This window comes from Streptomyces sp. CC224B (genome assembly GCF_030010595.1).
Taxonomy (GTDB): Bacteria; Actinomycetota; Actinomycetes; order Streptomycetales; family Streptomycetaceae; genus Streptomyces; species Streptomyces longispororuber.
Genome location: NZ_JASCXL010000017.1, coordinates 1 through 56929, shown reverse-complemented (window position 1 = coordinate 56929; position 56929 = coordinate 1). Strand labels below are relative to the sequence as shown.

Below are 56929 nucleotides of genomic sequence, written 5' to 3'. Positions count from 1 at the left end.
GACCACGTCCGGGAGGCGGGCCTGACCGTGCTCGCCGACGGCGAACTCCCGCTCGCCACGACCGAGTTCACGCCCGACGGCACCCGCATCGAACTGCCCTCGCGGTGGCTCGTGCTGGGCCGGGCGGACACGGCCACCGGCCCGGCGGCCTGAACCGGCCGGAGCTCCCGGACTCCCGTCACAGGGCCGTGTCGGGGATCCACGAGCCGTGGATCATCGCGGGTACCCGCCGGGGGAGGCGGACCGTGGCGACCGGTTCCGCGGTGAGGTCGGAGGCGTCGAGGACGAGCAGCGCGGACGCGTCGGCGTTCAGGTCGCTCACGACGGTCAGGAGGTAGCCCTCGTCCTCGCCGGTGGCGCCGTCCGCCGGGACGAACACCGCCTCGCTGGGCAGCCGGCCGGTGCCGAAGGGCAGGAGCTGTCGGGCCCCGGTGGCGCGGTCGTACTTCACCAGGGCGTGGTGGCCGATCCCGAGGTCGTCGGGGAACGACAGCGCGTACTGGAAGCGGTGCTCGCTGCCGGTGAAGCCGTCGTTGATCGTGGGGAACTCCACCGTCAGGTCGTCGGTCTGCTGCTCCCGGACGGTGCCCGCGGCCAGGTCGACCGTCCAGCGGCGGCCGCGGGAGCCGGAGCTCGGCTCGGCGCCGCGGTCCGGGGCGCCGACCCACCAGTTCCAGGAGCGCCGCCAGCCCTCGCGGCCCACGGCCGGGCCCTCGACGACGACGCGCCCGGCGGCGTCCTCGTAGGCGTTCGCGATGTGCATGCTGTACCCCTGGTCGACCTCGAACCAGCGGATCCGCCGGGCACCGCCCGCCCCGCGCGGCATGACGCCGATCCGGGTGGCCTGCGCGTCGCTCCAGCCGTACGGGATCCCGGAGTGCTCGGCGGGGTCGAAGGTGACCGAGCCCTCCAGGAAGACCACGTGGTGCTCGGTGATCGCGAAGTCGTGCTTCAGCGCGGCGCTCGCCCCGGGCACCTCCTGGCTGTCGAGCACCTGCCCGTCGGCGGAGGCGACGTGGTGGATCAGGAAGGGAGGGAACGGCGAGGAGGCGAAGAAGTGCAGCTCGCCGGTTGCCGGGTCCTCCTTGGGGTGGGCGGTCATGGCGGAGGTGAGCTTGCCGCCGAAGTCGTAGGCGCCCACGGTCTCCAGGTCGGGCGTCAGCTCGAAGGGCAGCGCCGCCTCCGAGAGGGCCAGGAGCCGGCCGCCGTGCTCGATGACGTGCGTACCCGCTGTGCTGACCGTCAGGTCGGGCCCCTGGTCGGTCAGGTAGGGAGCGCCCTCCAGGGCGGGGGTGTGGACCCACCGGTTGCGGTACCACTCGGCGCGGCCCTGGTTCAGCCGGACGCCGTGCACCATGCCGCTGCCTTTGAACCAGTGGGTGGGGGTGACGCCGGGCTTGGGGTTGTGGCTGTTGCGGACCAGGCGGCCGGTCAGCTCGGGCGGCAGGGCGCCGTCCACGGTCAGTTCGGTCGCGGTGATCTCATCGGGGACGGGGGCGTAGTGACCGGTCAGGTAGGGCTTGCTGGCCATGAGGAGCCTCGATTCCGGTGGTTTCGGCGGATGAGTGGAGTGCGTGGTCGGAGTGCGCGGTTGGAGTGTGCGGTTGGAGTGTGCGGCGGGTGTGTGGTTGAACACTCACTCCCTGGGGCGGAAAGAGGGCAGCCGCTGGGTCCGTGGAGGTGCGGCTGCCGGTTCGACGAGGTGGGGCGGTGGGGAGAGGAGGCAGGCGGTGGTCGGGGCGCGGGTCAGTAGTGCGTGATGCCGGTGGTCAGGGTGCGGGTCCAGGGCGCGGAGACCGCCTCCGCGTCGATGGAGACCAGCAGGTGGCAGAGCATGCCGGTGGCGAAGAACCGCTGTACCTGCTCCTCGCTGCCGCCCGAGGCGCCGCGTACGTACTCGACCGTGCGGGCGTATCCGGCCCGGACCGCCTCGCGGATCGCGGGCTCGGAGACCGCGGCCGCCTGGGCGTGCAACTGCACCAGCATGAGGTCGTTGTCGCTGATCAGTCGGGCGTAGGCATCGCCCATCGAGTCCAGCACCGCTTCGGGGGCGCTGCTCGCGGCCTCGGCCGCGCCGCCTTCGAGGGCGGCCCTGACCCGGACGAAGCAGTGCTCGACGACCGCGGTGAACAGGGCTTCCTTGTTCGGGAAGAGCCGGTAGACGTACGCCTGTGAGATGCCGGCGGCCTTGGCCACCTCCGTGGTGGTGGTCCCGAAGTATCCCCGTGCGGCGAAGGCGCCGATGGCGGTGCGCAGGACCGCTTCCCGTCGTTCTTCGGCCGTGGAGAGCTGGCGGCGTTCCGTCTTCATGTGAGTACTCAACCACTCACTCACGGAGAGAGTCAAGGGAGGTGTGGGAGCTGCTCGTCTGCGGCTGATGGGCGGGCTGGATGTTGACGCCCCGGTGGGTGAGTGGTTGAGTACTCACATCAGAGTGAGTGGGCGACCACACAGTCTCGCGCCGTCCCGGCATCGCTCCGCGCGGGCAGCGACGCGTACCCGCTCCCACTCCTTGGCCCCGGCCCCCTCTGCCACCCCGTGCTTCCCCCCTTCCAGACCCTGGAGGAATCCTCATGTTCGCCTTCGCCACCGCCCTCCTCGCCGCGCTGCCGCTGACCTTCGGGAGCTCAGGTCCCGCGCCGGTGGGCATCGACGAGAAGGCCCCGGTCGTCAGCCGCGACGACATCGTCATCCACGCGCCCCTGGACCGCGTGTGGCGCATCCAGACGGACGTCGAGGGCTGGCCCGCCTGGCAGCCGGGCGTCAGCTCCTCCGTCAAGCGGACCCCGGGGCCGCTGCGGCCGGGGTCCTCGTGGGTCTGGTCCACCGAGGGCCTGGAGGGCATCACCTCGACGGTCGAGCAGGTGTGGCCCGAGCGCCGCATCGTCTGGGGCGGGCCCGCCCAGGGCATCACCGCCGTACACGTGTGGACCTTCACCCCGGTCAGGGGCGGCGCCCGCGTCCACACCGAGGAGTCCTGGAGCGGCGCGCCCGTCGACGCCAACACCGCGTACCTCCAAAAGGCCCTGGCTGCCTCCCTCGACGCCTGGCTGCACCACCTCAAGCAGCGGGCGGAGAAGCGCCACCCCCAGCCCCGGTACGGCAAGCACGCCTGACCCCTGGTGCCGCTCGGGGCCTGAGCGCGGTTCGGCCCCGGCACGGCTCCCAACTCCGCTTCCTTCCCGACCTCGGCCTGCCCGGACCTCGGTTCGCAGGCCTGGTCCGCCGAGGTGGGCTTGCCGGCCCCGGTCCGCTGACCCCGGCTTGCCGGCCCCGGTCCGCTGACCCCGGCCTGCCGACTCCGGCCCACCGGCCCCGGCCTGCCGACTCCGGCCCACCGGCCCCGGCCCGTCCCGGCCTGGCCCGTCCCGGCCCGTCCCGAAAGGCATCATGTCCCTCCCGACGCCCGCACCGCCCCCGCACCGCCCGGGCCCCGTCCTGTGCCTGCTGGCCGGTGCGCAGTTCCTCGTGGTGCTCAACACCTCCATCGTGAACGTCGCCCTGCCCGCCGTCGGCCAGGACCTCCGGCTGACACCGGCCGGCCTGGCCTGGATCGTCAACGCCTACCTCATCGCCTTCGGGGCCCTGCTGCCCGTGGGCGGCCGCCTCACCGACCTGCTCGGCCACCGCACCGCCTTCGTCGCGGGGCTCCTCCTCTTCGCCGCCGGGTCCCTGGCCGCGAGCGTCCCCTGGGGCTTCGGGCCCCTCGTCGCGGCCCGTGCGGTTCAGGGGGCCGGCGCGGCCCTGCTCTCACCGGCCGGCCTGGCGGTCCTGCTGGCCCACTGGCCGCCGGGGCCCGGCCGCGGCCGGGCCCTGGGCGTCTGGGGCGCGGCCTCCGCGGCGGGCGGGGCCGCGGGCGTCCTGCTCGGCGGGGTGCTCACCAGTGCCCTGGGCTGGTGGGCGGTGTTCGCGGTCAGCGCCCTCGTGGCCCTGCCGGGCCTGGTGGCCGCGCCCCTGCTCCTGGCGCGGGACGCACGCGGGCGCACGGCACGCCTCGACGTGCCCGGCGCGCTGCTGGTCACGGCCGGGCTCACCCTCCTCGTCCACGGCCTGGGTGCCCAGGGCCACGCGCCACTGCCCGGCTTCGTCGTCCCGGCGGCCGGGGTGCTGCTGCTCCTCGCGCTGGCGCCGGTCGAACGGCGCGCGAGTGATCCCCTGCTGCCTCCGGCGCTGCTGCGCGACCGCGCGGTCGTGACGGGCAACGTCCTGATGCTGCTGCTCGGCGCCGCATGGGTCGCCACGTTCTTCTTCCTGCCGCTCTACCAGCAGAACGTCCTCGGCCACTCGCCCCTGGAAGCGGGGCTCGCCCAACTGCCCCTCGCCACCGCCCTCATGGCGGCGTCCTGGGGCGCGGGGCGGCTGCGGGGCACGCTCCTGCCGGGGCTCCTCGTGCTCGCCGCCGGACTGCTCTGGCTCGCCCGGCTGCCCGTCGGCGGACACCTCGTCGGCGACCTGTTCGGCCCCTCCGTGCTGATCGGCGCCGGCCTCGGGCTCGCCTTCGTGCCCCTGACCGCGCTGGGTGTCGCGACGGTCGAGCCCCGGCACGCCGGGGTCGCGGGCGGGCTCGTCAACACCTCCCGGCAGATCGGCGGCGCCCTCGGGCTCGCGGTCCTCACGCCCCTCGCCGCGCCCGCGGCGGCCACCCCCGCCGCCCTGGCGCACGGCTACCGCCGCGCCCTCGTCGCGGCGGCCCTCGCCGCGCTGCTCGCCGCCGCCGGAGCCTGCGTCCACCTGGCGCGCGGTCGCGCCGGGTCGCCGCCGGGCGCGGCCCTGCCCGCCGGGCGCGCGGACACCGACGGCTGACGCCCGGCCTCACCAGAACTTCGCCAGCGCGCCTTCCTTGTACGCGTCCGGCGGCACGCTGATGTCGCCGGAGAACGGGTGGTCGAGGACCAGGACGAGCAGCAGGCTGAACCCGACGAGCGCGGCGACCGAGCCCACGAACAGCAGCCGTACGGGCCGGCTCTTGTTGCCGTACAGGAAAGTCAGCGGGATGACCACCAACGCGCCCCCGTACGCCTGGACCTTGAACAGCCCCGGCAGGGACTGCCGCGCCTTGGTGAGCCGGGCCCGGCGTTCGGCGACGACCTTGTTGATGTCGCTGATGGTCTCGCGGTGGAAGGCCTTCTGGCGCTCCGTCCGCGGCTCGAAGGCGTTCAGGGCGGCGAACATGTCGTCCATGGCCTTCTCCGTGGCCCCGTACCGGGGGCGTCCCTCGCGCATCAGGGGCCACTGGACCTCCGCCACGGCGTGCACGTACGCGCTGACGGCGCCCTCCATGCGGGCCCGCTGGGCGGGCGGGAAGGCCCGGGAGTCCCGGACCATCTGCGCCAGGTACGTCGACTCGTTGGCGACCACCGTCTCCGCCTCGTCGGCCTCGGTCCACAGGGTGACGACGACGAAGGCCAGGATGATCCCGTAGATGGCGGCGAACATGCCGAGCCCCGCACCGACCATGTCGTTGTGCTCACCCTCGGCGAGGGCGGGGTGCCACCGGTACGCCAGCACGCTGCCCGCCAGGGCCAGCGCGACGATGCCGCCGACGACGATCAGGGCCAGGACAGGAGTGGACAGATGGTTCAACAGCCAGAGCTCCACGAGGGCTTGTCCTGCTCACCTGCCCCGATCACTACGCCCGGCGGGCACCAAACGCACCTGTACAGGTGAACCCGGGGCGCGCCATCGGACGGGCGCCACCACGGCGCACGACACCGGAAGCCCGCACTCGGGGCCGCCTCCCCGGGGCGCACCTGACGAGACATCACATGCGCATGAATATGCTGCTGCACGTCGTGCAGTGCCCAAGGCGGATCGCGGACCCCCGTAAGGGACCTCGGCCCACAGGATGCCGATGGGGCATCCCGCCGAGACTCCGGCGGGATGCCCCATGACGCCACGGCCGCTTACCGCTCGCAGGACCTCAACTGAAGGTCAAGGGGTGTGGCGTACTCGTCCGGGCCGGCTGGCCTCATGCGGGCGGGTGATCGGAATCCGGCTCACCTGGGCTCTCCCACTGCGCCCTGTTCACTCCGTCCGAGTCCGGCACCACGGCGCACCAGCCGCTCATCACGCTGTCCGCAAGCATGAGTGAGAAACCCTCACCTGTGACCTCGGTCAGCGTATCGGCGCCGCCGGGGTAGGCCCGATAGGCCAATTCGCCGGGCAGCAGCGGGGCCACGAAGGCGGTGAAATCGTCCTCCAACAGCTCAGGCCTGGGGTGCAACTCCGGATCGCTGACCACGCAGACCAGTGAGCGTGGCCGTACGAGTCGGGCCACCTCAGCTGCGTTCTCCCGAGTCACGCGAAACCAGCGGCACCCGTAGGCGCCGTGCGCCCAGCGCTCACACAACAAGGTGAAACGCTCGGAGGCCTTCGCCACCGTCGACCAGAAACTCTCGTCCGCCACAGCACCCACCGGATCCGAGATCGCCAGGGGCTCAGGAGTCGCGTCGCGCCACTGGAGAACGATGCTTCGGTAGCGGAGTCCCGCCAGGTCAGCGGCTACCGCTCGTGTCGTGTAGAGGTGTACAGCCCCGTCCCATCCCGACTCGATCTGAAGCCGTCCCGAGAGGGAAAGCCGACAATAGGGACCGCGCCCGGCTGCCATTCCTTCGACAAGGTCAATCGCCTGAGGGATCCGGAGCTTGGCGCCATTGCGAAGGTCCAGGTACTTGTCAGGCAGCGGTTCCCCCACCAGGAGCTCGCCGACCTCCAGGACGTCGACGGCGCTCTTCTCGATCACCACTCCGAGCACCTGACGTAGTTCCGCCACATACGCATCCCAGGCTTCTGCGTCTGCCAGCTCCTCCCGCACGCTCTCGCTGCGAGGGCTGAGGACCAGCTCCTTGCTCATTTCGCCAGCCATTCGAGTCCCCGCAGCTCTCCCTTGGGTCCGATATCCAGTCCGTAGGTTCCGTCTCGGGCCGAGTCCTTCGTCGACTGGAACGGATTCCTGTCATTCGATCCCTTGAACACGGCATCCTTGTTGTGTCCGGTCCGGTCGAAAGTGATGTACTTGGGCTGGCCGCCGCCAGCCTTCTTGTTCTCCCAAATCGGGGTCCTTCCTGCGGACAACTTCTTGGTTTTCGTGTATCCGAGGAATTTTGCAATATCGTCGGATTGTCCACGTGTAAGCGTGTTGAGATTGCAGTTGCTGTTGTGGACGAGGACCGGCGTCTCGCCTGCCAACACATAGTACGTGTGCAGGCCCTCGATGGTGAGGTTGTAAGTGCGCTGGTGGTCCCGGTACTGCCGGGTGGCGGTCACGGTGACAGTGCGGCCGTCGTCCGTGCGGAGGGTGGTGCCGGGCTTGAGGTTGCTGGCCTCGATCCAATTCTTCTGATCGACCGACCAGAAGGGGTGTTCATATGTGGCGGTCAGCTTTGCGGGGCCATCCGGGGTGGTGATCGTCAGTTCGGTGAACTGCTTGTCGCTGTCGGTGACGATGGTCGCGGTGACATCGCGTTCATCTGTTTCACCGGTCTCCGGATCGGTGGCCAGAACCTTGTCCCCGAGTTTGACGTCCTCGATGTTCTTGGTGGAGCCGTCGGCCATGAGGACATCGGTGCCGGCCAAGAAGCACTTCGTGCAGTCGGGGAGTATGTCCTTGCTGGCTCTCCCGGTCGCCCCCTCTGCCTTTTTCGCCTTCTTGAGGGCCCTGGCTATGGCCTTGGCCGGCGCCTTGAAAATCTTGCCGAGCGGCATGAACTCCATGCCGGTCGAGCCGCAGTCCCAGTTGGCTCCGGGATTGTCCCAGCAGCCCTTTGCCGCATCAACGTCAGGGGCGAACGTATCCACCAGATCGCTGAAGAACTTCTTGGGGCCGGGCGGTTTGGGGAACGGAATCGGATTGAAGGGGAACCCGAACTCCGTTTGTGTCATCCGATTGCCACCGCCGCCGGTGTACAGGGCATTGCTGGTGGATCCGCTGCCGCCCCAGTAACCGCCGCCGATATTCCTGCCGCTGCCGCTGCCGCCGCCTCCGCCGAACCTGCTGCTGGAGTAGCTGTCCGAGTTGAGGTAGGAGACGACCTTGTTGGCCATCTTCCTGATGGAGTTGCCGATACCGGAGACGATGTTGGAGATCGAGAACTTGCCCGATGGGTCGGCATACACCAGTGGGCTGTTGTTGCCGTAGGCGTAGCCGTTCATCTGCTGCGGGTTCGTCAGGTCCATGATCGGATCGACGGAGATGAAGCGGCCGGTGGTGGGGTCGTACTCGCGTGCGCCGAGGTGGATCAGGCCGGTGGAGGCCGTGTCGTCGGTGCCGCCGACGAAGGTCTTCGTGCCGGGCCAGGCCTTGGGCTGCTCACCGCGCGGGCCGCCGAAGGGCAGGGTGCGGCGCTGGTTCAGCTTCAGGTCCGCGGCGGCGACAGAGAGCTGGCCGGTGCCCTGGTGGTCGGCGGTGGTGAAGGTGACCGAGCCGTCGTCGGCGGTGACGGCCTCGTGTCCGCCGCCCAGGGGCGTGTAGCGGGTGGCCTTGGCCTTGGGGGCGCCCTTGGGGAGGGTGACTTCGGTGTGGCCGAGGTAGAGGGTGGTCTCCGTCGGGGTGCGGGCGATCAGACGGTTGCCGTCGGTGTCGTAGAGGTACTCCGTGGTCTTCGTCTTGGTCTTGGTCGCTGCCTTGGCCTTGGTTGTTGCCTTGGCCTTGCCGTTCCCGCCGGCGTCCGGTTCGGTGACCTTGGTCAGGTGGCCCTCGGCGTCCCAGGTCAGCTTCTGGGTGTCGCCACGCAGAGTGCGGGTGGTGGTGTTGCCGGTGGGGTCGTAGCCGTAGGAGTCCTTGGTGGCGGTTCCGCCGGGCTGCTGAGTGGTGACCGAGGTCAGGGTGTGCGGCTGCGGAGTGCCCGGCTTGGGGTACTCGTAGGTCCGCTTGGTGTCCTTGGCGTTGTCACCGGTGGCGCCGCTGGTGTCGTGGAGGGTTTCGGTGAGGCGGTTGCCCGCCTTGTCGTAGGTGTAGGAGTGCCAGTACGGGGCCGGGCCGCCGATCTTGTCACCGGCCGGGGCGTCGGTGCAGGTCTTGTCGCCCTGAGCCCAGGCTTCCGTGAGACGGCGCAGGTAGTCGTAGCTGAAGCACTGGTTGTCGGTACCGGTGCGCGACACGTCCGAGACGGACAGGATGTTGCCCGCGTCGTCGTAGCGGTAGGTGTCGTGCTGGTCGACGCCCGGCTGGTCCTCGCGGTCGACGCGGGAGGTGGCCAGGCGCTGGGTGCCCCACTCGTAGGTGTTGGTGGCCCAGATCTTCTTGCCGCCGGATGCGCCCAGGGTGTACTGGAGCGGCTTGCCCGTCAGCGAGTAGCTGGTGTCGGCCTTGAAACCGTCGCCCAGGACGGACAGCGGGCGCAGGGTCTCCTTGTCGTAGGTGGTGTTGTAGCTGCCGCCGGGCAGGGAGCCCGCCTTGGAGTAGCTCACGCCTCCGACGAGGCCGGACGTCAGGTACTGGGTGCCGGTCTGGTAGGTGCCGGCCAGGGCGCCTTCTTTCTCGGGGATCACCACGGCGGACTTCATCGGCCGGTAGAGGGAGTCCAGCATGGTGACCTTGGACGTGTACGCGGCCCCGTCCACGTAGCGCGTGGACTCGGCCAGCTGGCCCTTGGCCCCGTCGATGGTGTCGTAGACCCACTTCGCGCGCAGTTCGCCGGTGGGGCTGCCCTCACGCAGCTCGGTCTTGCGGCCGAGGTTGTCGTAGATGTGGGACAGGACGGTCTCGCGGGCGTCTTCGGTCCTGGTGACCTGGCCGCGGTCGTCGTACGTGGTGGTCGTCCTGCCCCTGTCGGGGTCGTCGGCGCTCGTCTGACGGCCCATCTGGTCGTAGCCGTACGACCAGGAGTTGCCGGCCGGGTCCGTCACCTTCGCCAGTTCGCCACGCGGCGTGTACGTGTACTTCGTGGTGTCGAACTCCGCGTCGGCGCTGCGCTTGTGGTGGTGGCGCAGCTCTGTGGTGCGGTCGCGTGCGTCGGTGAGGGTGGTGGTGGCGGTGTCGCCCTCGGGCGGGATGATCGTGGTGCGGTCGCCACCGTAGAGGGTCTTGGTGGTGGCCAGGACCTTGCCGCCGTCGCCGTTGCCGGCGATCTGCTGCTCCTGGACCGGGCGGCCCAGGCCGTCGTAGGTGGTGCGGATCTGGGACTCCACGCTCAGCGCGTTGTCCGGCTGGAACAGGTCGCGGTTCGGGCTGCCCTCGGTGTAGTAGGGGGCGAAGGCCTTGGTGGCGAGGCCGCGTTCGTCGTAGAAGGTGTCGGAGAGGATGCGGCCGCCGTCCGGGCCGACCGCCTGGGTCTGGCGCTCGCGCAGGAAGCCGTCGTAGATGGCGTACGAGGGGATCTGGCCGCCGTTGTTGTTCAGGGTCTGGGTACGGACCGCGACCGGCTTGCCTTCGTCGACGAAGTACGTGAACTCGTAGCTCGGGGTCTGACTGGGGCGGCGGTCGGGCAGCCATACCTTGGACGAGCGGCCGAGCGCGTCGTAGCTCAGCTCGGTGCGCTTGCCGTTGGTGTCGACCGTGGCTGCCGGCTGGCCACGCAGCGGCTCCAGTTCGGTGACCGACGTCTGCGCCGAGTCAGGATCGGCGGCCTTCGCCGGGGGTGTCGTCTCGGTGATCTTGGCTGCGAAGCCGGTGGCCGGGCTGTAGCTGGTCGTGGTGGTCCGGCCGTCCTTGCGTACGCTGCGGACGGGGTCGCCGTTGCCGGTGACCGTGACGTCGGCGGTCAGGTCCGTGGCGGTCAGCTGGCGGCCGTAGTCGTCGAACGTGGCGCCGGACTCCAGGTAGGTGGCCTTGGAACCGTCGTGCTTCTTCAGCGTGGCGGTCGCCGTGGCATCGCCCTTGGTGGGGGCCTCACCGTACGCGCCGCCGTCGTAGGCGGTCCGCACGTCGGAGACCACGTCCTTGGCACGGTCCGGTGTGTCGGCGCACGCGCCTGTGACCGTCTCCACGCGTGACGGCAGCATCAGGATGTTCTTGTCGGCGTTGGTCGCGTACGTGGTGCGGGTGCACTGGTTGTCGGAGGCCGTGGTGCTGTCACCGCGGTCGTCGACCTGCACGGGGCGTCCCGCGACCGTGTCGTACTCCGTCGAGACGGAGGTGGTGCGCCAGTCCTTGCCCGCGCCGTCGTCCAGCGAGGTCCAGGTCTTGCTGTGGGAGACGCCGGTGAGGTTGGCGGTGACCGTGCCCCAGTCACGCACCTTTTTCGCCGTCTGGTGGTGCCAGGGGCGGTTCACGGTCTTGGAAAGGACCTTGCCGCCCGGGCCGGAGTAGGCGACGGTCTTGTACTCGACGCCGGCTGCGGACTCGTGGTCGGTGATCGGGTCGCCCTCGTCGTCGCCGAGCCCGACGTCGACGGACTTGGTGCCGCCGGAGGGTTCCTTGCGGTCGCCGTCCATGCCGCGCAGGAAGTAGGAGTCCTGCTGCGTCTTCAGCGCGTCGCCGCCGCCCTGGCCGCCCGTCTTCACGCGGACGTGCCCGTAGCCGCGCCACTGGGACCAGGTCTTGAACTTCTTCTTCGTCAGGCCGTCGTCATCGTCGTAGTGCCAGGCCGCGTCGCCCAGGTAGTCGTACGTCGTGACGGCGTCGGGGGCGCCGCCGGTGCGGTCGGTGGTGGTCGTGGAGGTGACCACGTACTTGTTGAACCACTGCTTCTCGGGGTCGTCCCCCGAGTCTCCGCCGATGTACTGGGGGAAGCAGCGCGTGGTGTTGGACTGCGGGGTGGGCAGCGCGTCCCACTTGCAGGCGGGGGTCGAGTAGTTGACGTCGACCTGGCCGCCGGACTCGTCGGCGATCGTGGACAGGCGGTCCTTGATGAACGGGGCGTAGCCGTCGCCGGTCTTGTCGAGGCGGTTCTCGAGCTGGGTGTAGGAGAAGGTGGTCCGCGGCAGCGTCACCGCGGGCTCGGCGGTGTGGCCGGTGCGCTCCACGGAACCGAGCAGGAGCTGGTAGTCGACGTCCGCCTTGCCCCAGCGGTGGCGCAGCTTCCAGGAGTCGACCTTGCTGTAGGTGTCGCCCTTGAGGACCTGCGTGGACACACCGGTCAGGCGCTTACGGGTGAAGAAGGACGGGGACAGTCGGCCCTTGTCGCACTTGGTGCCCGCCTTGCAGTTCAGGTCCCACGGCGTGTCGTACCAGTAGAAGGCGTCCTTCTCGATGTCCTTGCAGTCCGTCTTGCTGTCGACGATGCACCGCTCGGACGTGGCGAAGTCGACCTTGGCCAGCGGCTTGCCGCTGTACATGGAGGAGGACTTCAGGCCGTACTCGATGCGCTCGAGGGAGCCGCCGCGCGTGTAGGAGGTGTCGTCCTCGGCCTTGAGGTTGCGGCCGTAGGAGTTCTTCTCCTCGTCGTAGTAGTACGCGATGGCGTTGCCGCGCGGGTCGACGACGTAGTCGAGGTTCCAGCGCCATGCCTGCTGGCACCAGGACTCGGCGAAGGAGTCCTTGTGGCAGGGCTCACCGCTGTCGTTGCCGAATACCGGCACCGTCCACGCGGAGTTGGTGGCGGCCTTGCCGTCCTTCCAGCCCGGAAGGCGGTTGTAGCCGAAGTAGTACCGCACGCCGTCGGGGTTGGTCAGACGCCAGTACTCGCCGTCGTTGTCGCCGTTGCCGCGGCTGGCGGACGCGAGCTTCTTGATGCGGCTGCCGTCGTCCTGCTGGAACTTGAACTCGTCGTCCCCGGCCGGCACGAGCTCGCCGCCCTTGCCGTTGAACGTGATGAACGCGTTGTCGTAGTCCCAGCACTGGTCGCCGGGCTTGTTGCCGTCCGCGTTCTTCTGCCCGTCGTCGGCGCACCCCTTGTAGCGGCGCTCGATGTAGCCGGGCCACAGATCGAAGCCGTCACCGACCCAGGAGGCCTGGTTGTTCGTGTTCCCGGTGCGCCCGTCCATCGAGCCCGAGGAGTACGAAAGGCCCACGTTCGGCTTCAGCTCACCCGGCACGTCCGGTACCGGCATGTCGTACGACCAGGAGAAGTCACCGGTGCGCAGATCCGTGTCCCATTTGGCCGACGGGGACAGCGAGGTCGCCTTGTAGTCGCTGTTCTTCCCGCCTTCCTCAGCGACCGCTGCGAGCAGGGTCGGGCCGGAGGCGCGCAGGGTGACCGCGTTCGCGGTCAGGGTCTGCTTCTCGGTGTCGTTGCTCGTGCGGACCGGCTTGCCGGTACGGCACGTGTCCTTCGAGGGCGCGTCGAGGGCGCAGCCGGGCAGCTCGACCAGGGTGAGGCGGGAGGCGTAACCGCCACCGAAGGCCTCGGCGAAGCCGGAGTAGTCGACCTTCGCCTGGACCGTGCCGGCCTTGTCCGCCTTGCGTTCCCCGGATTCGAGGGTGAACAGCAGGCCCTTCACGCCGGCGCGTTCGGCTGCCTTGCGGCTCAGTACGCGGGCCTCGACGCCGCCGCGCGCGGCGGGAGCGGGCTTGGTCGCACCGCGGCCGGCGGAGCGGGCGGCAGCAGCCTTCGGGGCACCGACGGACAGGGGCAGGCCCTTGGCCCGCTTCGGTGTGCCGGCGGCCTGTGACGTGGCACCCGGGACGGTCACCACGGCCGAGCCGGGGCGCGGCCAGGCGGCCTTCGGCTTCCGCGCGGGCGTCGTCGGCCCATGGTCCGTCTTGCGCGGCTCGGCCTTGGTGCCGTCGCGGCCCTTGACGGGCTTCTCCGCTGAGGGAAGGCCGGGGCGTCCGCCGTTGTCGGCGGTCGCTGTCGGCGTGGCGGCTGCTTGGAGCAGCGTGCCCACCATCACGGCGGACACGGCCACTGCCACCCTTCGCCGTAGCCCCTTGCGGCCACGGCGTGGTCTGGATATGCCGTTCATCGTATGAATCAGATTCCTCACGTGCCGCCACTGTGGCGGCATGCCTGCCTGCCCGCCGTATGGGGGCAGGGTTGTGACTATGAAGAGAAAGAGAAAGAGAAACGGAGTACGGGCGGTGGGCCCCGGCGTGCGGGGCCCACCGCGGGAGCGGTCAGCTCAGTCGTCCGTGGGGACCTCGGTCGGAACGTCGGCCCAGCGGCTGGCCAGTCGCTGGATCTGGGCCTCGGACAGGGCCCCCTGGAAGGTCCACACGTCGTCGACCGTTCCGGGGAAGTACTCACCCCATGTGCCGTCCGTCTTGGTGCGGCCGACCTGGAGCGACTTGGTCGCCTTGAAGGCCAGTGTGTCCTCCGCGCTCGAGATGAGGTCCTGGCAGCCGGAGTCGTCAGCCTCGCCGTCGCCGTCGGCATCACCGCACGCTTCGTCCTGCAGCGACCCGTTCACGTACAGACGGACCTCCTTGGTGAATCCGTCGTAGACGACCGCCAGGTGAGTCCAGCCCGTCGCGTCGGGGAACTCGGTGTGGGCGACGTTCTTGACCGAGGCGTCGGAGTCGTCCTTGTCCGGGACGGCCAGCTCCCAGTGCTCCATGCCCTGGAGGCCCTTCTTACCGGGCTTGGCGGGTACGAAGCGCACGGTGAACGCGCTCTGTCGGCTGCCTTCCGCGCTCAGGAGCGCGACCTGGTGCTGGGGAAACGCGGCCGCCTTGGCCCAGGCGGTCACGGTGTAGCTGGCGCTGGTGCTCATCGGCACCCCGCTGGTAGCCGCGTACCCGTTGGTGCCGTTCAGGTTCAGGCCGTACTCGTCGACCATGCCGCCGCCGGGCTTGGCGCCTCCGTGCAGGTTCAGCGGCCGGTCCTCGTCGGAGGAGTCCGGCGTGGTGCCCGGGTCGGCGCCCGTCACTGTCTCGAAGTTCCAGCGGCCCTTGACCAGCGGGCGCTGCTTGAACATCTGCCGCACTTCGTCGGCCGAGACGGGCCTGTCCAGCAGGCGCACGTCGTCGACGGTGCCGGGGAAGTGGTTCTTGACCTGCCCGTCGTAGGAGCCGGCACCGATGTACATGGACTGATCGGCGTAGAACGCTCCGGCCAGTTCGGTGGAGCCGGCCTCGGTTCCGTTCACGTACAGCGTCAGAGTGTCGGCGACCGTGTCGTGCACACCCACCAGGTGGGCCCACTCACCGACGTAGGCCTGGTCGTCGTCGGCCTGCATCGCCCGGATGGGCTTGGCGTCGGTGGCGTCGGAGGAGTACTGGTTGACCGCCCACCGGTTGTAGGCGGAGGAGTAGTACAGCTCGAAACCGGGAGCCTTCTTCCCTGCCTGGGCCGTGATGATCGCTGCCCCGTCCGGCTTCCTGCTGAGCTTGGCCCAGGCCGAGACGGTGAAGCTGCGCGAGGTGTTCACGTGCGGGCCGCTGTTCTTGCCGATCCGCGCGTAGCCGTCGGTGCCGTTGAACCTGGCCGCCTTGCCGGTCACGCCCCGGACGCCGGTGGTGACGCCGCCCTGGTAGGTGGCCGGGAGGACGCCACCGTGACCGGTGATCTCCTTCGCGTCCGCATGCTCGTCCAGGCCGAAGATCGCGACCGCGGGACGGCCGGGGTCGCCGGCGCTCTCGTGCGCGCGCAGCTTGTCGACCTCGTCCTGGGCGAGAGGCTTGTCGAAGAGCTGCACCTCGTCGATCGCGCCGGGGAAGAAGGCCGACGGCTTGCCGTCGTAGGAGGCTGCACCCAGCTGGAGACCCCGGCGCGCCTCCCAGGGGTCGGTATAGGCGGTCTGGCCCACCAGCTTGCCGTTCACGTACAGCTCCAGGACGTCACGCGCCGAGTCGTAGGAGCCCACCAGGTGCGTCCACTTCTCCACGCTGACGCCACCGGGCTTGTCCGCCATGACCCGGGCGATGCCCGCGTCAGCCGTGTCGGACTTGTACTGGTTGAACGCCCACCGGTCGTACTTCTGGGTGTAGTACAGCTCGAACCCCGGGCTGTGGTTGCCCGGCTGCGTAGCGATCACCGCGGCGCCCTCGGGCATCTTCGACAGCTTCGCCCACGCCGAGACGGCGAAGCCGCGGCTGGTGTCGACAACGGGTATGTCGGTACTGGCATAGCCGTCGGTGCCGTTGAAGGACGCCGCCGAGCCGCGCGCACCGGTTACCCCGGGCGTGACGCCGCCGTGCAACTGCGCGGTGCGCGGGGGCGTCGACCCCTTTGCCTCGCTCGCTCCCTTGTCTTCTCCAGCGACCAGGACGCACGGTCGGGCCGGCCCGCCTTCACCCGGAACTCGTACGTGTGGATCTCACTGCCGTTGCCCGCGGCGTCGAAGGACTGCGCGGTGATGAAGTTCGGCCCCGCCTCGGCGGGGAGCACCGACAGTGTCTTCGCCGCACCGCCCGATGTGGTGATCTTGTTCTTGGCGCTGGGATTGACATTGATGCCGTACCGGTAGGACGTCACGTCCTTCTCGGCGGCGTTCAGGCCGAACTTCCCGTACGTGCCCACCCCGTCGTACCACGGGTCGTCCGGGTCCTCCGAGTCGGAGGCCGGGTAGTCGCTCGACGTGATCGAGGGTCCCTTGGGCACCTTGGTGTCGTGGATGAAGTAGCAGGCACTCGGGTCCCCCGCGTAGGACCACGGCGAGTACTGAGCGCCGTCATAGACCCGTGCGTACCAGTTGACCTGCTTGTTCTCCGGTATCGACCCGGGCAGGCTGACGGAGAAGTCGGAACCGGACTTCTTGGCCGAGGTGCGGTCGGGCTTCCAGCTCCCGGTCTTGCCGTTACCGGCGTCCCACTTGGCTTGGAACTGCACCGAAACCTTGTCCCCGTCGGGGTCCTTCACCTTCTTGGCGCGGATCTTCCCCAGCGTCCTCACCCGCGGCGCGCTGCCCGGCTTCGCGCAGACGCCTCCGTACTCCATGCGTAGCTGCGACATCTTCAGCTGGGACGGCGGTCGGTTGTACTTCACCCGCAGAAACGCCTTGTCCGAGAACCGCTTCCAGCCGTAGGCGTCGGACTCGCTGCCGGCCCGCAGGCCGAAGGTCATGGTCGACGCCTTGTCGTCCGCCGCGGCCTGGAGGGCCGACTTCACCGAGAACTCCGCGTCCTTGGCCGCACAGCCTTCGGCTCCGTGGGCGAAGGACCTGGAGGACAGCTCCTTCTTCCAGAACCCGGAATCGTTCTGCGAGTTCCACGTCGTCGACGAGGAGATGTCCTTGGTCTGCCACAGCTCCACCGAGCGGTCGGAGCAGGAAGCCGACCAGGTGTTCCGCACCACGAACTCAGCCGACAGGATCGACTTGCCCGCGAACTTCGACACCGGGATGCGGTAGAAGAGCCGCTTCGTGTCATGAGGCTTGCAGTAGTACCAGTTGCAGTACCCCATGCCCGCGTTGTTCTCGCCGTTGAACTTCCACTGCGGCGAGTCCGCCCAGTACTTCGACGCCATCGTCCACGCCGACGCCCGCGGTGAGTACCACTGCGGGTCGATGAACACCGGATACTGCGTGTCCTTCCCCTTCAGCACGTCCTCGTCCGGGGTGAGCACGAGCTCCTTGCCGCTCTCGGGAACCTCCACGCCCACGGGCGCGAGCTTGCCGGTCTCCGCGGCCGCGGGATCCGAGCTCCGCTGCTGGGCGGCACCGCGCAGTGCCCTCGCTCGCGTCCCCGTGGCCTTCTGCCTGGTCGGGACGCCCCCCTGGCTGGAGTCCCACATCATCGGACGCGGGGCCTCGAACACCGGTGCCCGCGCGCCCTTGTCCGACGCCTCGAGTCCACCCTCGGCGGTCTCCTTCACGTCCATGCCCTCGGACGCGAGCTTCAGGCGCACCGTCGCCAGGTCCGCGTCGGCGGCGGCCTTCGCCGACTTGACGACGAGGAGCTGGGTGAACCCGTCCTCCTGCGCGGCCATCCGCAGGTCCACATCCGGCAGCACGTTCTCGTACGTGGCGGTGTCGCCGTCGAGTGTGGGCTCGGGCAGCTCTCCCGGCCAGGACAGGGCGAGCTCACGGCCGGCCTTCGTCATCCGCACCAGCGGCTCGTTCCCCCCGCCGGAGAACTCCAGGCCCACCGTGGTCACCTTCGGCGCCACCGAGCCGTCCGCGGACTTCACGAGGCCGGTGTCGACAGGCTTCCAGCCGCCGCCTGTCCGGGCCCGTACGGGACGCACATACTCCCGAGCCTCCAGGTTCCCGTCTGCCGTGGCGTAGACATCGCTCGCCTCACCGCGCAGAGAGGTCACTTCGACCGGTGTGCCGGTGCGTTTGGCCTCGTCCTGAGCGGCTTCCGTCGTCGCCGCTCCCTCAGGTGTCGCCGCTCCCGTGGGCTGTGGTGCCGTCTCGCCCTGCGCCACCGGATCCGCGTGGGCGATCGGTGCGGCACCCGCCAGCAAGACTCCGGTCAAGAGCCCTGCGAGCGTCCCTGTAACTCCGCGCGAGTGCGCGCGTCTCCACATACTGAACCCGTTTCAGACACAAAGATGAAGATTCCCTTAATGGGTAATCAGGCGACAACCCTACGCAGCCGACAGGCAGAAATTGACGGAAAGTCAGGGGGCGAAACGGCCTTATCGGGCGACTCTGATGTGCTGTTCGTCATGGTTGCCCCTGAAGTGGAATCAACTCCATAACGTTCACAAAACGCAAGAACGCTGCATAATGTGTGCCGCTGTGAAGGCTGTCCCGTGCCGCTCGTCGTAGCAGGTTTCCTCCCCGCCCCGTAACGTGTCAGGGCATGAAGATCCTCATCAGCGCCGACATGGAGGGCGCCACCGGTGTGACCTGGCCCGCCGATGTGCTGCCGGGTACCGCGCAGTGGGAGCGGTGCCGGGCGATGTTCACCTCCGATGTCAACGCGGCCGTGCTCGGGTTCTTCGACGGCGGTGCCGACGCGGTGCTGATCAACGAGGCGCACTGGACCATGCGCAACCTCCTGCTGGAGGAGCTGGACGAGCGGGCCGAGATGCTCACCGGCCGCCACAAGGCGCTGTCCATGGTCGAGGGCGTCCAGCACGGCGGCGACCGGGCGGTGGACGGCATCGCCTTCGTCGGCTACCACGCGGGCGCGGGCATGGAGGGGGTCCTCGCGCACACCTACCTCGCCAACCAGATCACCGGGGTGTGGGTGAACGGCGTCCGCGCCAGCGAGGGCCTGCTGAACGCCCACGTCGTCGCCGAGTTCGGCGTGCCCGTCGTCCTCGTCACCGGTGACGACCTGGCGTGCGAGGACGCCCTCGGCTACGCGCCCGGCGCGCTCAAGGTGGCCGTCAAGGACCACGTGTCGCGGTACGCGGCGGTGTGCCGCACCCCCGCCCGCACCGCCGCCGACATCCGCGCCGCCGCGCGGGAGGCGGCGGCCCTCGCCGTGCGGCACGAGCCCGTGGCGGGCGGGCCGTTCACCGTGGAGGTCGAGTTCGACGCCGAGCACCTGTCGGCGGCCGTGACGGTCGTGCCGGGAGTGCGGCGCGTGGCGGAGCGGAAGGTCGCGTACACGAGCGAGACCATGTACGAAGGCATTCGCACGTTCAAGGCGGTCACCACGATCGCCTCCGCCGCGGTCGAGGAGCAGTATGGCTGACCAGGTCGACGCACCGGCACTGGACGAGGTCGTCCGGTTCACCTCCGAGCTCATCCGCATCGACACCACCAACCGCGGCGACGGCACGTGCCGCGAGCGCCCCGCCGCCGAGTACGCCGCCGCGCGGCTCGCCGAGGCGGGCCTGGAACCCGTACTCCTGGAGCGCACGCCCGGCCGGACGAACGTCGTCGCCCGCGTCGAGGGCACCGACCCGGGCGCCGACGCGCTGCTGGTCCACGGCCACCTCGACGTCGTCCCCGCCGAGGCCGCCGACTGGCGGGTGCACCCGTTCTCCGGCGAGATCCGCGACGGCGTCGTCTGGGGCCGCGGCGCCGTCGACATGAAGAACATGGACGCGATGGTCCTCGCGGTCGTGCGCTCCTGGGCGCGGACCGGGACGCGCCCGCGCCGCGACCTCGTCGTCGCCTTCACCGCCGACGAGGAGGCCAGCGCCGAGGACGGCTCGGGCTTCCTCGCCGACCGGCACGCGGAGCTCTTCGAGGGCTGCACCGAGGGCATCAGCGAGTCCGGCGCGTTCACCTTCCACGACGGGCGCGGCAACCAGCTCTACCCGATCGCCGCGGGGGAGCGGGGCACCGGCTGGCTGAAGCTCACCGCGCGCGGCACCGCGGGCCACGGCTCCAAGGTGAACAAGGCCAACGCGGTCAGCAGGCTCGCCGCCGCCGTCCACCGCATCGGGGAGCACCGGTGGCCGGTGCGGCTCACGCCGACGGTGCGCGCGGCCCTGGTGGAGCTCGCCGGGATCTACGGCCTGGAGGCCGACCCCGACGCGCCCGGCTTCGACGTCGATGCCTTCCTGGAGAAGCTCGGCCCCACCGCCGCCCTGGTCGAGCCGACGGTCCGCAACAGCGCCAACCCGACGATGCTCCGCTCCGGCTACAAGGTCAACGTGGTCCCCGGCGAGGCCGTCGCCTACGTGGACGGCAGATATCTGCCGGGCGGCGAGGAAGAGTTCCGCACCACCCTTGACCGGCTCACCGGACCGGACGTCGACTGGGAGTTCCATCACCAGGAGGTGGCGTTGCAGGCGCCGGTGGACACGCCCACGTTCGCCCGGATGCGCGCGGCCGTGACGGAGTTCGCACCGGAGGGACGGGTCGTGCCGTACTGCATGTCGGGCGGCACCGACGCCAAGCAGTTCTCGCGGCTCGGCATCCGCGGCTACGGCTTCTCGCCCCTGCGGACGCCGGAGGGCTTCGACTACCAGGCCCTCTTCCACGGCGTGGACGAGCGCGTGCCCGTCGAGGCGCTGCACTTCGGAACGCGGGTACTCGACCGGTTCCTGCGCACCGCCTGAGCGACCGCCGGACGGGTCGGGGGACCGGCCGGCCGACCGACCAACGGACCAGGGGGGAACGGATTGTGGGGGAGATGATCGACATGGCGCAGACCAGGCCGTACGGCTCGTGGCAGTCCCCGATCGACGCCGAGCTCGCCGCGGCGCACGACGGCCGCCCCGAATTCGCGGGCTTCGTCGGGGGAGAGGCGTGGTGGACGGAGCCGCGCCCGCTGGAGGGCGGCCGGCGCGCGCTGCTGCGCCGCCGCCCCGACGGCCGGGAGGAGTCCGTGCTGCCTGCGCCGTGGAACGTCCGCACCCGGGTCCTGGAGTACGGCGGGCTGCCCTGGTCCGGCGCCGGGCGCCCCGGCCACGCGCACGGCCCGCTCATCGTGTTCACGCACTTCGCCGACCAGCGCCTGTACGCCTACGAACCGGACGCCCCCGGCGCGGCGCCGAGACCGCTCACCCCGGTGTCGGACGTGGGCGGCGGGCTGCGCTGGGCGGACCCGCGGATCGACCTCGACCGGGGCGAGGTGTGGTGCGTCCTGGAGGAGTTCACCGGCGACGGGCCCGCCGACGTGCGGCGCGTCCTCGCCGCCGTGCCCCTGGACGGCTCGGCCGCCGAGGACCGGGCCGCGGTGCGGGAGCTGTCCGACGGGCGCAACCGGTTCGTCACCGGGCCGCGCCCGTCGCCCGACGGCACCCACGTCGCGTGGCTCGCCTGGGACCATCCGCGGATGCCCTGGGACGGCACCGAGCTGATGGTCGCCGCACTCCGCGCCGACGGCACCTTCGGGCCCGCGCGCCGCTTCGCGGGCGGCCCGGAGGAATCGATCCCGCAGGTCGAGTGGGCGCCGGACGGGCGGCTGCTGTTCGCCAGCGACCGCACCGGCTGGTGGAACCTGTACCGCGCGGACCTGGACGGCGCGCCGGTGCCGCTCTGCCCCCGCGAGGAGGAGTTCGGCGGGCCGCTGTGGCAGCTCGGGCTGAGCTGGTTCGCCCCGCTGGACAGCGGGCTGATCGCCGTCGTGCACGGCACCGGCGCCACCGCGCTCGGCGTGCTCGACCCCGAGACCGGCGAGGTCGTCGACGCCGCCGGGCCGTGGACGGAGTGGTCGGCGACCGTCGCCGTCAGCGGCACCCGCGTCGTCGGCGTCGCCGCCAGTCCCCGCAGCGCGTACGAGGTGGTGGAGCTGGACACCCGTACCGGCCGGGCGCGGGTGGTCGGCGCCCCGCACGACGACCCGGTGGACCCCACGTACTACCCCGAGCCGCAGATCCGCACCTTCCTCGGCCCCGACGGCCGGGAGATCCACGCCCACGTCTACCCGCCCCACCACCCGGACCACCTCGCCCCCGACGACGAGCTGCCGCCCTACGTGGTGTGGGCGCACGGCGGCCCCACCTCCCGCGCGCCCCTCGTCCTCGACCTGGAGATCGCCTACTTCACCTCGCGCGGCATCGGCGTCGCCGAGGTCAACTACGGCGGCTCGACGGGCTACGGCCGCGCCTACCGCGAGCGGCTGCGCGAGCAGTGGGGCGTCGTCGACGTCGAGGACTGCTCCGCCGTCGCCCGCGCGCTCGCCGAGGAGGGCACCGCCGACCCCGCGCGGCTCGCCGTCCGCGGCGGCAGCGCGGGCGGCTGGACCGCGGCCGGCTCCCTGACGACGACGGACGTGTACGCGTGCGGCACGATCATCTACCCCGTCCTCGACCTCGTCTCCTGGGGCGACGGCGGCACCCACGACTTCGAGTCGCGGTACCTCGACACGCTCGTCGGACCCGCCGACGAGGTGCCGGGACGGTACGAGGAGCGCTCGCCGCTGCTCCACGCCGACCGGATCACCGCGCCGTTCCTGCTGCTCCAGGGCCTGGACGACGTGGTCTGCCCGCCCGCGCAGTGCGAGCGGTTCCTGGCGCGGATGGAGGGGCGCGGGGTGCCGCACGCGTACATCGCCTTCGAGGGCGAGGGGCACGGGTTCCGGCGCGCCGAGACCATGGTCCGCGCGCTGGAGGCCGAACTGTCCCTGTACGCGCAGGTGTTCCGGCTCGACCCGGCGGGCGGCCTGCCGGTGCTGGAGCTGTCCAAGTGAACGCGGCGGGCCGCCGCGCGGCCGCCGAGCCGCTCACCCGGCCCCCGCGGCTCGCGCCCGGGGCGCGGGTCGCCGTCGTCGCGCCGAGCGGACCCGTCCCCGAGGACCGGCTCGCGGCCGGCCTCGACGTCCTGCGCGGCTGGGACCTGGACCCGGTGCCCGGCCCGCACGCCGGGGACACCCACCCCCGCTTCGGCTACCTCGCGGGCACGGACGCCGACCGGGCCCGGGACCTGGAGCGCGCCTGGTGCGACCCGTCGGTGGCGGCGGTGTTCTGCGCGCGCGGCGGGTACGGGGCGGCGCGGATGGTCGACCTCCTCGACTGGGACGCGATGCGCGCGGCGGGGCCCAAGGTGTTCCTGGGGTTCAGCGACATCACCACGCTGCACGAGGCGTTCGCGTGCCGCCTCGGGCTCGCGACGCTGCACGGCCCGATGGTGGCGAGCCCCGACTTCCTGAAGGACGCCCGGGCGCAGGACCACCTGCGGGCCACGCTGTTCGCCCCGGAGTCGGTCCGCGTGCTCGCCTCCGGCCGGGCGCTGGTCGGCGGACGCGCCCGCGGGGTCACCCTCGGCGGCTGCCTGTCGCTGCTCGCGGCCGACGTGGGGGCGGCGGGCGCGCGTGCCGGCGCCCGGGGCGGCCTGCTGTTCCTGGAGGACACCGGCGAGGAGACGTACCGCGTCGACCGCTGTCTGACGCAGCTCGCGCGGGCGGGCCGGCTCGACGGGGTGCGGGGGGTGGCGCTCGGCTCCTGGGTCGGCTGCGCCCCCTACGAGGATCTCCGGCCGCTGCTCGGCGAGCGGCTCGGCCGGCTCGGGGTGCCGGTCGTGGAGGAGTTCGCGTTCGGGCACGGCGAGGGCGCGCTCACGGTCCCGTTCGGGCTGCCCGCGGAGCTGGACGCGGACACGGGGACGCTGACCCTGGACGTGCCCGCACTCGCGTAGGGCGACGGCCCCTCCGGGCCCCGGCCTCCTCCGGGCCCCGGCCCGTCACCCGCTCGGCCCACGGACCCACCCGCCCGCGCCGCCCGCCGTGCGCCATCCGCGCCCGGCTGCCCATCCTGGCGGCACGTGCGGCGGCCGGCGCTGCGACGGACACGGAAGGGTTCCCCATGAGCCCCAGCGGTTCCACGGGCGGCTCCAAGAGCGCCCCGAAGGGCGGCGCGGGCGGGCTGCTGACGCCCGGCAGGATCACCGTCGCCGTCATCGCCCTGCTCACGCTGGTCTTCATCTTCGAGAACACCCGCAGCACGAAGATCCGGCTGCTGATCCCCGAGGTGACCATGCCGCTGTGGATGGCGCTGTTCGCCACGGCGGTGCTCGGCGCCCTGTGCGGCGGCTACTTCGTCGGCCGGCGCAGATGAGCGGGGCGCCCGGGTAACGTGGGGCGGATGCGCCCCACGATCCCACCCCACCTCGCCGAAGGACCCCGCGTGGGCATACGCCCCTGGACCCGCGCGGACGGCGCCGAGTTCACGGCGCGGGCGCGGGAGAGCCGGGACCTGCACCGGCCCTGGCTCTTCCCGCCCACCACCCCCGAGGCCTACGCGGCGTACCTGGACACCCTCGCCGAGGACCCCGCCAAGGCCGGATTCCTCGTGTGCGAACGGGAGTCGGGCGCCCTCGCCGGGTTCGTGAACATCAACAACATCGTCGAGGGCGGCTTCCGCTGCGGCGCCCTCGGCTACGGCGCGTTCGCGCACGCCGCCGGGCGCGGGCTGCTGCGGGAGGGGCTCGACCTCGTCCTGGACCACGCCTTCGGTGAACTGCGGCTGCACCGCCTGGAGATCAACGTCCAGCCGGGCAACGCCGCGTCCATCGCGCTCGCCCGCCGCTGCGGCTTCCGCCTCGAAGGGTTCTCGCCCGACTTCCTGTACATCGACGGGGCGTGGCGCGACCACCAGCGCTGGGCGCTCACCGCCGAGATGCGCGCCGCCCGGCCTTCCGGGGCACCCCGGCCGGACGCCGGGCCACGCCGTCGGGCGTGACCTCGGGCGTGACGTCGGACACGGCCGTTGAGGGAGCGGGCGTCCGTCGCCGAGGATGGACCGCATGCGGAACATCGTGGTCATCGACGCCCCCTCCAACCTGGGCCTGCGCCCGCCCGCCCCCGGCACCGTGCCCGGCTGCTACAAGCTCGCCGGCGCGCTGCGCGAGCGCGGCCTGCTGCGGCGTCTGAAGGCCTTCGAGGGCGGCGTCGTCGTCCCGCCGCGCTACGACCGGGGCGACTGGCAGGAGGGCAACGGCGTCTTCAACGCGGCCGCCATCGCCGCGTACACGCCGAAGCTCGCCGACCGCATCGAGCGCCACGTACGCGCCGGGGACCTGCCCGTCGTCCTCGGCGGCGACTGCTCCATCCAGCTCGGCGCCGCCCTGGCGCTGCGCCGCATCGGCCGCTACGGCCTCGCGGCGCTCGACGCCTCCGCGGACTTCCGCCACCCGGGCAACTCCGACCGCGTCGGCGCGGCGGGCGGCGAGGAGCTGGCGCTCGCCACCGGCCGCGGCCAGGACGACCTCACCGACCTCGAAGGCCTGCGGCCCTACCTGCGGGACGAGGACGTCCGGCTCTTCGGCATCCGGGACGGCGACGAGGACCGCGGCGAGCTCGGCGCGCTGCGCATCCCCACCGTGACCGTCGGGGAGCTGCGGCAGTGGGGCGCCGCCGACGTGGCGCGCTCGGCCGTCACCAGCCTGGAGAACGCGGCCCTCGACGGCTTCTGGGTCCACCTCGACGCCGACGTGCTCGACCCGTCGGTCATGCCCGCCGTCGACAGCCCCGACGACGACGGGCTGCACCCCGACGAACTCCTCGCGCTGCTGCGGCCCCTGGTCCGCTCGCCCCGCTGCGCCGGGCTCAACGTCACCATCTACGACCCGGACCTGGACCCCGACGGCACGGCGGGCGACGTGCTCACCGACGTCGTCGTGGCCGCCCTCGGGTGACGGGAGGCGCGCGGGGGCCTGGCCGGGGGCGCGTACACCGTGTTCCATGGTCGACGACGCCGACCCGAGGAGAGCGCCCGTGGCGACGACCGTGCGACGCGACGTACTGACCCTGCCCGCCGCGCCGCTGGGGCCCGACAACCCGCTGCCCCCGCTGCGGCTGCCGCGCGGGCCGCAGGGTCCGTACCGGATCGACGAGCGGACCCGTCGGGAGCTGCCCCGCGACATGGCGCGCCAACTCGCCTACGAGCCGCTGCGGTCGGTCCTTCCGGCACCGCTGCGCGACGGCTACGGCCGCACGCGGGAGCCCGCGTCGTTCGACACCCTCGTGCTGGAGAACGACCGGCTGCGCGCCACCGTCCTGCCCGGGCTCGGCGGCCGGGTCCACTCCCTGCTGCACAAGCCGGCCGGGCGCGAACTGCTGTACCGCAACCCGGTGTTCCAGCCCGCCGCCTTCGCGCTGAACGGGGCCTGGTTCGCGGGCGGCATCGAGTGGAACATCGGCGCCACCGGGCACACCACGCTGTCCTGCGCGCCGTTGCACGCCGCCGTCGTCACGGCGCCCGACGGCGGGCCGATGCTGCGCCTGTGGGAGTGGGAGCGGCTGCGGGACGTGCCCTTCCAGGTGGACCTGTGGCTGCCCCACGACTCGGACTTCCTGCACGTGGGGGTGCGGATACGCAACCGGCACGAGAAGCCGGTACCGGTGTACTGGTGGTCCAGCGCTGCCGTGCCCGAGGAGCGCCGGGTGCTCGGGCCCGCCGCCGCGGCCTGGCGGCTCGACCGTACGCGCTGTCTGACCCGCGTGCCGGTGCCCGAGCCGCACGGGGCGTACGCCGCCGACTACTTCTACGACGTACCGGACGGGGAACGGCGCTGGATCGCGGCGGTCGACGCCGACGGGCACGGGCTCGTCCAGACGTCGACGGACGTCCTGCGCGGGCGCAAGCAGTTCGTGTGGGGCACGGGGGAGGGCGGGCGGCGCTGGCAGGAGTGGCTGACCGGGCCCGGCGCCGGCGGCTACGCGGAGATCCAGGCGGGCCTCGCGCGCACCCAGCTGGAACACGTCCGGCTCGACGGGGACGGCGAGATCGCCTGGCTGGAGGCGTACGGCCCGCTGACGCTCCCGGACGGCGCGGCAGGCGGGGACGACCGGTCGGCGGCGTGCCCCGGGGCGCGGGCGCGGCTCGCCGAGGCGCTGCCGCCCGAGGCGGTGGACGCGGCGTACGAGCGGTGGCGCCCGTACGCCGACGCCGAGCCCGGGGAGGTGCTGGCCACCGGGTCCGGGTGGGGCGCCCTGGAGGTGGTGCGCGGCGGGTACGAGCTGCCCGGCACGCCGTTCGCCGAGGCGACGCTCGGGCCCGAGCAGGAGCCGTGGCTGGAGCTGTGGCGGTCGGGGGCCGTGCCGGAGCCGGACCCCGGCGGGGCGCCCGGGCCGACGCCGGTGGCCCGGCACTGGCGCGACATGCTGGAGACGGCGCCCGCGCGGCCGCACGCCGAGTACCACCTCGGGGTGGCCCAGTGGCACGCCGGGGACCGGGCGCAGGCGGTGCGGAGCTGGGAGCGGGGCCTGGAACGGGCCGCGTGCCGCTGGCCGTTGCTGCGCTGCCTGGCGGTGGCCGACCTGGAGACCGGGCACGGGGAGCGGGCCGCGGACCGGTACGCGGAGGCCTTCGACGACCTCGGGGAGCACGCCGGGGAGCACGCGGACGCCGACGTGGTGGCCGCGCTCGGGCGGGAGGCTCTGGAGGCCCTGCTCGCGGTGGGGCGGGCGGAGGCCGCGCGAGCCGTGTGGGAGCGGCTGGACCCCCGCACTCGGGGCCGGGGCCGGTTCCGGCTCCTTGAGGCCCGGATGCTCCTGGCCGAGGGCGACAGGCCCGGCGCGCGGCGGGTCTTCGAGGACGGCTTCGAGGTGGCTGACCTGCGGGAGGGCGACGAGACCCTGAGCGAGGTGTGGGCGGCGGCCGCCCCGGGCGAACCGCTGCCCTCCCGCTACGACTTCCGCATGCGCCCGCCCACCTGACCGCCGGGCCGGGGGGCGCCCGGCGGCTTGCTGGGAGGCGTGGCGCTCGACGCGGCTAGGAGGCGTTGCGGTCGACGTACTCCAGGATCGTGCCGTCCGGGTGCATCGCGATGAGGTTGCGTCCCGCGGGGGTCGGCACCGGGCCCGCGACGATGTGCGCGCCGCAGGCCCGGAGTGTCGCGAGGGCCTCGTCGACGTCCTTGACGGCGATCGTCGCCGTGACCTTGCGCAGGATCTCCAACTCGTGCTCGGGGCCGCTCATCAGCAGGAAGCAGCCGACGGACGCGACGGAGACGCCACCCCGCTCGAAGCGCATCGCCGGACTGCCCGTCAGCCGTTCGTAGAAGGCGACGGACGCCTCCAGGTCGTTCACACAGACACGCAGCACGGTACCCAGGATGTCCATGCGCCCGAGCCTAATTGGCGCCCGCGGAGAAGGAGATCCATTCGGCCGACCCCGGGCGCCCCGGCGCGCACGCGCGCGTGGACGCGCCGGGGCTCACGCGCCCGTGACCTTGCGGATGGCGTCCCGCGTCCGGTCCACGACCGTGGCGACCGGGGCCACCGCGACGTTCTTGAGCGCGGTGTCCGTGCCGGGGTGCGGACGCGTCGGCGCCACGGCCTCCGCGGCGCGCACCGCGCGCGCCAGCATCTCCAGCTTCCCGCGGTCGGCGACCTGGTGGAAGCGGGCGAACTCGTACCGCTCCTCGGACCGCGCGTGTGCGAGCACGTCCTGGCGCAGCGCCGCGAGCCGGTCGAGGAACTCGGGGGAGTCGGGGTCCGTCTCGTCGAGCCGGGACAGCGCCTTCTTGGCCTGTTCCTCCTCCTTGACCCGGTCGGCGACGACCGTCTCGCCACCCTCGATGTTCGTACGGGCGAAGGGGTGGACGACCTCCTCCTCGGCGGTCTCGTGCACCGCGAGCAGCCGGACGAGGTCGTGGAAGCACTCCCGGCGCTCCTCGCCCTTGGTGGCCGCCACCTTGTCGAACAGGTCGCGTATGGCCGCGTGCTGACCCTTCAGCAGCTCCACGACGTCGTTGCGCTCGGTCATCGTCGTCCTTCCTTCCTCTCGGTCTCCCGGTCCTCTCTCCTTTCGGGTGCGGTGCGCCGGGTACCCGGCGCACCGGCCGCCACGCGGGCCGTTACGCGCCGCGGGCGGGGGGTACCCGGCCACCATGACTGCTTCGGACAAGCCAACCGGCATGACGGACACGGGCCTCGTGGCCCCTGAGACGGCCCTGAGCACGGCGCTGTCGCAGGTCGTCCACGAGGCGGTACGCGCGTCCCTGCGGGAGTCGCTGCGTACGGAACTGCGCGACGAACTGAGCGCCCAGCTCGCCGATGTGGCGCGAAAGCAGCGCCGCCGGGCCTCGCTGTACGCCGCGGCGGGCGTCACCGCGCTGTACGCGGGCGCCGCCGCGGCCCTCACCCTGGGCCTGGTCCTCGCCCTCGGCCTGCCCGGCTGGGCGGCGGCCCTCATCGTCACGGCGCTGCTCGCGGTCGCCGCGGTGCTCCTGCGCAACGCGGCGCGCCCCGCCCGCTCCGGGCCGCAGGCGCACACCCCCCGGCCCGAGGCCGCGGCCCCGGCCGCCCCGGGCACGGGCCACACCCCGAGCGCCCCGGGCACCGGCTCCGTCCCGGCCGCGCCCGGCACCGGTTCTGCTCCGGCCGCGCCCGGCACCGGTTCCACCGCGTCCGCGCCCGGGACCGACGACTTCCCGGCCGTCCCGCCGAAGCCGCCGGTGACCCCGGACGTTCCGAGCCAGCGGACCCGGTGACCGCAGGCGCCAGGGCCGGGGCGCCGCACGCTCGTTGACCTGCCGCACCCCCCTTGTGGGTGCGGTCTGTCCGGCCCCGCGGTGGCCCTGCGGCGGACGCCGCCGCGGGGGCGGCGCGCCCTCGGTGCTCGCCTGCGCCGAGGGCGCGTTCCCGCGCCCGCCCGCGCGCACGGCGGCCGTCCCCCGGTCCGCTGCGTGCGTACGGCCGCCCGGCGGTGCTCAGCGATGAGCGGCCAGCACGGCCGCGAGGCCCTCCTGGAGGTCCTTGACGAAATACTCGGGGACCTCCAGGGACGGGAAGTGTCCCCCCGTTTCCGGTGTCCTCCATCGGACGATCTGGCGGTACCGCTCCTGCGCCCAGGGGCGCGGGCACTTCTCGATGTCACGGGGGTACACGCTGATGGCTGACGGGACGTCGACCCGGAGGTCGGGGTCCAGGGAGTTGTGGCTCTCGTAGTAGATGCGGGCCGCCGACGCGCCGGTCCGCGTCAGCCAGTACAGGGTGACGTCATCGAGGATCCTGTCCATGGACATGGTCTCGAACGGGCTGCCTTCGGTGTCCGACCACTCGGCGAACTTGTCGAGGATCCAGGCGAGGAGCCCGACCGGTGAGTCGACGAGCGCGTAGCCGATGGTCTGCGGCCGGGTCGCCTGCTGCTTCGCGTACGCCTCGCGGTGGTGCCAGAAGTCGTGGGTCTCCTCGGTCCACCTGCGCTCGACCGCCGTCAGCCGGTCCGTCGGCAGACCGGGCGGAGCCTGCGCGAGCGTGGTGTGGATGCCGAGCACGTGGTGCGGGAACCTGCCACCGAGGATCGTGGTGATCACGCCTCCCCAGTCGCCGCCGTGGGCCAGGAACCTGCTGTAGCCGAGCCGTTCCATCAGCTGCACCCAGGCGGCCGCGATCTTCTCCGTCCCCCACCCGGTGGTGGCCGGCTTGTCGCTGTAACCGAAGCCCGGCAGCGACGGGGCCACGACGTGGAACGCCGGCGCGTCCGCGCTGTCCGGCTCCGCCAGTTCGTCCAGCACGTGGGTGAACTCGGCGACGCTCCCCGGCCATCCGTGCGTCAGGAGCAGAGGGGTGGCGTCCGCGCGGGTGGACCGGCGGTGCAGGAAGTGGATTCCCAGACCGTCGATGGTCGTGCGGAACTGGCCGATCCGGTGCAGCCGCGTCTCGAACGCCCGCCAGTCGTACTCGGTGCGCCAGTAGGCCACGACATCGACGAGGTCGGCCAGCGGAACACCCTGTTCCCATCGGCACCGGCCGGACGCGGCGCGAGGGACCGTCTCGGCCTCCGGCAACCGTGCCGCGGCCAGTCGGGCGCGCAGGTCGTCGAGTTCGGCGTCGGTTGCCCGGGCTGCAAAGGCTTGCACGTCGCTGGTGGAGCGGGACATGAGGGACCTCCTGCCGTCGTGGAGCCGGCTGCGGTTCAGAGTGAACCGGCTAAGACGGTTCTAACAGCTCTCCGCGCCACGCGGCAACCCGCTAAGGTGGTTCCATGTGCGCCCGGTTTCCTGACTTCCGCCTCGGCAACGTGCTGGCGACCAGCTTCACGGGGACCCTGTCGGAGCGTCATGGCACCGCCGTGGAGCGCATCCCCACGCCGCAGCGACTCGTCGACTGGCTGGCGGTGAACGGCCTGGCCGTGGACTCCTGCACCCCTGCCCAGCTCGACCTCGCCCGGGAACTGAGGGAGTCGATCCACGCCGCCGCGACCGCGGCCGCGGTCCAGGACGCCCTGCCTCCGGCCGCCGTCCGCGTCATCAACGACCGCAGCGCCCAAGGCCGCGCCGCGGCCGTCCTGACGCCCGAGGGCACGCGCCGCTGGCAGCTCAGCGCGGCGTCCTGCGTGGAGGACGCCCTCGGCGTGATCGCCGCCGACGCGATCAGCGTCCTCGCGGGCGAACGGGACGGGAAGCTGGCCCTGTGCGCGTCCCCGACCTGCCGGGCCGCCTTCTTCGACACCAGCCAGAGTCGCACCCGCAAATGGTGCGACATGAACACGTGCGGGAACCGCCAGAAGAAGGCGCGCTTCCATGCCAACCGGCGCAAGGACCCGAGCGCGGCGGAGTGACCGTCGCCTCGGTACGCGCTACGTGCGCCCCACCGCCCGCGTGCTGAGCGAGCCGAGCACCGACCGGGCACGTGGCTGCGGCCCCCTGGGTCCCGGTCCGCGGGTGGTGCCCCAGCTCCCGCTCTCTCCCGGCCTCTCCCGGTCCGCTGCGGCAAACGGCGGTGCGTTTCACTCCGTCGGCCACGGGCACCTGGGAGGTCCGTGCCGGAGCCCTCCGCGGGCACCTTCCGCCGGTAGACCAGAGGTATCACGTGCCGGAACACGCACGGCACCCGTGCCGCACCCCACCGGAGGCCATCGTGAGCCGAGATTCCCGCCGCCCCCACGTCGTGATCGTCGGTGCCGGCTTCGCCGGATTCCAGACGGCGCGCACCCTGAGCCGTCTCGCCGGACGCAGGGTGGACGTCACCCTGCTCAATCCCACCGACTACTTCCTCTACCTGCCTCTGCTGCCGCAGGTCGCCGCGGGCGTCCTGGAACCGCGCCGGGTCAGCGTCTCGCTCGGGGACGCGCTGCCGCGCGTGCGCCTCGTCCTCGGCGAGGCCGACGACCTCGACCTGGACCGCAAGGTGGTGCGCTACACCGGTCCCGAGGGGGAGCGCGGCGAGTTGACCTACGACCGCCTCGTGCTCAGCGTCGGCAGCGTCAACAAGCTGCTGCCCGTGCCGGGCGTCGCCGAGCACGCGCACGGCTTCCGGGGCCTGCCCGAGGCGCTGTACCTGCGCGACCACGTCACCCGGCAGATCGAGCTGGCCGCCGCGTCCCCCGACCCCGAGACGTGCCGGGCGCGCTGCACCTTCGTCGTCGTGGGCGCCGGCTACACCGGCGTCGAGGTCGCCGCGCACGGGCAGCTCTTCACCCGGTCCCTGGTGAAGCGCCACCCGATGCGGGCCGGCATCCAGCCCCGCTGGCTGCTCCTGGACATCGCGCCGCGGGTCCTGCCGGAGCTGGACCGGCGGCTGTCCCGCACCGCCGAACGCGTCCTGCGCGAACGCGGCGTGGAGGTCCGCACCGGCACGTCCGTGAAGGAGGCCACGCACGAGGGCGTGCTGCTCGACGACGGTGACACGGTCGACACCCGCACCCTCGTGTGGTGCGTCGGCGTGCGCCCCGACCCGCTGGTCGCCGCGCTCGGCAAGCCGCTGGAGCGCGGCCGGCTCGTCGTCGACCCCTTCCTGAACCTGCCGGGCCACCCCGAGGTGTACGCCTGCGGCGACGCGGCCGCCGTGCCCGACCTGGACAAGCCCGGCAGCTACACGGCCATGACGGCCCAGCACGCCTGGCGGCAGGGCAAGGTCGCGGGCCGCAACGTCGCCGCCTCGCTCGGCATCGGCCGGCGCGGCGCCTACCGCCACCACGACCTCGGCTTCACCGTCGACCTCGGCGGCGTCAAGGGCGCCGCCAACCCGCTCGGCATCCCGCTGTCCGGGCCGCTCGCCGGGGCCGTCACACGCGGCTACCACCTGGCCGCGATGCCCGGCAACCGCGTGCGCGTCGCCGCCGACTGGCTCCTGGACGCGGTGCTGCCGCGCCAGGGCGTAGGGCTCGGCCTCGTCCGGTCGTGGTCGGTACCGCTGGACACGTCGTCACCGGAGCTGGCCCGGGTGCCGGGCGGGCCGGGCGACGCGGACAAGAACGGCGGGACCAAGGCCAAGAGCCCGGACGGCGGGACCAAGGCCAAGAGCGCGGACGGCGGGGCCGAGGCGGCGGCTTCGGACGGCGGGGCCAAGGCCGCGGCCACCGGCGGCACCGGCAAGGCCGCGGCTTCGCGCGGCGGCACCCGCAAGGCCGCGCGGACGGACCGCGGCAGTGCGCGCAAGAGCGAGGAGTGACCCGCCATGGCAGCAGGAACCCCGCACGGCGGCGCCCCCGCCGAGCCGCAGTTCGACGACCTGGCGCGGCAGTTGCGCGTCGACTCCGTGCGCGCCGCGGCCGCCGCCGGGTCCGGGCACCCCACCTCGTCCCTGTCGGCGGCCGACCTGATGGCGGTGCTCCTGGCCCGCCACTTCCGCTACGACTTCGAGCGCCCCGACCACCCCGGCAACGACCGTTTCATCCTCTCCAAGGGGCACGCCTCCCCGCTGCTGTACGCCGCGTACAAGGCGGCGGGCGTCATCGACGATGAGGAGCTGCTGACCTTCCGCAAGCGCGGCAGCCGCCTCGAAGGGCACCCGACGCCGCGCCGGCTGCCCTGGGTCGAGGTGGCCACCGGCTCGCTCGGCCAGGGGCTTCCCGTCGGCGTCGGCATGGCGCTGTCCGGCAAGCGGCTCGACCGCATCCCGTACCGCGTGTGGGTCCTGTGCGGCGACAGCGAACTGGCCGAGGGCTCCGTGTGGGAGGCCGCCGAGCACGCCGCGTACGAGCAGCTCGACAACCTCACCGCGCTCGTCGACGTGAACCGGCTCGGGCAGCGCGGGCCCACCCGGCACGGCTGGGACCTGGACGCCTACGCGCGCCGCTTCGCCGCCTTCGGCTGGCACGTCGTCAACGTCGACGGGCACGACACCGCGGACGTCGACCGCGCCCTGCGCGAGGCGCGCGACACCACCGGGCGGCCCACCGTGGTCCTCGCCCGCACCCTCAAGGGCAAGGGCGTCGCCTCCGCCGAGGACCGCGAGGGCCTGCACGGCAAGCCGCTGCCCGACGCGGACGCCGCGGTCGAGGAGCTCGGCGGCACCGGTGACCTGCGCGTGCACGTCCCGGCGCCCCCGGCGGCCCGGGTGCTGCGCGCCACCCGCAGCGGCCACCTGGAGCTGCCCCGGTACGAGAAGGGCACCGAGGTCGCCACCCGGGACGCCTACGGCCAGGCGCTCGCGGCGCTCGGCACGGCGCGCGGCGACGTCGTCGCGCTGGACGGCGAGGTCGGCGACTCCACGCGCGCGGAGTTCTTCGCCAAGGACCACCCGGAGCGGTTCTTCGAGTGCTACATCGCCGAGCAGCAGATGGTCGCCGCCGCCGTCGGCCTGGCGCGCCGCGGCTGGGTGCCGTACGCCTCCTCGTTCGCGGCGTTCCTCACCCGCGCCCACGACTTCGTCCGCATGGCGGCCGTCAGCGGCGCGGACCTCAACCTGGTCGGCTCGCACGCGGGCGTCGCCATCGGCCAGGACGGCCCGTCGCAGATGGGCCTGGAGGACCTGGCGATGTTCCGCGCCGTGCACGGCTCGACCGTCCTCTACCCGTGCGACGCGCCCCAGACGGCGCGCCTCGTCGCCGCGATGGCCGACCTTGACGGCGTGCGCTACCTGCGCACCTCGCGCGGCGCCGCCCCGGTGCTCTACGGCCCCGACGAGGAGTTCCCCGTCGGCGGGTCCAAGGTGCTGCGCTCCTCGGGCGCCGACCGGCTCACCGTGGTCGCCGCCGGGGTTACCGTCCACGAGGCCCTCGCGGCCGCCGGGCTCCTCGACCGCGAGGGCATCCCGGTGCGCGTGATCGACCTGTACTCCGTCAAGCCCGTCGACCGGGCGACGCTGCGCGAGGCCGCCGAGGTCACCGGCTGCCTCCTCACGGTCGAGGACCACCGCCCCGAGGGAGGCATCGGCGACGCCGTCGTGGACGCCTTCAGCGACGGCATGCCCGTGCCGCGCCTGGCCCGGCTCGCCGTGACGGGCATGCCCGGATCCGCTTCGCCCGCCGAGCAGTTGCACGCCGCGGGCGTGGACGCGGAGTCCATCGCGGCGGCGGTGCGGCTGCTCGTGGAGCACGTGGTCCGCTGACGCGGGGTGCCCGCGGGCGCCCCGGGCGGGCGGGGCCGCCGCCACGGCGCTCCGCGCCCCGCCCGGTTCCGTACCGCCGCGTCCCGCAACGCCCCCGACGGCGCGGCGGAGCGGCCACCCGACGCGGTGGGCCGCGCACCCCGCGCCGCCGGTGCACACCCTCCACCGGCCCCGCAGGCGCCCGCGTCCGCCCCGGACGGCCGCGGACCCCGTACGACAAGGAGGCGATGATGAGCAGCAGTACACGCACCGTGCGGGCGGGCCGTCGCACCGTCGCACTGCACCGCCCGGACAAGCCGTTCCTGCCCGGCGCCCCCGACGGCGACGCCACCGGTGACCGGGGCGGGACGTACACCAAGGGCGACCTCTTCGACTACTACCGGTCCGTCGCCCCGTTCATGGTGCCGCATCTGCGCGGCCGTCCGCTGATGCTGGAGCGGCACCCGGACGGGCTGTCCGGGCCCCGCTTCATGCAGAAGGACACACCCGGCCACTACCCGGACTGGATCACCCGTGCCGAGGTGCCGAAGCAGGGCGGCACCGTCACGCACACCGTCTGCGACGACAGCGCGACCCTCCTGTACCTCGCCGACCAGGCCTGCGTCACCCTGCACCGCTGGCTGTCCCGGACCGGCCGGACCGGCCGGACCGACCGGCCCGACCGCATGGTGTTCGACCCGGACCCGGCGGGGGAGGGCACGCCCGAGGAGGTGTTCGGCCCGGTGCGCGAGGCGGCCCGGCTGGTCGGTGAAGTCCTGGACCAGGTGGGCCTGCCCTCCGCCGTCATGACGACCGGGTCGCGCGGCCTGCACGTCGTGGTGCCCGTCAACGGCCGTCACCACGTCGACGACGTCCGCGACTTCGCCAAGGAGGTCGCCGAACTCCTCGCCGCCGCACACCCCGACCGGCTCACGACCGCCGCCCGCAAGAAGGACCGCGGCGAGCGGCTCTACCTCGACGTGCAGCGCAACGGGTACGCGCAGACCGCCGTCGCCCCCTTCTCGGTCCGCGCCCGGCCCGGCGCGCCCGTGGCCGTGCCGATCGCCTGGGAGCAGCTCGACGACCCCGCCACGCACGCCGCCCGCTGGACCCTGGCCGACGCGGTGGAGCAGGCCCGCGCCGATCCCTGGGCGGGGCTGCTGCGTTCACCGCGCGCGCTCGGTCCGGCCCGCCGCAAGCTGCGGGCACTACGCGGCGCGTAACGGGGCACACGGAGGTTTGCCGCCGCAGTACGCGGTCACTCGAATCAGGAGGTGGCCATGACGGACACGTCTCGCAAGACCGACAACAAGTCGAACACCCAGGCCGACGACGGGCCCGGCCCCATACAGGTGCTGCGCCAAGCGCGGGAACAGCTCACCGAACTCACCGGCCTCACCGCCGAGTCCGTCTCGTCCTTCGAACGCACCGAGGACGGCTGGGAGTTGGAGATCGAGGTCATGGAACTCGCGCGGGTGCCGGACACCATGAGCCTGCTCGCGACGTACGCCGTGACCCTGGAGCCGGGCGGTGACCTCACCGGCTACCGGCGGGTGCGGCGCTACGAGCGCGGCCGCGCCGACCCGCGCCAGAGCGGCTGACGGACGGCCCGCGGGGTCACGAGGCCCCGCGTGCGGCCGGTCCGCACAACAACCTCCGCTCCCCACGCATACGTTCCGGCATTGCGTGCATACGTAGATTCCACATCCTCCGTTCAACCCCCGCACTACTTCGGGGTTCTTCACATTCTCACCATCCATCCCGACATCCAGCAGAGGCACAGACATCCACAGACATCCATCGATCCGACCCACTCAGACATCCATGACCCCTAGCGAAAGCAAGGAGGACTGGTCGCCATGACCGTCGTCCCGGCACAGCAGAGCGGTGGCTCAGGCGGTACCAGTGGCCTGTACGACGTCATCGAACTCATCCTCGACCGCGGGCTCGTGATCGACGCGTTCGTACGCGTCTCGCTCGTCGGCATCGAGATCCTGAAGGTCGACGTCCGTGTCGTCATCGCCAGCGTCGACACCTACCTGCGCTTCGCCGAGGCCTGTAACCGCCTCGACCTGGAGTCGGGGCCGAACAAGAGCCCCGGCCTGCCCGAAATGGTCGGCGAGATCACCGAGTCCGGCGCGCGCGGCAAGTCCAAGGGCGCGCTCAGCGGCGCCGCCCAGACCGTGTCGGACGCGTTCCGGCAGGCCCGTGAGGACGGCCGCTCCGGAGACGAGGAGCCCGCCAAGTCGCGGACCCGCCGCAGCACGTCCCGAGCCCGGAAGGAGGAGCAGGAGTGACCACGTACATCTACGGCATCACGCACACCGGGCACCCGTCGCTGCCCGAGGGCATGGGCGGCATCGGCGACCCGGAGCGGCCCGTGCGCGTCCTGCGGCACGGCAACCTCGCCGCGCTCGTCAGCGACAGCCCCGAGGACCTGCGCCCCAAGCGGCGCGACCTGCTCGCCCACCAGAGCGTCCTGGACGAGGCGGGCGCGGGCGGCCCGGTCCTGCCGATGCGCTTCGGCAGCCTCGCGCAGGACGACCAGGCGGTCCTCGACGTCCTCCAGGAGCTCGCCGACCACTACGAGGAGCGGCTGCGCGCCCTGGAGGGCAAGGCCGAGTACAACGTGAAGGCCGCGCACGACGAGCAGGCCGTGCTGCACCAGGTGCTCGCCGAGAACCCCGAGCTGCGCGCCATGGCCGAGGCCAACCGCGCCGCGGGCGGCGGCACGTACGAGCAGAAGCTCCAGCTCGGCGAGCGGCTGACGGCCGCTGTGCAGGCCCGCGAGGCCGGCGACGGCATGGAGGTGCGCCGCGCCCTCGAGCCGTGCGCCGAGGCGGTCAGCGAGGGGCCCGAGGGCTCCGGGTGGCTGGCCAACTACTCGTTCCTGGTACGCCGTGACGCCGCGGACGGCTTCGTCGCCGCCGTCGAGGAGCTGCGCAAGACGCAGCCGCACCTGGACGTGCGGGTCAACGGGCCGCTGCCGCCGTACAGCTTCGTCGACCTCGGCCCGGCCCGGCCGGCCGCCGACGCGGCACAGGCGCGGTGAGCCAGGCCCATGGGGCTCATCGGTGAACTGCTCGCGCTGCCTCTGGCGCCGGCCCGGGGGGCCCTCTGGGCGATCCGCCAGGTCACGGCGGAGGCAGAGCGGCAGTACTACGACCCCTCGGCCATCCGCGCCGAACTCGCCCGCCTCACCCGGCAGCTGGAGGCGGGCGAGATCGACGAGGCCGAGTTCGACCGCCGTGAGGACGAGCTGCTCACCCGGCTCGGCTACGGCGTCCAACAGCAGCAGGCAGCGCCGGAGAACCAGACGGCGGACCAGCCGGAGAACAGGACGGCGACACGATGAACCGTATGGCAGTGGGCCTCGCCGTAGGCGCGGGGTACCTCTTGGGCCGCACCAAGAAGGCCAAACTGGCCTTCGCCGTCGGCACCATGGTCGCGGGCAGGCGCATGAAGCTGAACCCCGCCTCCCTGGCTCGCGCGGTCAGCGAGCAACTGGAGAAGAACCCGCAGTTCAAGGAGATCGGCGACCAGTTGCGGGAGGACTTGCGAGGCGTCGGCAAGGCGGCGACCGGCTCGCTGCTCGACAAGCGCATCGAGTCCCTGGCGGACCGGCTGCACGACCGCACCCTCGACGTGCAGGACCGCATAGCGGGGGTCGTCCCCGGCCGTGACGAGCACGACGAGCCCGAGCGCGACGAGCCCGAGTCCGACGAGTCCGGCGAGTCCGACGAGGACACCGGCCGGAAGGGCCCCACGGCGGCCAGGAAGACCCGCTCGGCGACCGGCAAGGCCACCCGGGCGGTCACGGGCAAGGGCCGGGCCAAGGACGACGGCGAGGACGGTGCGGACGACGGCGAGGACGGCGGCGAGGAGTCCGGCCGCCAGGGCGGCAAGAGCGCCGCGCCCCGCAAGCAGCAGGGCTCGGGCACCCGCGGCTCGCGCTCGGGCCAGCAGCGGACCGCCTCGAAGGGCACGAAGGGCACGAAGACGTCGCAGCGCTCGACGGCCAAGCGGGCCCCGGCCAAGAAGACCGCCCGGGCGACCACCCGGTCGAAGGGGGGCGACGATGCCTGAGACGCGCGACAAGCTCCGCGGGGCCACGGGCTCGGGGAACGGGTCCGGGCCGGGGAGCGCGCTGAGCGACGCCCTGCACGGGCCGGCCGCCGACCGCCTGAAGGACGAGGCCCGGGCCTACCTCATGGCCCAGGCCGAACGCGCCCTCGTGGGCGTCGGCCGCAAGCTCGGCGACGCCACCGTCAAGCTGAACGACATGGCCGAGGGCCGCAGCCCGGGCCTGGCCCGCGTCGCCCTGGAGGGCGGCCGCAAGCTGGCCTCGGGCAAGGGCCCGCTGCGCAGCGCCGTGGAGATCGGCGGCAGCCGCGTCAAGGACGCCGTCACCGACTCCGTCAAGGGAGCCCTGGACAGCGCCCGCGGCGGCAAGGGCAAGAAGGGCGGCAGCGGCCAGAAGCCCACCGTCATCCTGGAGTACGTCGACGTCGGCGTGCCCGTGCGCGAGGCGTACGAGCAGTGGACGCGGTTCGAGGAGTTCGCCACCTTCACCAAGGGCGTGCAGGACGCCACCGAGGTGAGCGACACCGAGTCCCAGTGGAAGCTCAAGATCTTCTGGTCCAGCAGGAGCTGGACGGCGCACCTCACCGACCAGGTGCCGGAGGAGCGCCTCGCGTGGACGGCGGAGGGCGCCAAGGGCACCACCAAGGGCGTGGTCACCTTCCACCCGCTCGGCGACCGCCTGACCCGGGTCGTGCTGATCATCGAGTACTACCCGAAGGGCCTGTTCGAGCGGACCGGCAACCTCTGGCGCGCACAGGGCCGCAGGGCCCGCCTCGACCTCAAGCACTTCGCCCGCCACGTCACGCTGCGCTCCGCGGCCTCCGACGACGACCAGGGCGACGAGGACGACCGCGACGACCGGGACGACCGGGACGACAGAGACGGTCACGAGGGTGAGGACGGCCGGGAGGCGCGCGGGGACGCCGACGACCGGGACGCCGGCCGGGAGGCCCGGAACTCGCAGGACTCCGAGGACGCGGAGGCCGAGGACGAGGAGGGCGTCGAGCCCGAGGAGGACGCGGAGGACGTCGCGTACCACGAGGACGACGACACCTACGCCGACGAGCCCGAGGGCGAGTACGCGGACGAGGCGGAGGAGCCGGAGGAGTCGGACGAGGAGCCCGAGGAGGACGCCGGGGAGCCGGCGGCCGCGTACGACGAGCGCGACGACGCCCCCGAGGACGACGAGGACGACGAGGGTGACGTGGTCGACGAGGCCGGCGAGCCCGAGGACGTCGAGGACGACGTCGACGACGAGGGCGACGTGATCGACGAGGTCGAGGACGACGAGGACGACGAGGAGTACGCCGACGACGACGTCGACGCGGAGGAGCCGGTACCGGCCAGGAGCCGCCGATGACCACCCCCGGCCGGCTGCCCCAGTCGTACGGCCAGGAAGGCGGCACGAACCTGGCCGACGTGCTCGAGCGCGTCCTGGACAAGGGCGTCGTCATCGCCGGGGACATCCGGATCAACCTGCTCGACATCGAGCTGCTCACCGTGAAGCTGCGGCTCGTCGTCGCCTCGGTGGAGCGCGCCAAGGAGATGGGCATCGACTGGTGGGAGGACGACCCGGCCCTGTCCAGCGGCGCCCGCCGATCCGAACTGGCGCGGGAGAACGCGGAGTTGAAGCGGCGCCTGGAGCAGCTGGAGCAACTGGCTCCGGGCCGGGGCGAGGCGCCGTCCGCGTCGGCCGAGGCGGAGGAACGTGGAGATGAGCACGAACGTGACCGATGAGCTGCGTTACGTCTACGCGGTGTGCCGCCCGCTGCCCGGGCCGCTGCACGCCGACCTCACCGGGGTCGGGGACGCCCCGCCGCGGCAGGTGGCCCACAAGGGCCTGGTCGCCGTGGTCAGTCCCGTCCCCGCCCGGGACTTCGCGCACGAGCCGCTGCGCGTGCACCTGGAGGACCTGGACTGGCTGGCCGGTACGGCCAGGGCGCACCAGAAGGTGATCTCCGCGCTCACCACCGTCACCTGCCCGCTGCCGCTGCGGCTCGCGACCGTGTTCCGGGACGACAGCGGCGTCCGCACGATGCTGGAGAGCGAGAACGAGCGGCTCCACCGCATCCTGGACCGGATCGACGGGCACATCGAGTGGGGCGTGAAGGTCTGGCTCGCCCCGGGCGCCGACAAGGCCGCGGCCGGCGCGTCGCGGCCGTCGGGCCCGCCCGCGTCGGGCCGCGACTACCTGCGGCAGCGCAGGGCGCAGCGCACGGCGGGCGAGGAGGCCGCCGCGCGGGCCGACGCGTTCGCGCGGCGGCTCCACGCGGACCTCACGCGGTCCGCCGCCGCCTCCCGGCTGCACCCGCCGCAGAGCCCGGCCCTGGCCGAGTCGGGCGCCGGGCGGAACGTCCTCAACGGGGCCTACCTCGTGCCGCGGGAGCGGGCCGAGGCCTTCCTTGAGCTGGTCGGCCGCACCGAAGGCAACCAGCCGGGCCTGCGCGTGGAGGTGACCGGCCCCTGGGCGGCGTACTCCTTCACCGACGACCCGGACGACGCCCCGGACGACAGCCAGGCGGACCCGGCGGACGCGGCCGGGCAGAGGAGCGCTGAGCACGCATGACGGCGATAGAGCCGCTGCACACCCGGGAGATCGCGCTCGTCGACATCCTCGACCGGCTGCTCGCCGGGGGCGTGGTCATCGCCGGTGACCTCACCCTGCGCATCGCGGACGTGGATCTCGTACGCATCGACCTGAAGGCACTGATCAGCACGGTCGGCGCGAACGTGCCCTCGCCGTGGCCGACCGCCGAGTACGAGCACGGGTACGGGTACGGGACGGGAGGCGAGGGCCGATGAGGCCGGTGCGTACGGAGACCGGTACGCGGGCTCCCGCGGGGACCGGAGGCGGGACGGGTACGGGGATCGGTCCGGAGGCGGGCACGGGTCCCGAGCCGGACGCCGAGCCGGATACCGAGCTGGGCGCCGAGGCGGGTACGGCCGCCGCACCCCGCACGGACGCCGAGCCGGACCCGGACGCCGGGCGTGCCGCGCCCGCCGGCCCCTCGCGTGCGCGGGGCCGCCGCCCGCTGGACCTCGCGCCCGAGACGGTGGAGCGCGACCTCGTCGCCCTCGTCCTCACCGTCGTCGAGCTGCTGCGCCAGCTCATGGAGCGCCAGGCGCTGCGCCGGTTCGACACCGGGGAGCTGTCGGAGGAGCAGGAGGAGCGGATCGGGCTGACGCTGATGCTCCTGGAGGAGCGGATGACCGAACTGCGCGAGCACTACGGACTGCGGCCCGAGGACCTGAACCTGGACCTCGGACCGCTGGGACCGCTCCTGCCGAGGGACTGAGCCGCGGCGGCCGGACCTCGGCGACCGGGCCGCGGCAACGGGGCCACGGCGACTGAGCCGAGGCGGCTGACTGCCGACGGACCCGCGGTCACCACCGGTACCAGCGAGGCCTCGTCCCGGGTGCGCCGGACGCGCCTGGAGGCGCGCCCCGCAGCAGGAAGCCGAGCAGCCACACGACGAGCACCGCGACGGCGAGCCACCACAGCACCTCGACCGCGAACCCGGCGACGCCCAGCACCAGCACCAGCAGCAGGACCAGAAGAAGGGGAACCATGGTGTCTACCTCCCGACGGCCGAGTGTCCGTGGGAGGCCCGCTCACACCCCCTGGCCCCCCTCCGCGCCGGCCGGTGCTCACCCGCGGCAGAGGATTTCCCCGTGCAGCACGGCGAACCAGCCGTCCGGGGCGCGGCCCCACTCCCGCCAGGCCCCGGCGATCGCGCGCAGCCGCTCCGCGTCGGCGTGGCCGCCCTCGACGGCGCGGTCGGCGTACGAGGACGCCACCGTGCGGTCGGCCCAGAGCCCGGCCCACCAGGCCCGCTCCTCGGGCGTGCTGTAGCACCAGGTGTCGGCCCCCGCCGTGACGTCGGTGAAACCGGCCGCCAGGGCCCAGGACTTCAGGGTCCGGCCCGCGTCCGGCTCGCCCCCGTTGGCGCGGGCCACCCGCCGGTACAGGTCGAGCCAGTCGTCGAGGCCGGGCGAGCCCGGGTGCCAGGTCATCGCCGCGTAGTCGCTGTCACGCGCGGCCACCACGCCGCCCGGCGCGCAGACGCGGCGCATCTCCCGCAGGGCCCGTACCGGGTCGCCGACGTGCTGGAGCACCTGGTGGGCGTGGACGACGTCGAAGGAGCCGTCCGGGTACGCGAGGGCGTGCACGTCACCGACGGCGAACTCCACGTTGTCCACGCCCCGTTCCGCCGCCGTCGCGCGGGCCAGGTCCAGGACGTCGGGGGCCCGGTCGACGCCCACGACGTGCCCGCCCGGGACCAGTGCCGCCAGGTCGGCGGTGATGGTCCCGGGCCCGCAGCCGATGTCGAGGACCCGCATCCCGGGCCGCAGCGAACTCAGCAGGTACGCCGCGGAGTTGGCGGCGGTGCGCCAGGTGTGGGACCGCAGGACCGACTCGTGATGGCCGTGCGTGTAGACGGCGGTGTCGGCGGTGTCGGCGGTGTCGGTGGTGTCGGTGGTGTCGGTGGTGTCGGACGGGGCAGCGGGGTCGGCGGAATCGGCGGTCTCGTTCCGGGCCGGGGAGTTCTGGGCGGGGCGCTGTGACATGTCGGGACCCTACGCCGCCCGGCCGTATGGTGAGACCCGCGTATCACACTGTGGACGATCGGAGGGTGGGCAGAGAACCGCCCCGGCGCGCGGCCCGTACGAGCCGTGCGCCGGGGCGAGCCGGGCGGGGTGCGTGCTAAAGCGCCAGGGACGGCCGGTACACCGTCAGTGCCTCTGGCAGCTTCTCGATCAGCAACTCGCCCTCGACCGGCATGATCTCGCCGTCGTACGCGATCATCGTGCCGGGCTCCAGGCCGTCCACGCGCAGCCTGCGGCGGCGGATCGCGGTCTGGATGGGGGAGCGCTCCACCGGCGAGGTCAGGGCGGCGGCGAGCAGCCGGGCGGCCGGGCGGCGGCCGCCGTGCACGATGCGCACGTCGAGCAGCCCGTCGGCGAGGTCGAACCGGCGCGCGGGCGTGAGCCCCCAGCGGTTGTACACGCAGTTGCCGGCGAACAGCAGCCACAGCGCCCGCTCGGTGCCCTGGAACTCGGCGCGCAGCGGCTTGCGGTGCGCGCGCAGCACATGGGCGGCGGCGAGGACCCCGGCGGGCCAGCCGCCGACGCGGTACGACCAGCGCTCGCGCTCGCGCACCAGCTCCGGGTAGACGCCGAGGCTGAAGGTGTTGAGGAAGTACCCGTCGCCGCGGCCGGCGCTGAACCGCCCCACGTCCACCGCGACCGCGTCCCCCGCCTCGACCGCGGCCGCCACCTCCAGCGGGTCCTCCGCGCCCAGGTCCTGCGCGAAGTGGTTGAGCGTGCCGCCGGGGAGCACCACGAGCGGGACGCCGTGGCGCAGGGCGGCGGCCGCCGCCGCGTTGACGGTGCCGTCGCCGCCGCACACCCCGAGCGCCTGCGCGCGCGAAGCCGCCTTGTCCAGCTCCGCGGCCACGTCGGCCGGCTCGCAGTACACGGCCTCGGCGAGGGGCAGCGCGGCAAGCAGCGGGCGCACCCGCTCGGGGGACTTCGCGCCCTCGTTCACGACCACCACCAGGCCGCGCCCGTCCCGCAGCGCGGGCGCCTCCCGGCGCGGACGGCCCGGCGGCGGGAGCTGGGACCGCGTCGGCACCAGGCCGCGCACGGCGAAGGCGGCACCCGCGCCCAGGGCGGCACCCGCCAGCACGTCACTGGGGAAGTGCACGCCGGTGTAGACCCGCGACAGCGCGACGGCCCCCGCGAGCGGCGCGACGGCGGCCCCGAGCCCCCGCGACTCCAGCGCCACGCCGGTGGCGAAGGCCGCGGCGGACGCGGCGTGGCCGGAGGGGAACGACGTGGTGACAGGCTGCCGCTTCAGGCGGCGGATCAGCGGCACCTCGTCCAGGATCGGCCGGGCGCGGCGCACGGACCGCTTGCCGAGGGTGTTGATCGTCGCCGAGGCCAGGGCCAGCGACGCCACGCCCCGCACGGCGGCGCGGCGGGCCCGCGGGCGCCGGGTCGCCGCGAGTCCGGCCGCCGTCGCGAACCACAGGACGCCGTGGTTCGCGGCGCGGCTCAGCCGGGGCAGCACCTGGTCGGCCCCGGGCCAGTGCTGTTCGGCCACGGCGGTGAAGATCCGGCAGTCCAGGGAGACGAGACGGGCCTTGGGCCCGCCGGCGGGCGGGAGGGGAAGCTGGGCATCAGCGGTCATGCCTCTCGGGTACCCGGTGAACGCCCGGAGCAACGGTCCGGTGGTCCCAGGGCCCCCGAGCGGCCCCCTGCCACGTGCCCGGCGGCCCGCCGCGGGCCCCGCCGCGCCCTGCCGGGCAGCCCCCGGAGCGAAGACCCGCGGTGCCCCGCCCCCGCCGTAAACCGTTTGCCGCCCGCGATCAGGCCCCGGGACAATCGGCCGCATGGGACATCTGGAAGCCGCGCACCTCGAGTACTACCTGCCGGACGGGCGAGCCCTGCTCGGTGATGTCTCCTTCCGTGTCGCCGAGGGCACCTCGGCCGCCCTCGTGGGGCCGAACGGCGCCGGGAAGACCACCCTGCTCAGGCTGATCTCGGGCGAGCTGCGCCCGCACGGCGGCACGGTCACGGTCAGCGGCGGCCTCGGCGTCATGCCCCAGTTCGTGGGCTCCGTGCGGGACGGCTCGACGGTGCGCGACCTGCTCGTGTCCGTGGCGCACCCGCGCATCCGCCAGGCCGCGAAGGCCGTCGACGCCGCCGAGCACGCCCTCCTCACCGTCGACGACGAGGCCGCCCAGATCGGGTACGCGCAGGCGCTCGCCGACTGGGCCGAGGCGCGCGGGTACGAGGCCGAGACCCTGTGGGACATCTGCACCACGGCCGCGCTCGGCGTGCCGTACGACAAGGCCCAGTGGCGCGAGGTCCGCACGCTCTCCGGCGGCGAGCAGAAGCGCCTGGTCCTTGAGGCCCTGCTGCGCGGCACGGACGAGGTGCTGCTCCTCGACGAGCCGGACAACTACCTGGACGTCCCCGGCAAGCGCTGGCTGGAGGAGCGGCTGAAGGAGACCCGCAAGACGGTCCTGTTCGTCAGCCACGACCGGGAGCTGCTCGCCCGCGCCGCCGACCGGATCGTCAGCGTGGAGCCCAGCCCCGGCGGCTCCGAGGTGTGGGTGCACGGCGGCGGCTTCGCCACCTACCACGAGGCGCGGCAGGAGCGCTTCGCCCGCTTCGAGGAGCTGCGCCGCCGCTGGGACGAGAAGCACGCGCAGCTCAAGAAGCTCGTCCTCGACATGCAGCAGTACGCCTCGCGCAGCGACGACATGGCCTCGCGCTACCAGGCGGCGAAGACGCGGCTGCGCAAGTTCGAGGAGGCGGGCCCGCCGCCCGAGCCGCCGCGCAAGCAGGACATCACGATGCGCCTGCACGGCGGCCGCACCGGCGTGCGCGCCGTCACCTGCAAGGACCTGGAGCTGACCGGCCTGATGCGCCCCTTCGACCTGGAGGTGTTCTACGGCGAGCGCGTCGCCGTGCTCGGCTCGAACGGCTCCGGCAAGTCCCACTTCCTGCGCCTCCTCGCGGGCGACCCCGACCACCCGGTGGCGCACACGGGCGAGTGGAAGCTCGGCGCGCGCGTCGTGCCCGGCCACTTCGCGCAGACCCACGCCCACCCCGAGCTGGAGGGCCGCACCCTCCTCGACATCCTGTGGCGCGACCACGCCAAGGATCGGGGCGCGGCCATGTCCCGGCTGCGCCGCTACGAACTGACCGCGCAGGCCGAGCAGCGCTTCGAGAAGCTGTCCGGCGGCCAGCAGGCCCGCTTCCAGATCCTGCTCCTCGAGCTCCAGGGCGCCACCGCCCTGCTGCTCGACGAGCCCACGGACAACCTGGACCTGGAGTCCGCCGAAGCGCTCCAGGAGGGCCTGGAGGCGTACGAGGGCACGGTGCTCGCGGTCACCCACGACCGCTGGTTCGCCCGGTCCTTCGACCGCTTCCTCGTCTTCGGCTCCGACGGCCGCGTGCGCGAGACCCCCGAGCCGGTCTGGGACGAGCGGCGGGTGGAGCGGGCGCGGTAGCGTGACCCGCGGCGCGCCCGGACCCACCGCGGCCGCGCCGGGGGAGACACGGTGTCCGTCACGACGTCCTTCCGGACGAGCGACGTGGACGAGGCCAGGGACCTGATCGCGGCCACGTACTACAGCAATGCCATGGATGTCGCCGATGGCACGCGCCCCTTCGCCGCGCGGTTCGACATCGGCCGCCTCGGGGCGCTCACCATCGGCGACATGAGCTGCGGCGCCGACGTGCGGATGCGCTTCGGCGAACTGGGCTCGTACCACGTCAACATCCTGCTCAGCGGCGAGGTGTCCTGGCGCCAGGGCCCGGCCCGCCCCACCACCGCCACCTCCGGGTGCGCGGCGGTCTACCAGCCGGTCGGCGACACCGTCCTGGACCGCTGGTCCGGCGACTGCCGGCTGCTCGCCGTGAAGCTCGACCGCGCCGCCCTCGAAGGCCGCCTGGAGCAGCTCCTCGGCAGGCCGGTGCGCGCCCCCGTCGACTTCGGGCCGGTCTTCGACACGACTCGCGGCCCGGGCCGCGGCTGGGCGCGCCTGGTCCGCGCCGTGGTGGAGGACCTGCGCGAGGACGGCGGCGCCCTGTCCCACCCCCTGACCGCCGGGCCGCTCCAGGAGGCCATCGTCAGCGGGCTGCTGCTCGCCGCCGAGCACCGCTACCGCGACCGGCTCGCCGAGCCCGTCGGCAGGCTGCGGCCCGCCCCCGTCAAACGCGTCATGGACGCCGTCCAGGCCCGCCCCGAGCACCCCTTCACCACCGCGTCCCTCGCCGCCGAGGGCCGCGTCGGCGTGCGCCGGCTCCAGGAGGCCTTCCGCCACTACGTGGGCATGTCGCCGATGGCGTACGTACGCGACGTACGGCTCGCGCGCGTGCACGAGGAGCTGCGCGCGGCGCGGCCGGGCGAGCGGGGCGTGAGCGAGGTCGCGGGCCGCTGGGGCTTCACCCACCTGGGCCGGTTCGCCGAGCAGTACCGGGCGCGGTACGGCGAACTGCCGTCCCAGACGCTGCGCGGCTGACGGGACGGGTGTGCCTGGAGGTGCGGCGTGTCGGCCGTGCGCGGGCGCGCCATCCGGACAGGGTGCGTTATCCGGACAGGCGGTGCGCGCAGCGGATCGTGGCGGACGGCGGTCCGCGCCTAGGGTGAACCGCTGTCGCCGGAGGGACCGGCCGCGTCGCGGGAGTACCAGCCTTCTCCCGGGCCGTGTGCCGTGGACGGAGTTCCGGCGCGCACCCGGCCCGGCGGCTCGTTTCGAGCCGGGCCGGTCCCGGTCCGGCGGGCCCGGTCGTTACCCCTGGCATTCCCCCGTGTGCCGCGGGCCCGCCCCTCCGGTCCCCTTCCCGTGGTCCGGGCGGCGGATCCCGGCGAGACTCGTCTCCGGACGGCCCGCCGCGGTCCGTCACCGGCACCGGCGCGACCCACGGGAGACGGCATGAGCGAGACCACCGACCAGCAGCTCCTGGACCGGTACGGCCGGGCGCAGGAGCAGTTCACCCGGCGGGTGCGCGCCGCCGGGCCGGACCGGTGGGACGCCCCCACCCCGTGCGCGGAGTGGACCGTCCGGGACCTCGTGCGCCACCTCGTGACCGAACAGCTCTGGGTGCCGCCGCTCGTCCGCGACGGCGCCACCGTCGAGGCCGTCGGCGACGCCTTCGACGGCGACCCGCTCGGCCCCGACCCCGTCGCGGCCTGGGACACCGCCGCCGCGGCGGCCCGCGCCGCGTTCAGCGCTCCGGACGCCCTCGACCGCACCGTCCACCTCAGCTACGGCGAGACAGCCGCGCGCGCCTACTGCGCCCAGATGACCACGGACCTCGTGGTGCACACCTGGGACCTGGCGCGGGCGGTCGGTGCGGACGAGCGGCTCCCGGACGACCTCGTCGCCGCGGCCGCGCGTGAGGTCGCGCCTTATGCGGCCGACCTGGCCGGGAGCGACCTGTTCGCCCCGGCGGTGGAGCCCCCGCCGGGAGCCGACGAGCAGACGCGGCTGCTCTGCCTCCTCGGCCGCGCCCCCTGACCGGGGCGGTGGCGCGGGGCCTCAGTGGAACAGCCCCCGGCCGCCGTCCGGCTCGGCGCGGCTGATGTCGGCGAGCGCGGACGCCGGGTCCTGCTCGACCGCGAGGTCACCGAGGCTCACCATGCCGACCGGCCGGCCGTCCTCCACCACGGGCAGCCTGCGCACCGCGTGGTCGCGCATCAGGCCGACGGCCGCCGAGACCTCGTCGTCGGGCCCCACCACCACCGGGTTCGGCGTGCACACGGCGTGCGCGCTGACGGTGAGCGGATCGGCCCCGTCGGCCACCGCCCGCACCGTGATGTCCCGGTCGGTGAGCACCCCCAGCACCACGCCGTCCCGCGCCACGACGACGTCACCGATGTCCTGGGCCCGCATCAACTGCGCGGCCTCCACCAGCGAGGCGTCGGGGCTGACCGCGACGACGCCCGTGGTCATGACGTCCCTCACGTACTCGGCCATGTCTAGAGCCCTCCTGCGTCGGCTGTCGCTGTCACCCGTCGCTGTCGGTGCGACCCCCGCCGCAGTACCCCTGAGCGCCCCCGCCATGCCTCGGCCCCCGCCCCCGGCGCCGGATCCGGCCCGCGGCGGAGGTTTGCCGGGCGGGGCGGAGGAGACCCGGGCTGTGACCTCCCTCACACCAGAGCCTTCACCCGGAGGGGAGGAGCGGTCATGGCGGTTCTCGCCGTGTTCATCCCGGTGCTGCTGCTGGGCGTGGTCCTCGCGCTCGGCCGGTACGAGGAGTTGCTGCTGCCGCCCGCGGAGCCCGGAGACGACGCCTTCGAGCCCTTCGCGGGGGACGGCGCGCGCCGCGCCCTGTGACGGACGCGGCCGGGCGGTGACCGGGCCCCACACCGGACGCCGCCCGTCGGCCCGCCGCCCGCGCGGCTTCCCGGCCGCCGCCCGCCGCGGGTGCCCGGCCGTCCCCGCCCGCTACGGGTGCCCGCTCAGCTCCGCCCGTCGCCGCCCGGCAGGAACTCCTGCATCTTCGCCTTGAACCCCTGCTTCATCACCGACGCCCGGTCGGAGTCGCCCTTGAGCAGCGCCGCCGCCGTCGACTCCATCTGCTCCCAGGTGGCGTGCGGCGGGATCGGCGGGACCGCCGGGTCCGTCCGGAACTCCACCACCGCCGGGCCGTCCGCCTCCAGGCCCGCGCGCCAGCCCGCCACCACGTCCTCCGGCTTCTCCACGCGTACGCCGGTCAGCCCGATCGACCGCGCGAACTCCGCGTACGGCACGTCCGGCAGGGTCTGCGAGGGCTCGAACGACGGCGCGCCGCCCATCGCGCGCAGCTCCCACGTCACCTGGTTGAGGTCCTGGTTGTTCCAGATGCCGACGACCAGCCGCGGGTCGTCCCAGCGGTGCCGGTACTTGGCCGCGGTGATCAGCTCCGCCAGGCCGTTCATCTGCATCGCGCCGTCGCCGACGAGCGCGACGACGGGCCGGTTCGGGTGCGCGAACTTCGCGCCGATCGCGTACGGGACGGCGCAGCCCATCGTCGCGAGCGTGCCCGACAGCGAGGAGCGCATGTCCCCGCGCATCGTGAGGTGGCGCGCGTACCAGTTCGCCGTCGAACCCGAGTCGGAGGTGATGATCGCGTCGGCGGGCAGCAGCGGGTCCAGGGCGCGCGCCACGAACTCCGGGTTGACCGGGTCGGCGTCGAGCTGGGCGCGGCGGTCCATCACGCCGTGCCACCGCTCGACGCCCGCGCACACCTCCCCGTACCAGTCGCGCCCGGCCGCCGACCGCTCGTCGGTGATCAGCGGGATCAGCTCCCGCAGCGTGGCCCGCGCGTCGCCGATCAGGTTCACCTCGTACGGGTAGCGCATGCCGATCATGTGCGGGTCGATGTCGATCTGCACGGCGCGGGCCTTGTCGAACTCCGGCAGGAACTGCGAGTACGGGAAGCTGGAGCCGATCGTCAGGAGCGTGTCGCAGTCCCGCATCAGCTCGTACGAGGGACGCGTGCCGAGCAGCCCGATGGACCCGGTGACGTACGGCAGTTCGTCGCTCAGCGCGTCCTTGCCGAGCAGCGCCTTGGCGACGCCCGCGCCGAGCCGCTCCGCGATCTGCTCCACCTCGGCGCGGGCGCCCGCCGCGCCCTGGCCGATCAGGATCGCGGCCCGGGTGCCGGAGTTCAGCACCTCCGCGGCCCGCTCCAGCGCGGACGGCGAGGGCAGCGCCGTCCAGGCGCTGCGGTCCAGGCTGGACGGCACCATCTTGAACTCGTGCGCGGGCGGGGTGTAGTCGAGCTCCTGCACGTCGCCCGGGAGGATCACGGCGGTGGGGCAGCGGCGCGCGTAGGCGGTGCGGATGGCCCGGTCGAGGACGTTCGGGAGCTGCTCGGGCACCGTCACCGTCTCCACGAAGTCGGAGGCGACGTCCTTGAACAGCGTGTGCAGGTCGACCTCCTGCTGGTACGAGCCGCCCATCGCGGTGCGGTGCGTCTGGCCCACCAGGGCGAGCACCGGCACGTGGTCGAGCTTGGCGTCGTACAGGCCGTTGAGGAGGTGGATGGCGCCGGGCCCCGAGGTCGCCACGCAGACCCCGAGCCGCTTGCCGAACTTGGCGTAGCCGACGGCCTCGAGCGCCGACATCTCCTCGTGCCGGGACTGGATGAAGCGCGGCTGGTCGTCGGCGCGGCCCCAGGCGGCGAGGAGGCCGTTGATGCCGTCGCCGGGATAGCCGAAGACGCACTCGACGTCCCAGGCCCGCAGCCTCTCCAGAATGTTGTCGGCGACCTTCGTGCTCATGTCGGTGTCCTCCTGGTACAGGCACTGAGTCCGTCCTGCCCGGGTTTCCTCGGGTGCCGGAACGGAAACATCCGCCCGTTCGATAGGGGCGTTTGGGGGGTGGCGGCCAGGGCAGGCGGACTGCAGTGCTTCGGAACGGAGGCACGTCCGTGGGAGCGACACCGCTCGCACCGGGTGTGTTCTGTCGTGGCATGGACCCGCGCTCCCACGGTGACCGCCCACCCCAAGGCACCGGCAAGGGAGTTGTGACGCACCATGCGATCCGACGCAGCACGCCCCGAGGCAGCGACGACGCGCCCCGAGGAGGCCTCCGCGGGGACCGCGCGCCGTGAGCGCCCCAAGGACGCCCGCAACCTCCAGCGCGCCAAGACCGCGCAGGCCGTGAAGGCCGCCAAGCCGAGGAAGGCATCGACCCGCACCTCCGGCAGGCGGACCGCAGCCCGGCCGGGGTCCGCCTCCCGCACCAGGTCCGGGCAGTGTGCCCCGGCCGCGTCCCGGACCCGGGCCGACACGCCCCGCGAGTCCGCCGCGCCCACCCGCTCCGCGCAGCCGTCCGGCGACACCGTCCCCCGTGAGGCCCCCATGACCACCGCGCTCTCACCGACCCCCGTGGTCCCGGACGTCCTCCAGGTCCCCACCGCCCCCGCCGCCCCGGCCCCCGACGCCCCGACCGGCACCGGCCCGGCCCCCGCGGCCCCGGCGGACTCCCCGGTGCGGGACGAGCCCGCCGCGTCCGGCGCCGGGGCCCGTGCCCCGCGCGGCCGCGCGGGACGCCACCCGCACGACGACGCCCCCGACACCGCCGAGGCCTTCCGCAGGCTGTGCGAGCTGCCGCACGGGCCCGAGCGGGACGCCCTGCGCGAGGAGATCGTGCGGGCCTGGCTGCCCATGGCCGAGCGGCTCGCGGGGCGCTTCCGCAACCGCGGCGAGTCCCTGGAGGACCTGCGCCAGGTGGCGGCCCTCGGCCTGGTCAAGGCCGTCGACCGCTACGACCCGGAGCGCGGCAACGCCTTCGAGAGCTACGCCGTGCCCACCGTCACCGGTGAGATCAAGCGGCACTTCCGCGACCACATGTGGACCCTGCACGTGCCCCGGCGCGTCCAGGACCTGCGCAACCGCGTCCGCTTCGCCTGCCAGGACCTGTCCCAGACGGTGTCCGGGCGCGCCCCGACCATCGCCGAGATCGCCGAGCGCGCCCGGATGAGCGAGGAGGACGCCGCCACCGGCCTGGAGGCGCTCGACAGCTTCACCGCGCTGTCCCTGGACGCCGAACTCCCCGGCAGCGACGACGGCTACGCGCTGCGCGACACCCTCGGCGGCCCCGACCCCGCGCTCGACGTCGTCGTGGACCGCGAGGCCGTCAAGCCCCGCCTGGCCCAGCTCCCCGAGCGCGAACGGGCCATCCTCTACATGCGGTTCTTCGGCGACATGACGCAGAGCCGCATCGCCGAGCACCTGGGCATCTCCCAGATGCACGTGTCCCGCCTCATCAGCCGCTGCTGCGGACGGCTGCGGGACGAGATCACCCGCGACATGGCGCGGCACGCCACCCGCCCCGCACCGGCCCCCGGACAGGTCACCCAGGACGCCGCATAGCGAGGGCGACATGCCGCGCCATCACGTCCACGGCGCGCGCCTCCGCCATCGAGAAGGCGAGGCGCGCGCCGGTGCGGAACAGGCTCAGCACCCCGTCGACCGGGCCGTCGGCGTGTGCGGCCAGCGGCACGCACAGCAACGACGTCACCTGAGCCCGCACCAGGACGGGCGCCCCTGACCCGTCCACGCCGAAGCCGTCCTCGGGCTCCGGCCGCACCTGGAGCCGGGGCGCCGCGCACCGCGCCGTGTCCAGAACCAGCGGACAGTCGGCCGGCTCCTGCGCGCGTACGTCCGCGAGCAGCTCGCCCGGCGGCCCGAGGACCGTACGGCGCCGGAACGCCGCGGGGCCCTCGTCCGCGACCACCCAGTCCGTGAACCGGTCGTGCAGCACCTCGGCGGCCCGCCGCAGCACCTCCGCCGGGTCGCCGCCCGGCGCGGTGAGCAGCGTCGCCGTCATCCGGTCGGACAGTTCCAGCAGCTCGGCGTGGCGGGTGGCCTCGCCCAGGTCGGGGGCGCGCCTGCGGCTCCCGTCCCGGTGCGTGTCGCGCGGCCCCACCGGCTGCAGGACGACGAGGAGCACCGTCCGCGGTTCGGTGCCCGGGCGCAGCGCCGTCAGCGTCGCCCGCAGCGGCCGCTCCGGGCGCAGCTGCAGCCGCACCGTCAGGCTCCGGTCGCCCTCGCCGCGGGCGACCGCCGCGGCCTGCGAGCGGAACGCGATCCGGTCCGACGGGGTCAGGAACCCCGACAGCGGCCGCCCGGTGGCGTACCCGCCGCGCACCCCCGTCAGCTCCGTCGCCGCCACGTTCATCCGGCGCACCACCGTCTCGCCGTCGACCAGGGCCACCGGCAGCGGGAACCGCTGGAACACCGCCCGCAGCAGCCGCTGCTCCGCGTGGTCCGACGCCGCCGTCGCGGAGGCGGACACGGCGGTGCGCTCCAGCCCCGGCCACAGCCGCTCGGCCACGTGGTCCAGTTCGAACAAGGCGGCGTCCAGCATCGTCCCCAGGTCGCCGGACGGGCCGGTGCGGGACGCCTTCAACTCGGCCACGCGGCGCACGAAATCCGCCAGCTCCTCGCCGAACTCCTCAGTCTGAGCCATGGTTCGAACGTATCCGCTACGACGGTTTTCCGGAGGCATCCCCGGGAAGCCGCACAGGGGAGGAGGAAGGAGGACCGACGTGAGGCCGATGCCGATCGGACCGGACGGACCGGAATCCGCTCTGCCGCAGCGCAGGCTCTCCGAACTCGCCGAGCAGGCCCTGCGGTGCACCACCGCCTGCTGCGGCGCGGGCACCACGGTCACCGACGGCGGCGACGAGCTGCCCACCGCCGTCACCCACCCCGATCTCGCCGGACTCGTCGCCGTCCAGCTGCGCTCCGGCGAGGGGCCCATCCCCGCCGCGCAGGAGCGCGGCACGCCCGTGGACTCCGCCGACCTGCTGCACGACGACCGCTGGCCCGAGTACCGGGCGCTCGCCCTGGACTCCGGCGTCCGCGCCAGCGTCACCCTGCCCTTCCGGCGGGCCGACCTGACGCTCACCCTCAGCCTGTTCAGCTTCCGCCCCGGCACCCTGGACGGGGTGAGCTGCGGACCCGCGCAGGCGCTCGGCGACCTCGCCACGGCCAGCCTGGTCCGCGACCGCCGCTACCGCGCGGCACTGACCGAACTGGAGCACCTGGGCGAGGCGCTGCGCACCCGGCCCGTCGTCGACCAGGCGCGCGGCATCCTCATGCACGTCCTGAGCTGCGACGCCGACCAGGCCTTCGCGCTGCTGCGGCGGATCTCCCAGACCACCAACCGCAAGCTCTCCGAGGTGGCCGCGGCCCTGGTGGAGACCCGCGGCCGGGGCTTCGAGCGCGAGCTGGCCTCCCTGGGGCGCGAGGTCCGGCCGGGCTGATGCGGGGGTGACGCGGCCCGTCCGGCGTCGGCTGCTGTAGCCCGTCCGGCGTTGGAGGACGAGCGCGAAACGCCCGTACCGGCTCGAATGGGTGCATGCGTACTTCCGTTCCCCTGGCCCTCACCTTCACCCTGTACTCCGCCCTCGCCCTCGCGCCACCCGCCCACGCCGAGGGCGGCGGCGCCACCGCCCAGGTCACCCCCGCCTCCGTCGCCCCCGGCGGGCAGGTCACCGTCACCGTCACCTGCCCGTCCACCGGCGGCACGCTCCCGCAGACCCTGCAGGCGCACTCCCAGGCCTTCGAGCAGGGCACCGCCACCCTCCGGCGCGACCAGCACCCCCAGAACCCGAGCCACCACCCCGGCCAGGACGAGGACCTGGGCGGCAACGGCGACCCGCGCCTCGACGAGGACTTCGGCGGCGACGGCGACCAGGGCCTGGACGAGGGCCTCGGCGACAACGGCGACGAAGGCCTGGACCCCGGCGGGAACGGCGACCAGGACCTGTACTCCGGCGGCAACGGCGACCAGGACCTGTACTCCGGCAGGAACGGCGACCGGGGCCCGGACCCCGGCACGTACGGCGACCGGGGCCCGGACCCCGGCACGTACGGCGACCGGGGCTTCGCCCAGGACCAGCCCGCGAGCGAGCGCACCACCTACCGGGGCACCGCCCGCGTCGCCGCGCCCGCCGGCTCCGAGGCGGAAGGCCCCGACGCCGCGGGCCGCTCCTCGCGGTGGTCCGTCGACGGCACCTGCCCCGGCGACGGCCGGTGGCAGGCCGCGTTCACCGTCACCCGCGGCGGGCCCACCGCCCCGACCGGCCCCGCCGTGCCGCAGGGCGTCCGCGCCGGGCAGGGCGGCACGTTCACCGACTCCCCGGCCGCCCTAGCCGCGGGCGCCCTGCTCGTGCTGGGCGCCTGCGCCGCCGCCGTCCACCGCCTGCGCCGCGACCGCGCCGCACGGCACTGACCACCGCGCACGCGGCAACGCGTCCCCCGCCGGACGATCGAGCGCCGCCGCCGTGGGGTACGCAGAGACCCGACAGCACGCGCAGGGTCGGAGGCCACGGAAGTGGCCAGGGAGCGCACGGAGGTGCCCATGCGGCGGACGGACCACGCGGGGCGGGGCGACGTCCGGTCGGGCCCGCCCCCGCCCGAGCCGGGGCTGCCCGTCCTGCCGGAGCTCGCGGCCGTGGCCGCCGCCGCCGCGGTCGGCATCCCGCACGACGCCTGGGGCGAGGAGGTCCAGGCCGTCGTCGAACCTGCGCCCGGGCACGCGCCCGACGACGCGCTCGCCGCCGACATCCTGCGCC

Annotated in this window: 49 protein-coding genes and 1 pseudogene (1 of these 50 cut by a window edge); 34 read left to right on the top strand and 16 right to left on the bottom strand. The window is 73.3% G+C overall.

Annotated features, from left to right (window positions below; genetic code table 11):
- Positions 1-153 carry the final stretch of a class I SAM-dependent methyltransferase gene (locus tag QK440_RS09440; RefSeq protein WP_282792555.1) on the top strand. The gene continues 594 nt to the left of window position 1, outside the view, so the window shows 153 of its 747 coding nt (coding positions 595-747); its start codon lies off the left edge, out of view; the stop codon is at positions 151-153.
- A gap of 25 nt (positions 154-178) precedes the next feature.
- Here QK440_RS09440 and QK440_RS09435 read toward each other — a convergent pair whose 3' ends face one another.
- Both QK440_RS09435 and QK440_RS09430 read right to left on the bottom strand, forming a co-directional pair.
- Positions 179-1531: a carotenoid oxygenase family protein gene (locus QK440_RS09435; protein ID WP_282792554.1), complete on the bottom strand. Its 1353-nt coding sequence runs from the start codon at positions 1529-1531 to the stop codon at positions 179-181.
- A gap of 215 nt (positions 1532-1746) precedes the next feature.
- Positions 1747-2310 carry a TetR/AcrR family transcriptional regulator gene (locus tag QK440_RS09430; protein WP_282792553.1) on the bottom strand — a complete coding sequence of 188 codons (564 nt, stop codon included), beginning with the start codon at positions 2308-2310 and terminating at the stop codon, positions 1747-1749.
- Between the two features lie 263 nt (positions 2311-2573).
- Here QK440_RS09430 and QK440_RS09425 point away from each other — a divergent pair, with 263 nt between their 5' ends.
- Together QK440_RS09425 and QK440_RS09420 are read left to right on the top strand one after the other, a co-directional pair.
- On the top strand, positions 2574-3116 hold the full coding sequence (locus tag QK440_RS09425) for an SRPBCC family protein (RefSeq protein ID WP_282792552.1): 543 nt from the start codon (positions 2574-2576) through the stop codon (positions 3114-3116).
- Positions 3117-3390: 274 nt separating this feature from the next.
- Complete coding sequence (locus QK440_RS09420; RefSeq protein WP_282792551.1) at positions 3391-4803, top strand: MFS transporter; 1413 nt, start codon at positions 3391-3393, stop codon at positions 4801-4803.
- Between the two features lie 9 nt (positions 4804-4812).
- On the opposite strand, the gene QK440_RS09415 is transcribed toward QK440_RS09420, so the two are convergent.
- The 5 genes from QK440_RS09415 to QK440_RS41355 all read right to left on the bottom strand — a co-directional run bounded on the left by QK440_RS09415 (position 4813) and on the right by QK440_RS41355 (position 18179).
- A complete protein-coding gene (locus QK440_RS09415; protein WP_282792550.1) occupies positions 4813-5598 on the bottom strand; it encodes a DUF4239 domain-containing protein in 786 nt (261 codons plus the stop codon).
- Between the two features lie 370 nt (positions 5599-5968).
- Entirely contained in the window at positions 5969-6853 is an 885-nt protein-coding gene (locus tag QK440_RS09410; RefSeq protein WP_282792549.1) for a hypothetical protein, read from the bottom strand.
- Positions 6850-13710, bottom strand: coding sequence for a toxin C-terminal domain-containing protein (locus tag QK440_RS09405; protein ID WP_282792591.1), 6861 nt, complete (start codon positions 13708-13710; stop codon positions 6850-6852). Before QK440_RS09405 ends, QK440_RS09410 begins: the two co-directional genes overlap by 4 nt.
- 231 nt (positions 13711-13941) lie before the next feature.
- Positions 13942-15960, bottom strand: coding sequence for a LamG domain-containing protein (locus QK440_RS41360; protein ID WP_349239277.1), 2019 nt, complete (start codon positions 15958-15960; stop codon positions 13942-13944).
- A complete protein-coding gene (locus QK440_RS41355; protein WP_349239276.1) occupies positions 15933-18179 on the bottom strand; it encodes a hypothetical protein in 2247 nt (748 codons plus the stop codon). The genes QK440_RS41360 and QK440_RS41355 overlap by 28 nt, the downstream gene beginning before the upstream one ends.
- A 329-nt stretch (positions 18180-18508) precedes the next feature.
- Between QK440_RS41355 and QK440_RS09395 the strand changes: the two genes are divergently transcribed.
- From QK440_RS09395 to QK440_RS09360, 8 genes are all read left to right on the top strand, one after another.
- Positions 18509-19351: a M55 family metallopeptidase gene (locus QK440_RS09395; protein WP_282792548.1), complete on the top strand. Its 843-nt coding sequence runs from the start codon at positions 18509-18511 to the stop codon at positions 19349-19351.
- Positions 19344-20669, top strand: a complete 1326-nt coding sequence (locus QK440_RS09390) for a M20/M25/M40 family metallo-hydrolase (protein ID WP_282792547.1) — start codon at positions 19344-19346, stop codon at positions 20667-20669. Before QK440_RS09395 ends, QK440_RS09390 begins: the two co-directional genes overlap by 8 nt.
- Positions 20670-20743: 74 nt before the next feature.
- On the top strand, positions 20744-22744 hold the full coding sequence (locus QK440_RS09385) for a prolyl oligopeptidase family serine peptidase (protein ID WP_282792546.1): 2001 nt from the start codon (positions 20744-20746) through the stop codon (positions 22742-22744).
- The gene (locus tag QK440_RS09380; RefSeq protein ID WP_282792545.1) at positions 22741-23688 is read left to right on the top strand and encodes an LD-carboxypeptidase; all 948 of its coding nucleotides are present in this window, start codon (positions 22741-22743) and stop codon (positions 23686-23688) included. Before QK440_RS09385 ends, QK440_RS09380 begins: the two co-directional genes overlap by 4 nt.
- 167 nt (positions 23689-23855) lie before the next feature.
- On the top strand, positions 23856-24107 hold the full coding sequence (locus QK440_RS09375; RefSeq protein ID WP_282792544.1) for a hypothetical protein: 252 nt from the start codon (positions 23856-23858) through the stop codon (positions 24105-24107).
- A 27-nt stretch (positions 24108-24134) separates the two neighbouring features.
- Positions 24135-24731, top strand: coding sequence for a GNAT family protein (locus QK440_RS09370; protein ID WP_282792543.1), 597 nt, complete (start codon positions 24135-24137; stop codon positions 24729-24731).
- Positions 24732-24795: 64 nt separating this feature from the next.
- Positions 24796-25686 carry an arginase family protein gene (locus tag QK440_RS09365; protein WP_282792542.1) on the top strand — a complete coding sequence of 297 codons (891 nt, stop codon included), beginning with the start codon at positions 24796-24798 and terminating at the stop codon, positions 25684-25686.
- A 46-nt stretch (positions 25687-25732) separates the two neighbouring features.
- Positions 25733-27709, top strand: a complete 1977-nt coding sequence (locus QK440_RS09360) for a DUF5107 domain-containing protein (RefSeq protein WP_282792541.1) — start codon at positions 25733-25735, stop codon at positions 27707-27709.
- A gap of 55 nt (positions 27710-27764) precedes the next feature.
- On the opposite strand, the gene QK440_RS09355 is transcribed toward QK440_RS09360, so the two are convergent.
- Together QK440_RS09355 and QK440_RS09350 are read right to left on the bottom strand one after the other, a co-directional pair.
- On the bottom strand, positions 27765-28115 hold the full coding sequence (locus QK440_RS09355; protein WP_190139980.1) for a VOC family protein: 351 nt from the start codon (positions 28113-28115) through the stop codon (positions 27765-27767).
- 93 nt (positions 28116-28208) lie between these two features.
- Positions 28209-28760, bottom strand: a complete 552-nt coding sequence (locus tag QK440_RS09350; RefSeq protein WP_282792540.1) for a hemerythrin domain-containing protein — start codon at positions 28758-28760, stop codon at positions 28209-28211.
- A 124-nt stretch (positions 28761-28884) separates the two neighbouring features.
- On the opposite strand from QK440_RS09350, the gene QK440_RS09345 reads away from it, so the two are divergent.
- Entirely contained in the window at positions 28885-29487 is a 603-nt protein-coding gene (locus tag QK440_RS09345; RefSeq protein ID WP_282792539.1) for a phage holin family protein, read from the top strand.
- A 219-nt stretch (positions 29488-29706) separates the two neighbouring features.
- Here QK440_RS09345 and QK440_RS09340 read toward each other — a convergent pair whose 3' ends face one another.
- On the bottom strand, positions 29707-30879 hold the full coding sequence (locus QK440_RS09340) for an epoxide hydrolase family protein (protein ID WP_282792538.1): 1173 nt from the start codon (positions 30877-30879) through the stop codon (positions 29707-29709).
- 104 nt (positions 30880-30983) lie between these two features.
- Here QK440_RS09340 and QK440_RS09335 point away from each other — a divergent pair, with 104 nt between their 5' ends.
- The 14 genes from QK440_RS09335 to QK440_RS09270 all read left to right on the top strand — a co-directional run bounded on the left by QK440_RS09335 (position 30984) and on the right by QK440_RS09270 (position 42630).
- Positions 30984-31559, top strand: coding sequence for a CGNR zinc finger domain-containing protein (locus QK440_RS09335; RefSeq protein WP_282792537.1), 576 nt, complete (start codon positions 30984-30986; stop codon positions 31557-31559).
- 329 nt (positions 31560-31888) lie between these two features.
- Entirely contained in the window at positions 31889-33391 is a 1503-nt protein-coding gene (locus tag QK440_RS09330) for an NAD(P)/FAD-dependent oxidoreductase (protein ID WP_282792590.1), read from the top strand.
- 6 nt (positions 33392-33397) lie between these two features.
- Positions 33398-35272, top strand: a complete 1875-nt coding sequence (locus QK440_RS09325) for a transketolase (RefSeq protein ID WP_282792536.1) — start codon at positions 33398-33400, stop codon at positions 35270-35272.
- Between the two features lie 230 nt (positions 35273-35502).
- A complete protein-coding gene (gene ligD, locus QK440_RS09320) occupies positions 35503-36474 on the top strand; it encodes a non-homologous end-joining DNA ligase (protein ID WP_282792535.1) in 972 nt (323 codons plus the stop codon).
- Between the two features lie 57 nt (positions 36475-36531).
- Entirely contained in the window at positions 36532-36852 is a 321-nt protein-coding gene (locus QK440_RS09315) for a gas vesicle protein (RefSeq protein ID WP_282792534.1), read from the top strand.
- A 258-nt stretch (positions 36853-37110) separates the two neighbouring features.
- Positions 37111-37548 carry a gas vesicle structural protein GvpA gene (locus tag QK440_RS09310; protein ID WP_282792533.1) on the top strand — a complete coding sequence of 146 codons (438 nt, stop codon included), beginning with the start codon at positions 37111-37113 and terminating at the stop codon, positions 37546-37548.
- Positions 37545-38303, top strand: coding sequence for a GvpL/GvpF family gas vesicle protein (locus QK440_RS09305; protein WP_282792532.1), 759 nt, complete (start codon positions 37545-37547; stop codon positions 38301-38303). Before QK440_RS09310 ends, QK440_RS09305 begins: the two co-directional genes overlap by 4 nt.
- A gap of 9 nt (positions 38304-38312) precedes the next feature.
- Complete coding sequence (locus tag QK440_RS09300; RefSeq protein WP_190140378.1) at positions 38313-38606, top strand: gas vesicle protein GvpG; 294 nt, start codon at positions 38313-38315, stop codon at positions 38604-38606.
- Positions 38607-38611: 5 nt separating this feature from the next.
- Complete coding sequence (locus tag QK440_RS09295) at positions 38612-39337, top strand: DNA primase (protein ID WP_282792531.1); 726 nt, start codon at positions 38612-38614, stop codon at positions 39335-39337.
- Positions 39330-40694: an SRPBCC family protein gene (locus tag QK440_RS09290; protein WP_282792530.1), complete on the top strand. Its 1365-nt coding sequence runs from the start codon at positions 39330-39332 to the stop codon at positions 40692-40694. The genes QK440_RS09295 and QK440_RS09290 overlap by 8 nt, the downstream gene beginning before the upstream one ends.
- On the top strand, positions 40691-41071 hold the full coding sequence (locus tag QK440_RS09285; RefSeq protein ID WP_282792529.1) for a gas vesicle protein: 381 nt from the start codon (positions 40691-40693) through the stop codon (positions 41069-41071). Before QK440_RS09290 ends, QK440_RS09285 begins: the two co-directional genes overlap by 4 nt.
- A complete protein-coding gene (locus tag QK440_RS09280; RefSeq protein WP_282792528.1) occupies positions 41049-41900 on the top strand; it encodes a GvpL/GvpF family gas vesicle protein in 852 nt (283 codons plus the stop codon). Before QK440_RS09285 ends, QK440_RS09280 begins: the two co-directional genes overlap by 23 nt.
- Positions 41897-42136 carry a gas vesicle protein gene (locus QK440_RS09275; protein ID WP_282792527.1) on the top strand — a complete coding sequence of 80 codons (240 nt, stop codon included), beginning with the start codon at positions 41897-41899 and terminating at the stop codon, positions 42134-42136. The genes QK440_RS09280 and QK440_RS09275 overlap by 4 nt, the downstream gene beginning before the upstream one ends.
- Positions 42137-42366: 230 nt before the next feature.
- Positions 42367-42630, top strand: a complete 264-nt coding sequence (locus QK440_RS09270; RefSeq protein ID WP_190140387.1) for a gas vesicle protein K — start codon at positions 42367-42369, stop codon at positions 42628-42630.
- 88 nt (positions 42631-42718) lie between these two features.
- Here the strand turns inward: QK440_RS09270 and QK440_RS09265 are convergent, their stop codons facing one another.
- The 3 genes from QK440_RS09265 to QK440_RS09255 all read right to left on the bottom strand — a co-directional run bounded on the left by QK440_RS09265 (position 42719) and on the right by QK440_RS09255 (position 45527).
- Positions 42719-42904 carry a hydrophobic protein gene (locus QK440_RS09265; protein ID WP_282792526.1) on the bottom strand — a complete coding sequence of 62 codons (186 nt, stop codon included), beginning with the start codon at positions 42902-42904 and terminating at the stop codon, positions 42719-42721.
- 78 nt (positions 42905-42982) lie between these two features.
- Entirely contained in the window at positions 42983-43903 is a 921-nt protein-coding gene (locus tag QK440_RS09260; protein WP_282792525.1) for a methyltransferase domain-containing protein, read from the bottom strand.
- Between the two features lie 136 nt (positions 43904-44039).
- Positions 44040-45527 carry a bifunctional phosphatase PAP2/diacylglycerol kinase family protein gene (locus QK440_RS09255; RefSeq protein WP_282792524.1) on the bottom strand — a complete coding sequence of 496 codons (1488 nt, stop codon included), beginning with the start codon at positions 45525-45527 and terminating at the stop codon, positions 44040-44042.
- A 202-nt stretch (positions 45528-45729) separates the two neighbouring features.
- On the opposite strand from QK440_RS09255, the gene QK440_RS09250 reads away from it, so the two are divergent.
- From QK440_RS09250 to QK440_RS09240, 3 genes are all read left to right on the top strand, one after another.
- A complete protein-coding gene (locus QK440_RS09250; protein ID WP_282792523.1) occupies positions 45730-47358 on the top strand; it encodes an ATP-binding cassette domain-containing protein in 1629 nt (542 codons plus the stop codon).
- 51 nt (positions 47359-47409) lie between these two features.
- Positions 47410-48372 (top strand): AraC family transcriptional regulator, encoded by a 963-nt coding sequence (locus QK440_RS09245; RefSeq protein WP_282792522.1) that lies wholly within the window; start codon positions 47410-47412, stop codon positions 48370-48372.
- A 414-nt stretch (positions 48373-48786) separates the two neighbouring features.
- On the top strand, positions 48787-49371 hold the full coding sequence (locus QK440_RS09240) for a TIGR03086 family metal-binding protein (RefSeq protein ID WP_282792521.1): 585 nt from the start codon (positions 48787-48789) through the stop codon (positions 49369-49371).
- A 21-nt stretch (positions 49372-49392) separates the two neighbouring features.
- Here the strand turns inward: QK440_RS09240 and QK440_RS09235 are convergent, their stop codons facing one another.
- Positions 49393-49830, bottom strand: a complete 438-nt coding sequence (locus QK440_RS09235; protein WP_282792520.1) for a CBS domain-containing protein — start codon at positions 49828-49830, stop codon at positions 49393-49395.
- Positions 49831-50040: 210 nt separating this feature from the next.
- On the opposite strand from QK440_RS09235, the gene QK440_RS09230 reads away from it, so the two are divergent.
- Positions 50041-50190, top strand: coding sequence for a hypothetical protein (locus tag QK440_RS09230; RefSeq protein ID WP_282792519.1), 150 nt, complete (start codon positions 50041-50043; stop codon positions 50188-50190).
- Between the two features lie 125 nt (positions 50191-50315).
- Here the strand turns inward: QK440_RS09230 and QK440_RS09225 are convergent, their stop codons facing one another.
- Positions 50316-52121 carry a thiamine pyrophosphate-requiring protein gene (locus QK440_RS09225; RefSeq protein ID WP_282792518.1) on the bottom strand — a complete coding sequence of 602 codons (1806 nt, stop codon included), beginning with the start codon at positions 52119-52121 and terminating at the stop codon, positions 50316-50318.
- 819 nt (positions 52122-52940) lie between these two features.
- On the opposite strand from QK440_RS09225, the gene QK440_RS09220 reads away from it, so the two are divergent.
- Entirely contained in the window at positions 52941-53717 is a 777-nt protein-coding gene (locus tag QK440_RS09220; RefSeq protein WP_282792589.1) for an RNA polymerase sigma factor SigF, read from the top strand.
- Here the strand turns inward: QK440_RS09220 and QK440_RS09215 are convergent.
- A complete protein-coding gene (locus QK440_RS09215; RefSeq protein ID WP_282792517.1) occupies positions 53698-54816 on the bottom strand; it encodes a PAS domain-containing protein in 1119 nt (372 codons plus the stop codon). The genes QK440_RS09220 and QK440_RS09215 overlap by 20 nt on opposite strands.
- Positions 54817-54904: 88 nt before the next feature.
- On the opposite strand from QK440_RS09215, the gene QK440_RS09210 reads away from it, so the two are divergent.
- The 3 genes and pseudogenes from QK440_RS09210 to QK440_RS09200 all read left to right on the top strand — a co-directional run.
- Entirely contained in the window at positions 54905-55615 is a 711-nt protein-coding gene (locus tag QK440_RS09210) for a GAF and ANTAR domain-containing protein (RefSeq protein WP_282792588.1), read from the top strand.
- A 95-nt stretch (positions 55616-55710) separates the two neighbouring features.
- Positions 55711-56586 (top strand): hypothetical protein, encoded by an 876-nt coding sequence (locus QK440_RS09205; RefSeq protein WP_282792516.1) that lies wholly within the window; start codon positions 55711-55713, stop codon positions 56584-56586.
- 129 nt (positions 56587-56715) lie between these two features.
- Positions 56716-56929: pseudogene (locus QK440_RS09200) on the top strand (acyl-CoA synthetase); the annotation flags it as partial.

What these genes read in the sequence shown, in the direction of transcription:
- QK440_RS09435 (WP_282792554.1), bottom strand. Translation starts at nt 1,531, where the DNA reads ATGGCCAGCAAGCCCTACCTGACCGGTCACTACGCCCCCGTCCCCGAT.
- QK440_RS09430 (WP_282792553.1), bottom strand. Translation starts at nt 2,310, where the DNA reads ATGAAGACGGAACGCCGCCAGCTCTCCACGGCCGAAGAACGACGGGAA.
- QK440_RS09425 (WP_282792552.1), top strand. Translation starts at nt 2,574, where the DNA reads ATGTTCGCCTTCGCCACCGCCCTCCTCGCCGCGCTGCCGCTGACCTTC.
- QK440_RS09420 (WP_282792551.1), top strand. Translation starts at nt 3,391, where the DNA reads ATGTCCCTCCCGACGCCCGCACCGCCCCCGCACCGCCCGGGCCCCGTC.
- QK440_RS09410 (WP_282792549.1), bottom strand. Translation starts at nt 6,853, where the DNA reads ATGAGCAAGGAGCTGGTCCTCAGCCCTCGCAGCGAGAGCGTGCGGGAG.
- QK440_RS09405 (WP_282792591.1), bottom strand. Translation starts at nt 13,710, where the DNA reads ATGGTGGGCACGCTGCTCCAAGCAGCCGCCACGCCGACAGCGACCGCC.
- QK440_RS09395 (WP_282792548.1), top strand. Translation starts at nt 18,509, where the DNA reads ATGAAGATCCTCATCAGCGCCGACATGGAGGGCGCCACCGGTGTGACC.
- QK440_RS09390 (WP_282792547.1), top strand. Translation starts at nt 19,344, where the DNA reads ATGGCTGACCAGGTCGACGCACCGGCACTGGACGAGGTCGTCCGGTTC.
- QK440_RS09385 (WP_282792546.1), top strand. Translation starts at nt 20,744, where the DNA reads ATGATCGACATGGCGCAGACCAGGCCGTACGGCTCGTGGCAGTCCCCG.
- QK440_RS09375 (WP_282792544.1), top strand. Translation starts at nt 23,856, where the DNA reads ATGAGCCCCAGCGGTTCCACGGGCGGCTCCAAGAGCGCCCCGAAGGGC.
- QK440_RS09370 (WP_282792543.1), top strand. Translation starts at nt 24,135, where the DNA reads ATGCGCCCCACGATCCCACCCCACCTCGCCGAAGGACCCCGCGTGGGC.
- QK440_RS09365 (WP_282792542.1), top strand. Translation starts at nt 24,796, where the DNA reads ATGCGGAACATCGTGGTCATCGACGCCCCCTCCAACCTGGGCCTGCGC.
- QK440_RS09360 (WP_282792541.1), top strand. Translation starts at nt 25,733, where the DNA reads ATGGTCGACGACGCCGACCCGAGGAGAGCGCCCGTGGCGACGACCGTG.
- QK440_RS09355 (WP_190139980.1), bottom strand. Translation starts at nt 28,115, where the DNA reads ATGGACATCCTGGGTACCGTGCTGCGTGTCTGTGTGAACGACCTGGAG.
- QK440_RS09350 (WP_282792540.1), bottom strand. Translation starts at nt 28,760, where the DNA reads ATGACCGAGCGCAACGACGTCGTGGAGCTGCTGAAGGGTCAGCACGCG.
- QK440_RS09345 (WP_282792539.1), top strand. Translation starts at nt 28,885, where the DNA reads ATGACTGCTTCGGACAAGCCAACCGGCATGACGGACACGGGCCTCGTG.
- QK440_RS09340 (WP_282792538.1), bottom strand. Translation starts at nt 30,879, where the DNA reads ATGTCCCGCTCCACCAGCGACGTGCAAGCCTTTGCAGCCCGGGCAACC.
- QK440_RS09335 (WP_282792537.1), top strand. Translation starts at nt 30,984, where the DNA reads ATGTGCGCCCGGTTTCCTGACTTCCGCCTCGGCAACGTGCTGGCGACC.
- QK440_RS09325 (WP_282792536.1), top strand. Translation starts at nt 33,398, where the DNA reads ATGGCAGCAGGAACCCCGCACGGCGGCGCCCCCGCCGAGCCGCAGTTC.
- ligD (WP_282792535.1), top strand. Translation starts at nt 35,503, where the DNA reads ATGAGCAGCAGTACACGCACCGTGCGGGCGGGCCGTCGCACCGTCGCA.
- QK440_RS09315 (WP_282792534.1), top strand. Translation starts at nt 36,532, where the DNA reads ATGACGGACACGTCTCGCAAGACCGACAACAAGTCGAACACCCAGGCC.
- QK440_RS09310 (WP_282792533.1), top strand. Translation starts at nt 37,111, where the DNA reads ATGACCGTCGTCCCGGCACAGCAGAGCGGTGGCTCAGGCGGTACCAGT.
- QK440_RS09300 (WP_190140378.1), top strand. Translation starts at nt 38,313, where the DNA reads ATGGGGCTCATCGGTGAACTGCTCGCGCTGCCTCTGGCGCCGGCCCGG.
- QK440_RS09295 (WP_282792531.1), top strand. Translation starts at nt 38,612, where the DNA reads ATGGCAGTGGGCCTCGCCGTAGGCGCGGGGTACCTCTTGGGCCGCACC.
- QK440_RS09290 (WP_282792530.1), top strand. Translation starts at nt 39,330, where the DNA reads ATGCCTGAGACGCGCGACAAGCTCCGCGGGGCCACGGGCTCGGGGAAC.
- QK440_RS09285 (WP_282792529.1), top strand. Translation starts at nt 40,691, where the DNA reads ATGACCACCCCCGGCCGGCTGCCCCAGTCGTACGGCCAGGAAGGCGGC.
- QK440_RS09280 (WP_282792528.1), top strand. Translation starts at nt 41,049, where the DNA reads ATGAGCACGAACGTGACCGATGAGCTGCGTTACGTCTACGCGGTGTGC.
- QK440_RS09275 (WP_282792527.1), top strand. Translation starts at nt 41,897, where the DNA reads ATGACGGCGATAGAGCCGCTGCACACCCGGGAGATCGCGCTCGTCGAC.
- QK440_RS09265 (WP_282792526.1), bottom strand. Translation starts at nt 42,904, where the DNA reads ATGGTTCCCCTTCTTCTGGTCCTGCTGCTGGTGCTGGTGCTGGGCGTC.
- QK440_RS09260 (WP_282792525.1), bottom strand. Translation starts at nt 43,903, where the DNA reads ATGTCACAGCGCCCCGCCCAGAACTCCCCGGCCCGGAACGAGACCGCC.
- QK440_RS09255 (WP_282792524.1), bottom strand. Translation starts at nt 45,527, where the DNA reads ATGACCGCTGATGCCCAGCTTCCCCTCCCGCCCGCCGGCGGGCCCAAG.
- QK440_RS09250 (WP_282792523.1), top strand. Translation starts at nt 45,730, where the DNA reads ATGGGACATCTGGAAGCCGCGCACCTCGAGTACTACCTGCCGGACGGG.
- QK440_RS09240 (WP_282792521.1), top strand. Translation starts at nt 48,787, where the DNA reads ATGAGCGAGACCACCGACCAGCAGCTCCTGGACCGGTACGGCCGGGCG.
- QK440_RS09235 (WP_282792520.1), bottom strand. Translation starts at nt 49,830, where the DNA reads ATGGCCGAGTACGTGAGGGACGTCATGACCACGGGCGTCGTCGCGGTC.
- QK440_RS09230 (WP_282792519.1), top strand. Translation starts at nt 50,041, where the DNA reads ATGGCGGTTCTCGCCGTGTTCATCCCGGTGCTGCTGCTGGGCGTGGTC.
- QK440_RS09225 (WP_282792518.1), bottom strand. Translation starts at nt 52,121, where the DNA reads ATGAGCACGAAGGTCGCCGACAACATTCTGGAGAGGCTGCGGGCCTGG.
- QK440_RS09215 (WP_282792517.1), bottom strand. Translation starts at nt 54,816, where the DNA reads ATGGCTCAGACTGAGGAGTTCGGCGAGGAGCTGGCGGATTTCGTGCGC.
- QK440_RS09210 (WP_282792588.1), top strand. Translation starts at nt 54,905, where the DNA reads ATGCCGATCGGACCGGACGGACCGGAATCCGCTCTGCCGCAGCGCAGG.
- QK440_RS09205 (WP_282792516.1), top strand. Translation starts at nt 55,711, where the DNA reads ATGCGTACTTCCGTTCCCCTGGCCCTCACCTTCACCCTGTACTCCGCC.